This window comes from Vibrio taketomensis (assembly GCF_009938165.1).
GTDB lineage: Bacteria > Pseudomonadota > Gammaproteobacteria > Enterobacterales > Vibrionaceae > Vibrio > Vibrio taketomensis.
In genome coordinates this window covers 980,416-1,038,086 of the sequence record NZ_AP019650.1, presented here as the reverse complement: position 1 = coordinate 1,038,086, position 57,671 = coordinate 980,416, and the positions used below count along the sequence as shown (strand labels likewise).

55 protein-coding genes and 3 pseudogenes (1 of these 58 running past the window's edge) are annotated in these 57,671 nt (G+C 43.5%); 23 read left to right on the top strand and 35 right to left on the bottom strand.

Going from position 1 to position 57,671, the window contains the following annotated elements; all coding sequences use genetic code 11:
- The 7 genes from thrS to Vt282_RS18500 form a co-directional block, all read left to right on the top strand.
- On the top strand, positions 1–663 hold the 3' end of the coding sequence (gene thrS, locus Vt282_RS18530; protein ID WP_162064348.1) for a threonine--tRNA ligase. Its footprint begins 1,266 nt before the window's first position; only the last 663 of its 1,929 coding nucleotides appear in the window; the start codon falls outside the window, past its left edge; it ends in the stop codon at positions 661–663.
- A 3-nt stretch (positions 664–666) separates the two neighbouring features.
- Positions 667–1,218: a translation initiation factor IF-3 gene (gene infC / locus Vt282_RS18525; RefSeq protein ID WP_075713069.1), complete on the top strand. Its 552-nt coding sequence runs from the start codon at positions 667–669 to the stop codon at positions 1,216–1,218.
- A 118-nt stretch (positions 1,219–1,336) separates the two neighbouring features.
- Positions 1,337–1,531 (top strand): 50S ribosomal protein L35, encoded by a 195-nt coding sequence (gene rpmI, locus Vt282_RS18520; RefSeq protein ID WP_162048387.1) that lies wholly within the window; start codon positions 1,337–1,339, stop codon positions 1,529–1,531.
- 40 nt (positions 1,532–1,571) lie between these two features.
- A complete protein-coding gene (rplT, locus tag Vt282_RS18515; protein WP_004727974.1) occupies positions 1,572–1,925 on the top strand; it encodes a 50S ribosomal protein L20 in 354 nt (117 codons plus the stop codon).
- A 141-nt stretch (positions 1,926–2,066) separates the two neighbouring features.
- Positions 2,067–2,282, top strand: coding sequence for a VF530 family protein (locus Vt282_RS18510; RefSeq protein ID WP_162048386.1), 216 nt, complete (start codon positions 2,067–2,069; stop codon positions 2,280–2,282).
- Positions 2,283–2,411: 129 nt separating this feature from the next.
- The gene (locus tag Vt282_RS18505; protein ID WP_162064347.1) at positions 2,412–2,918 is read left to right on the top strand and encodes a GNAT family N-acetyltransferase; all 507 of its coding nucleotides are present in this window, start codon (positions 2,412–2,414) and stop codon (positions 2,916–2,918) included.
- Positions 2,919–3,016: 98 nt separating this feature from the next.
- Positions 3,017–3,769: a PhzF family phenazine biosynthesis protein gene (locus Vt282_RS18500; RefSeq protein WP_162064346.1), complete on the top strand. Its 753-nt coding sequence runs from the start codon at positions 3,017–3,019 to the stop codon at positions 3,767–3,769.
- Between the two features lie 9 nt (positions 3,770–3,778).
- Here Vt282_RS18500 and Vt282_RS18495 read toward each other — a convergent pair whose 3' ends face one another.
- Entirely contained in the window at positions 3,779–4,390 is a 612-nt protein-coding gene (locus Vt282_RS18495; protein ID WP_162064345.1) for a TetR/AcrR family transcriptional regulator, read from the bottom strand.
- A 110-nt stretch (positions 4,391–4,500) separates the two neighbouring features.
- Between Vt282_RS18495 and Vt282_RS18490 the strand changes: the two genes are divergently transcribed.
- The gene (locus Vt282_RS18490; protein WP_162064344.1) at positions 4,501–5,661 is read left to right on the top strand and encodes an MBL fold metallo-hydrolase; all 1,161 of its coding nucleotides are present in this window, start codon (positions 4,501–4,503) and stop codon (positions 5,659–5,661) included.
- A 41-nt stretch (positions 5,662–5,702) separates the two neighbouring features.
- Here Vt282_RS18490 and Vt282_RS18485 read toward each other — a convergent pair whose 3' ends face one another.
- The 3 genes from Vt282_RS18485 to Vt282_RS18475 all read right to left on the bottom strand — a co-directional run bounded on the left by Vt282_RS18485 (position 5,703) and on the right by Vt282_RS18475 (position 8,826).
- Positions 5,703–6,803 carry a mechanosensitive ion channel family protein gene (locus Vt282_RS18485; RefSeq protein ID WP_162064343.1) on the bottom strand — a complete coding sequence of 367 codons (1,101 nt, stop codon included), beginning with the start codon at positions 6,801–6,803 and terminating at the stop codon, positions 5,703–5,705.
- 103 nt (positions 6,804–6,906) lie between these two features.
- A complete protein-coding gene (locus Vt282_RS18480) occupies positions 6,907–7,509 on the bottom strand; it encodes a DUF2850 domain-containing protein (RefSeq protein ID WP_232055203.1) in 603 nt (200 codons plus the stop codon).
- A gap of 6 nt (positions 7,510–7,515) precedes the next feature.
- Positions 7,516–8,826: an ABC1 kinase family protein gene (locus tag Vt282_RS18475; protein ID WP_162064342.1), complete on the bottom strand. Its 1,311-nt coding sequence runs from the start codon at positions 8,824–8,826 to the stop codon at positions 7,516–7,518.
- A gap of 146 nt (positions 8,827–8,972) precedes the next feature.
- On the opposite strand from Vt282_RS18475, the pseudogene ppnP reads away from it, so the two are divergent.
- Positions 8,973–9,250 (top strand): annotated as a pseudogene (gene ppnP, locus Vt282_RS18470) (pyrimidine/purine nucleoside phosphorylase).
- A 311-nt stretch (positions 9,251–9,561) separates the two neighbouring features.
- Positions 9,562–9,855, top strand: a complete 294-nt coding sequence (locus Vt282_RS18465) for a hypothetical protein (RefSeq protein ID WP_162064341.1) — start codon at positions 9,562–9,564, stop codon at positions 9,853–9,855.
- Here Vt282_RS18465 and Vt282_RS21860 read toward each other — a convergent pair.
- From Vt282_RS21860 to Vt282_RS18450, 3 genes and pseudogenes are all read right to left on the bottom strand, one after another.
- Positions 9,787–10,994: pseudogene (locus tag Vt282_RS21860) on the bottom strand (GGDEF domain-containing protein). The gene Vt282_RS18465 and the pseudogene Vt282_RS21860 overlap by 69 nt on opposite strands.
- 305 nt (positions 10,995–11,299) lie before the next feature.
- Positions 11,300–12,367 (bottom strand): DUF3541 domain-containing protein, encoded by a 1,068-nt coding sequence (locus Vt282_RS18455; protein WP_162064340.1) that lies wholly within the window; start codon positions 12,365–12,367, stop codon positions 11,300–11,302.
- 106 nt (positions 12,368–12,473) lie between these two features.
- On the bottom strand, positions 12,474–13,052 hold the full coding sequence (locus Vt282_RS18450) for an alpha-ketoglutarate-dependent dioxygenase AlkB family protein (protein ID WP_162064339.1): 579 nt from the start codon (positions 13,050–13,052) through the stop codon (positions 12,474–12,476).
- Positions 13,053–13,450: 398 nt separating this feature from the next.
- On the opposite strand from Vt282_RS18450, the gene Vt282_RS18445 reads away from it, so the two are divergent.
- Entirely contained in the window at positions 13,451–14,815 is a 1,365-nt protein-coding gene (locus Vt282_RS18445) for a diguanylate cyclase (protein ID WP_162064338.1), read from the top strand.
- Positions 14,816–15,118: 303 nt separating this feature from the next.
- On the opposite strand, the gene Vt282_RS18440 is transcribed toward Vt282_RS18445, so the two are convergent.
- Positions 15,119–16,630 (bottom strand): DUF3612 domain-containing protein, encoded by a 1,512-nt coding sequence (locus Vt282_RS18440; RefSeq protein ID WP_162064337.1) that lies wholly within the window; start codon positions 16,628–16,630, stop codon positions 15,119–15,121.
- Positions 16,631–16,796: 166 nt separating this feature from the next.
- On the opposite strand from Vt282_RS18440, the gene Vt282_RS18435 reads away from it, so the two are divergent.
- Positions 16,797–17,357, top strand: a complete 561-nt coding sequence (locus Vt282_RS18435; protein ID WP_162064569.1) for an aldolase/citrate lyase/malate synthase family protein — start codon at positions 16,797–16,799, stop codon at positions 17,355–17,357.
- Positions 17,358–17,458: 101 nt separating this feature from the next.
- On the opposite strand, the gene Vt282_RS18430 is transcribed toward Vt282_RS18435, so the two are convergent.
- The 4 genes from Vt282_RS18430 to Vt282_RS18415 are packed head-to-tail and all read right to left on the bottom strand — an operon-like array spanning position 17,459 to position 19,277.
- Positions 17,459–17,707, bottom strand: a complete 249-nt coding sequence (locus Vt282_RS18430) for a Rho-binding antiterminator (protein ID WP_162064336.1) — start codon at positions 17,705–17,707, stop codon at positions 17,459–17,461.
- A complete protein-coding gene (locus Vt282_RS18425) occupies positions 17,704–18,126 on the bottom strand; it encodes a VOC family protein (RefSeq protein ID WP_162064335.1) in 423 nt (140 codons plus the stop codon). Before Vt282_RS18425 ends, Vt282_RS18430 begins: the two co-directional genes overlap by 4 nt.
- 21 nt (positions 18,127–18,147) lie before the next feature.
- Positions 18,148–18,741 (bottom strand): LysE/ArgO family amino acid transporter, encoded by a 594-nt coding sequence (locus Vt282_RS18420; RefSeq protein WP_162064334.1) that lies wholly within the window; start codon positions 18,739–18,741, stop codon positions 18,148–18,150.
- On the bottom strand, positions 18,741–19,277 hold the full coding sequence (locus Vt282_RS18415; RefSeq protein WP_162064568.1) for a DUF924 family protein: 537 nt from the start codon (positions 19,275–19,277) through the stop codon (positions 18,741–18,743). The genes Vt282_RS18420 and Vt282_RS18415 overlap by 1 nt, the downstream gene beginning before the upstream one ends.
- 146 nt (positions 19,278–19,423) lie before the next feature.
- On the opposite strand from Vt282_RS18415, the gene Vt282_RS18410 reads away from it, so the two are divergent.
- On the top strand, positions 19,424–19,717 hold the full coding sequence (locus tag Vt282_RS18410) for a hypothetical protein (RefSeq protein ID WP_162048370.1): 294 nt from the start codon (positions 19,424–19,426) through the stop codon (positions 19,715–19,717).
- 1 nt (position 19,718) lies between these two features.
- Here the strand turns inward: Vt282_RS18410 and Vt282_RS19935 are convergent, their stop codons facing one another.
- Positions 19,719–19,877 carry a hypothetical protein gene (locus Vt282_RS19935; RefSeq protein WP_167515615.1) on the bottom strand — a complete coding sequence of 53 codons (159 nt, stop codon included), beginning with the start codon at positions 19,875–19,877 and terminating at the stop codon, positions 19,719–19,721.
- A gap of 183 nt (positions 19,878–20,060) precedes the next feature.
- Here Vt282_RS19935 and Vt282_RS18405 point away from each other — a divergent pair, with 183 nt between their 5' ends.
- On the top strand, positions 20,061–20,795 hold the full coding sequence (locus Vt282_RS18405) for a MipA/OmpV family protein (protein WP_162064333.1): 735 nt from the start codon (positions 20,061–20,063) through the stop codon (positions 20,793–20,795).
- 689 nt (positions 20,796–21,484) lie between these two features.
- Here Vt282_RS18405 and aphA read toward each other — a convergent pair.
- The 10 genes and pseudogenes from aphA to gloA all read right to left on the bottom strand — a co-directional run bounded on the left by aphA (position 21,485) and on the right by gloA (position 30,958).
- Positions 21,485–22,192: an acid phosphatase AphA gene (gene aphA / locus Vt282_RS18400; protein ID WP_162064332.1), complete on the bottom strand. Its 708-nt coding sequence runs from the start codon at positions 22,190–22,192 to the stop codon at positions 21,485–21,487.
- A gap of 303 nt (positions 22,193–22,495) precedes the next feature.
- The gene (locus tag Vt282_RS18395; protein ID WP_162064567.1) at positions 22,496–22,960 is read right to left on the bottom strand and encodes a GNAT family N-acetyltransferase; all 465 of its coding nucleotides are present in this window, start codon (positions 22,958–22,960) and stop codon (positions 22,496–22,498) included.
- 275 nt (positions 22,961–23,235) lie between these two features.
- The gene (gene guaD / locus Vt282_RS18390; RefSeq protein WP_162064331.1) at positions 23,236–24,615 is read right to left on the bottom strand and encodes a guanine deaminase; all 1,380 of its coding nucleotides are present in this window, start codon (positions 24,613–24,615) and stop codon (positions 23,236–23,238) included.
- Between the two features lie 2 nt (positions 24,616–24,617).
- Entirely contained in the window at positions 24,618–25,949 is a 1,332-nt protein-coding gene (locus Vt282_RS18385; protein WP_162064330.1) for a uracil-xanthine permease family protein, read from the bottom strand.
- A 380-nt stretch (positions 25,950–26,329) separates the two neighbouring features.
- A complete protein-coding gene (locus tag Vt282_RS18380) occupies positions 26,330–26,746 on the bottom strand; it encodes a hypothetical protein (protein WP_162064329.1) in 417 nt (138 codons plus the stop codon).
- A gap of 89 nt (positions 26,747–26,835) precedes the next feature.
- Positions 26,836–27,786 (bottom strand): endonuclease/exonuclease/phosphatase family protein, encoded by a 951-nt coding sequence (locus Vt282_RS18375; protein ID WP_162064328.1) that lies wholly within the window; start codon positions 27,784–27,786, stop codon positions 26,836–26,838.
- A gap of 113 nt (positions 27,787–27,899) precedes the next feature.
- Positions 27,900–28,677 (bottom strand): annotated as a pseudogene (locus Vt282_RS18370) (helix-turn-helix transcriptional regulator).
- 27 nt (positions 28,678–28,704) lie between these two features.
- Complete coding sequence (locus Vt282_RS18365; protein ID WP_162048362.1) at positions 28,705–29,235, bottom strand: YbhB/YbcL family Raf kinase inhibitor-like protein; 531 nt, start codon at positions 29,233–29,235, stop codon at positions 28,705–28,707.
- 237 nt (positions 29,236–29,472) lie between these two features.
- The gene (locus tag Vt282_RS18360) at positions 29,473–30,558 is read right to left on the bottom strand and encodes an alkene reductase (RefSeq protein ID WP_162064327.1); all 1,086 of its coding nucleotides are present in this window, start codon (positions 30,556–30,558) and stop codon (positions 29,473–29,475) included.
- A gap of 13 nt (positions 30,559–30,571) precedes the next feature.
- Positions 30,572–30,958: a lactoylglutathione lyase gene (gene gloA, locus Vt282_RS18355; RefSeq protein ID WP_162048360.1), complete on the bottom strand. Its 387-nt coding sequence runs from the start codon at positions 30,956–30,958 to the stop codon at positions 30,572–30,574.
- A gap of 260 nt (positions 30,959–31,218) precedes the next feature.
- Here gloA and Vt282_RS18350 point away from each other — a divergent pair, with 260 nt between their 5' ends.
- Positions 31,219–31,758: a redoxin family protein gene (locus Vt282_RS18350; RefSeq protein ID WP_162064326.1), complete on the top strand. Its 540-nt coding sequence runs from the start codon at positions 31,219–31,221 to the stop codon at positions 31,756–31,758.
- Positions 31,759–31,823: 65 nt separating this feature from the next.
- On the opposite strand, the gene rodA is transcribed toward Vt282_RS18350, so the two are convergent.
- The 8 genes from rodA to Vt282_RS18310 all read right to left on the bottom strand — a co-directional run bounded on the left by rodA (position 31,824) and on the right by Vt282_RS18310 (position 43,023).
- Positions 31,824–32,933: a rod shape-determining protein RodA gene (gene rodA, locus Vt282_RS18345; RefSeq protein ID WP_162048664.1), complete on the bottom strand. Its 1,110-nt coding sequence runs from the start codon at positions 32,931–32,933 to the stop codon at positions 31,824–31,826.
- Between the two features lie 123 nt (positions 32,934–33,056).
- Positions 33,057–34,238, bottom strand: a complete 1,182-nt coding sequence (locus Vt282_RS18340; RefSeq protein WP_162064325.1) for an MFS transporter — start codon at positions 34,236–34,238, stop codon at positions 33,057–33,059.
- Positions 34,239–34,604: 366 nt separating this feature from the next.
- Complete coding sequence (locus tag Vt282_RS18335; RefSeq protein WP_162064324.1) at positions 34,605–35,132, bottom strand: RNA methyltransferase; 528 nt, start codon at positions 35,130–35,132, stop codon at positions 34,605–34,607.
- Positions 35,133–35,254: 122 nt separating this feature from the next.
- Positions 35,255–35,626, bottom strand: coding sequence for a DUF2750 domain-containing protein (locus Vt282_RS18330; protein WP_162048356.1), 372 nt, complete (start codon positions 35,624–35,626; stop codon positions 35,255–35,257).
- A gap of 784 nt (positions 35,627–36,410) precedes the next feature.
- On the bottom strand, positions 36,411–39,482 hold the full coding sequence (locus Vt282_RS18325) for a DUF748 domain-containing protein (protein ID WP_162064323.1): 3,072 nt from the start codon (positions 39,480–39,482) through the stop codon (positions 36,411–36,413).
- 369 nt (positions 39,483–39,851) lie between these two features.
- On the bottom strand, positions 39,852–40,883 hold the full coding sequence (locus Vt282_RS18320) for a metal-dependent hydrolase (RefSeq protein WP_162064322.1): 1,032 nt from the start codon (positions 40,881–40,883) through the stop codon (positions 39,852–39,854).
- Positions 40,884–41,025: 142 nt separating this feature from the next.
- Entirely contained in the window at positions 41,026–41,565 is a 540-nt protein-coding gene (locus Vt282_RS18315) for an NUDIX domain-containing protein (RefSeq protein ID WP_162064321.1), read from the bottom strand.
- A gap of 78 nt (positions 41,566–41,643) precedes the next feature.
- Positions 41,644–43,023 carry a sensor domain-containing diguanylate cyclase gene (locus Vt282_RS18310; protein ID WP_162048352.1) on the bottom strand — a complete coding sequence of 460 codons (1,380 nt, stop codon included), beginning with the start codon at positions 43,021–43,023 and terminating at the stop codon, positions 41,644–41,646.
- Between the two features lie 480 nt (positions 43,024–43,503).
- Between Vt282_RS18310 and Vt282_RS18305 the strand changes: the two genes are divergently transcribed.
- Complete coding sequence (locus Vt282_RS18305; protein ID WP_162064320.1) at positions 43,504–43,881, top strand: hypothetical protein; 378 nt, start codon at positions 43,504–43,506, stop codon at positions 43,879–43,881.
- 67 nt (positions 43,882–43,948) lie between these two features.
- Here the strand turns inward: Vt282_RS18305 and brnQ are convergent, their stop codons facing one another.
- On the bottom strand, positions 43,949–45,253 hold the full coding sequence (gene brnQ, locus Vt282_RS18300; protein ID WP_162064319.1) for a branched-chain amino acid transport system II carrier protein: 1,305 nt from the start codon (positions 45,251–45,253) through the stop codon (positions 43,949–43,951).
- 555 nt (positions 45,254–45,808) lie between these two features.
- Here brnQ and Vt282_RS18295 point away from each other — a divergent pair.
- The 4 genes from Vt282_RS18295 to Vt282_RS18280 all read left to right on the top strand — a co-directional run bounded on the left by Vt282_RS18295 (position 45,809) and on the right by Vt282_RS18280 (position 49,444).
- Positions 45,809–46,069: a DUF5062 family protein gene (locus Vt282_RS18295; RefSeq protein ID WP_162064318.1), complete on the top strand. Its 261-nt coding sequence runs from the start codon at positions 45,809–45,811 to the stop codon at positions 46,067–46,069.
- Between the two features lie 279 nt (positions 46,070–46,348).
- Complete coding sequence (locus Vt282_RS18290; protein ID WP_162064317.1) at positions 46,349–46,843, top strand: YcxB family protein; 495 nt, start codon at positions 46,349–46,351, stop codon at positions 46,841–46,843.
- Between the two features lie 52 nt (positions 46,844–46,895).
- The gene (locus Vt282_RS18285) at positions 46,896–47,153 is read left to right on the top strand and encodes a hypothetical protein (RefSeq protein WP_162064316.1); all 258 of its coding nucleotides are present in this window, start codon (positions 46,896–46,898) and stop codon (positions 47,151–47,153) included.
- Positions 47,154–48,688: 1,535 nt separating this feature from the next.
- A complete protein-coding gene (locus Vt282_RS18280; protein ID WP_162064315.1) occupies positions 48,689–49,444 on the top strand; it encodes a phosphatase PAP2 family protein in 756 nt (251 codons plus the stop codon).
- Positions 49,445–49,530: 86 nt separating this feature from the next.
- On the opposite strand, the gene gcvP is transcribed toward Vt282_RS18280, so the two are convergent.
- On the bottom strand, positions 49,531–52,401 hold the full coding sequence (gene gcvP, locus Vt282_RS18275; protein ID WP_162064314.1) for an aminomethyl-transferring glycine dehydrogenase: 2,871 nt from the start codon (positions 52,399–52,401) through the stop codon (positions 49,531–49,533).
- 119 nt (positions 52,402–52,520) lie between these two features.
- Entirely contained in the window at positions 52,521–52,904 is a 384-nt protein-coding gene (gene gcvH / locus Vt282_RS18270) for a glycine cleavage system protein GcvH (RefSeq protein WP_162048345.1), read from the bottom strand.
- Positions 52,905–53,409: 505 nt separating this feature from the next.
- Here gcvH and Vt282_RS18265 point away from each other — a divergent pair.
- The 3 genes from Vt282_RS18265 (at position 53,410) to Vt282_RS18255 (ending at position 56,586) form a co-directional block, all read left to right on the top strand.
- The gene (locus tag Vt282_RS18265) at positions 53,410–54,033 is read left to right on the top strand and encodes a helix-turn-helix domain-containing protein (RefSeq protein ID WP_162064313.1); all 624 of its coding nucleotides are present in this window, start codon (positions 53,410–53,412) and stop codon (positions 54,031–54,033) included.
- A gap of 145 nt (positions 54,034–54,178) precedes the next feature.
- On the top strand, positions 54,179–55,297 hold the full coding sequence (gene gcvT, locus Vt282_RS18260) for a glycine cleavage system aminomethyltransferase GcvT (RefSeq protein ID WP_162064312.1): 1,119 nt from the start codon (positions 54,179–54,181) through the stop codon (positions 55,295–55,297).
- 617 nt (positions 55,298–55,914) lie between these two features.
- A complete protein-coding gene (locus Vt282_RS18255) occupies positions 55,915–56,586 on the top strand; it encodes a LuxR C-terminal-related transcriptional regulator (protein ID WP_162064311.1) in 672 nt (223 codons plus the stop codon).
- Between the two features lie 119 nt (positions 56,587–56,705).
- On the opposite strand, the gene nadE is transcribed toward Vt282_RS18255, so the two are convergent.
- Positions 56,706–57,533, bottom strand: a complete 828-nt coding sequence (gene nadE / locus Vt282_RS18250) for an ammonia-dependent NAD(+) synthetase (RefSeq protein ID WP_162064310.1) — start codon at positions 57,531–57,533, stop codon at positions 56,706–56,708.
- Positions 57,534–57,671: the final 138 nt, after the last annotated feature.

The window sequence follows — 57,671 nt, the reverse complement described above, 5'->3', positions numbered from 1 at the left end:
ACTCGCCCTGAAAAGCGTGTAGGTTCAGATGAAATCTGGGATCAATCTGAAGAAGCATTGAAACAGTCTCTAGAATCAATGGAAATTCCATACGAGATTCAAGAAGGCGAGGGTGCATTCTACGGTCCTAAGATCGAATTCACGCTATACGACTGTCTAGACCGTGCATGGCAATGTGGTACCGTTCAGCTAGACTTCAACCTACCAGGTCGCCTAGGCGCAACTTACGTAGGTGAAAATAACGAGCGTCTAGTACCGGTGATGATTCACCGTGCTATCCTAGGCTCTCTAGAGCGTTTCATCGGTATTCTTATCGAAGATTACGCAGGTTTCTTCCCAACATGGTTGGCGCCAGAACAAGCAGTAGTGATGAACATTACTGACAAACAGGCTGACTATGCTCAAGAAGTAGCCCAAAAATTACAAAAATGTGGAATTAGAGCTAAAGCGGACTTGAGAAATGAGAAGATTGGCTTTAAAATCCGCGAACACACATTAAAGCGCGTACCGTATATGCTAGTTTGTGGCGACCAAGAGATGGAAGCAGGCGAAATCGCAGTACGTACACGTAAAGGTAAGGATCTCGGTAAGTTTAAAGTGGATGACTTTGTAGCATACATCCAAGACGAGATCGCGAGCCGTAAGCTCAATCTGGAGGAATAAGCTATTAAAGGCGGAAGACGCGGCCAACAGCCGGTAAAAACAAACCCGCACCGTTTGAACGGTGAAATTCGTGGCGTTCGTGAAGTTCGTTTAACTGGCGCTGACGGTGAATCAGTTGGTGTTGTATCGATTCAAGAAGCGATCGCAGCTGCTGAAGAAGCAGGCATGGATCTGGTTGAGATCAGTCCTAACGCTGAGCCACCTGTCTGTCGAGTGATGGACTACGGCAAATTCCTCTTTGAAAAGAGCAAGTCTGCTAAAGAGCAGAAGAAAAAGCAAAAGCAGGTTCAGATTAAGGAAGTTAAATTCCGTCCTGGAACTGATATTGGAGACTATCAGGTAAAACTACGCAACCTGACTGGTTTCCTAGAAGACGGCAACAAAGTGAAAGTAACTATTCGCTTCCGTGGCCGTGAGATGGCTCACCAAGAAATCGGTGTTGACGTTCTTAATCGTCTGAAAGCCGACACAGAAGAATTTGCTGTTGTCGAGTCTTTCCCTAAGAAGATTGAAGGTCGCCAGATGATCATGGTGCTAGCCCCTAAGAAGAAGTAATTAACGGCTTTTACAAGTAAGAAAACCCAGCCGTTGTCCTGAAAAGGTCTGGCGGTTGGGTTTTGTTCGCCCTAATTACTATTGTTATAAACAACTCAACAATGCGGAGTTATTCATCATGCCTAAGATGAAAACCAACAAAGGTGCTGCTAAGCGTTTCAAGAAAACTGCTGGTGGTATTAAGTACAAGCACGCTACAAAACGTCACATCCTGACTAAGCGTACTACTAAGAACAAGCGTCAACTACGTCCAAATGCAATCCTTCCACGTTGTGAGTTGGCTGCAGTTGCTCGTATGATGCCATACGCTTAATTCTTTTTAGTTATCAATCGTTTAGTTTAGGAGAAGCATAATGCCTCGCGTAAAACGTGGTGTACAAGCTCGTGCACGTCATAAGAAAGTTCTAAAACAAGCTAAAGGTTACTACGGTGCACGTTCACGTGTTTACCGCGTAGCTTTCCAAGCAGTTACTAAAGCTGGTCAATACGCTTACCGTGACCGTCGCGCTAAGAAACGTCAATTCCGTCAACTATGGATTGCACGTATCAACGCAGCATCTCGTCAAAATGGTCTATCTTACAGCCGTTTCATCAACGGTCTTAAGAAAGCATCTATCGAGATCGACCGTAAGATCCTAGCGGACATCGCAGTATTCGACAAAGCAGCATTTGCTGTACTAGTTGAAAAAGCGAAAGCTGCTCTTTAATTAGCAGTTTAGGTTTAAGGAAAGGAGAGCTTCGGCTCTCCTTTTTTCTTGCCTGTTATACTCAAATATCTTGTATTCCGCGTGTATAGGGTATTTAGGTATAATCTAGGTCATATCAATTAATGTAAGGAAGCTGAGTCAATGGACCATCAGCCAAACAACCCACTGCATGGGTTATCGTTAGAGAAGATTTTAACTCGCTTAGTTGAACACTACGGCTGGGCAGAGTTACATGATGAAATTCGAGTAAACTGCTTTCAAAAAGACCCTTCAATCAAGTCTTCACTTAAGTTCTTACGCAAAACCCAATGGGCACGTGACAAAGTAGAAGCGCTTTACATCCAAACATTTTGCTAATCAGTCACGCCTCTCATATTCCCTTGGGGTCAATATTTGTTCGATTTGATCCCAATCCGCTAAAATCCTACTTGATCCTCAGATACGATCTCCTTGAGTATAAATTCTGTATGACACCAAGGAATTTATATGCAGATCGAAACCGATAGACTCAGATTAGTCGCAATTTCAGAGCACGATTGGCCACTGTTTTATCAGATTCATACAGACCCTGAAGTGATTGAATTCTGTTTTGATGCGCCAACACTCAGTGAAATTCAGCAAAAGTTTCAGGCTCGATTAACACCGTGGCAGCCAAACTCAACGCATTGGCTATGTTTAGTCGTATTGAATAAACAGAATGATGAGCCTTTAGGTATTACGGGTTTTCGGATGGTTAATGGTGTGGCTGAGGTCGGCTATTTATTTCTAGCTCAGCATCATGGCAAGCAATATGCGACTGAATCATTGGCAGCGCTGTTACGGTGGGCAAGTGATAATACTAAAATTGTGCAGTTCAATGCGACGGTGACCGAAGGTAACATCGCTTCAGAACGTGTACTGGTAAAATGCGGCTTTAAGCTCATCAATATCATGCCACGAGCCCACAGCATTCAGGGTGAGTGGTATTCTGATCTGATTTATCAATTCCAGTAAATTCGTGGCTTATTAATCCTGATAATCGAAAAGATTTTCTTTCAAAAGACACTATTGATAGTTTAAATAACGGAAAGAATTACTTTTATCTTAGTCGTATGCTTCTATCCGATATCTATGATGTATTTACCAGCGATGGTGCTCAAGGCAACCCTTGCGGTGTGGTGTTTTTAGAATGTAACTTACCTGATTCTGAACTGCTCGAAATCACTCGAGCTATGAATCAGCCAGTAACGTCATTTTTGTTACCATCCGATAAAGGGTATCAATTACGTTGGTTTGCTTTAAGCGGTGAGATTAACTTGTGTGGCCACGGAAGTTTGGGGGCAGGGGCTGCTTTGCTTGCTGATACTCAAGACGAGGAAGTTCGCTTAACCACTCGTTATGGTGAAGTGACAGTGTGTAAACAAGATACTTACTATCAAATCTCTCTACCTACTTGGGAGACTCATACACCGGTTGATCTGGATAGTATTCAAGTGTTAGTTGCATCCGCCAAAGAGGTATTTTCTACCCGAGATTTAGTGGTTGTCATGCATAGCATCGAAGAGGTTGAAAGTTATCAGCCGAATTTTGAGCTAATTAAACAATTCGATAGCTACCATGCTCTGATCATCACTGCACAAAACGGTAATGATGGCTATGTGCTACGTTACTTTGCTCCAAGCATTGGCATTGATGAAGATATTGCAACAGGTTCCGCACAATGCTCCCTGACACCTTATTGGTTATCTAAGCTTGAGGCATCCCGTTTGAAGGTCAGTCAACTATCATCTGCCGGTGGCTATTTTGAAGTTGAGCAACCTTCTGCAGGCGTAGTAACAATTTCAGCCCAAGTCAAAAAGCGTTGATATGACGGATTAGCGGCTTACTTGATAAGTTGCAATAAAACCTTTTGCTGCTTGTGTGACTACTTTCGCGACGTCTTCGTTGGATGGCGGCGCTTGATGACCAAGTAATTGTGGCCAAAACACTAACGCTTTAATCCCACCGACATATTGGTTTACCGCCATAGTAATATCTTCTACGGCTAAACAATTAGCTTCAATGCCAGCCTGAACCCATTGATGTAGACCATAGCAATCTTCGATCCCATCGAATTTACTCATCAGTACGCTCGACGCTTTAGGGCAGCGAATACACTCGACCATTACCATTCGAGCTATCACTTGAAAGTCAGGGGAGTTTAGATAGCAAAGCTGTTTGAGTGTTAGCTCAGCGAGTTGTTGTTCGATGGCAACCGATGGTTCAAATTGACTGGCAGCATGATCATCGAAGCGGCAGATCAGTTTATCGACGATCACCTCAAACAGCGCGTCTTTATTTGGGTAGTACTTATATAAGGTACGTTTTGATACACCGGCTTGTTTTGAGATACCTTCCATACTTGCTTGCTCAAAGCCTTTTTGAGAAAAAACTTCAATCGCAGATTTGATGATATCTTCTTGTTTTATATCGCTTACTTTAGCCATAAGGTCACTTTGTAATGAAAAAAGGTAAACGGTTGTGTTTACTTTTAAATATTGAACACCTAAAGTATACACGATCGTTTACTTTTTGGGATAACCAATAGGTCAAAATTATGCGCAAGTTAAATCAATCGCTGCTTTCGTCACTTAGTGAAAAATTTATGGCTGGGCTAAAACAACGAAAACTGCGCAGGGAGGCTATTGTCGCGAGTGAACAGTTGCGTCAGCAACGGATAGAACACTCTCCTCAATTTGCGAATGGCAGAGTAATTAATCGTCTTCCTAAAGTGGCGAGTAATGAAAGCATGTCGCAAGTAATGAAAACGTTCTTTTTTAGGCGTTCGGCACTAAAACCGAGTCATGCTTTACCTTATCTGCCTATTGATGTGGCACGTTTTGAAGACTCAACAAACGCCCCTCGTGTCACTTGGCTTGGGCATTCAAGTTTATTCATTGAGTTAGACCAAACTAAAATCTTACTGGATCCAGTGTTTGACTATGCCTCGCCATGGTTTGCTAAGCGTTTATTTTCTCGTAACGTGTCCGCCCCAATTGCACGCAAAGCGTTACCGAAGCCGGATGTTATCGTTATTTCTCATGATCATTATGACCACCTCGAACAGGCAACTGTAGAGTTCTATGCGCAGCAAGAGGTCACATTTGTTGTGCCATTAGCTGTTGGCCGTCATTTAGAAAAGTGGGGTGTGAAGCCGAACAACATCATTGAGCTTGACTGGTGGCAATCAACAACTATCAACACGGTCGAATTAACGGCAGCGCCAGCGAATCACAATTCAGGTCGCACTGGGTTCGATAGTAATTCAACTCTTTGGGCATCATGGGCGATCAAAGGGGTCACAGGTTCACTTTTTTATAGTGGTGACACAGCTTACGATGCTCATTTTAAACAGATCGGTGAGCAATTAGGGCCGTTTGATTTAGCTTTTATTGAAGTGGCCGCAAATGTCAAACAAGGCAAGGGTTATCCGGTTGAAAATTGGGGCCATATGCAAGCTAGACATACTGCACAAGCTTTTCTCGATCTAAATGCCAAACGCTTGATGCCGGTACATTGGTCTACATATGAATTGTTCGCCCATCGTTGGGATGAGCCAATGCAGGACTTGTTGGCAGAAGCTGCCCAATTCAATATTGCGTTGGTGACACCAATGGTTGGGGAAAGCATTGAGCTAAACGACAGTATTGATACAAAATATTGGTGGCTAAAGAGACCAGAAATGGCGGGCAGTCGTTTAGATTATCAAATGAACTAAACAAAGGCCTTCGAATACGAAGGCCTTTGTTTATCAGTAAATTATGGCTGAACAGGAATTGGTGCTAACTCTCCAGCATGAATTGGATCGATTTTTAGCGTTTGGGTTGGGAAGGCGATATCTGCGCCATTTGCGGCCACGATGTCCATAATCTTTAGCAGAACATCCTGCTTCACTTCTTGATAGCGAATCCAGTTAATGGTTTTGGTAAAGGTATACACCATAATATTGAGTGAGGATGCGCCAAAGCCATTAAGATTTACAATTAAGGTTTGATTGGCGTCGATGTCTGGGTGGTGCTCCAACATCTGTTTAATCTGTGCAGTGATCGTTTCAACTTTGCTGCCATCATCATATCGAAGTCCGACAGTTTCGTAGATACGGCGATTAAGCATACGAGAAGGGTTTTCGACCACAATACTACTGAATACGGAATTTGGCACATATAGAGGGCGTTTATCGAACGTACGAATAATCGTCATACGCCAGCCAATTCGTTCGACAGTGCCCTCAATTTGACGATCTGGAGAACGGACCCAATCTCCAACTTTAAATGGGCGGTCGAAATAGATCATCATGCCACCGAAAAAGTTTGATAGCAGGTCTTTTGCGGCTAAACCGACAATCAAGCCACCGACACCACCAAAAGTTAGCAGACCTGATAAGCTAAGCCCTAGGGTTTGCATGACCGTCAAAGCACCGATAGTTAAGAAGAATAATCTGGCGACTTTGGCAACGGCTTGAACCGTGGTTTCATCTCGCTTTTTCTGAGCAAGAACGTATTCTTCGACTTTATTGACCAAACGCATCAAGAACCAAATGAAAATGACGATTACCAAAATTAGCTTTACGGTACTCAACCAATCTAGCTGAATAAAGTTTTGCTTTTGCAACACTAATCCCAGAGAAATCGTCGCAGGCCAACACCAAATCAAAGTACTAATTGGCGTTTTTAGAGCTTGTAAGGTGAGGTCATCCCAATGAATGCTCGTGCGTTGTACTAACACTTCTAAACGGCTGTATATCAGACGCCAAGTTAACCAGGAAATTAAACTGATTGCGGTCAGCAGTACAATATTCGTGTCGAGTTGTTGAGACAAAGACTCCCAAGAAGTTGGAAGTAATGACTTAAATTCATTCATTGTTAGAGTTCTAATAGTTTATCTTGGGGGGAGATAGTGCATTGAAATCACTGAGATGTGAAGAATCAGTTTGAAAACATGGGTTATTTTGCAAGAAATGTGTCTATTCTTCGGTGAAATGTTCAGCTAACGCAGCACGTCTGCGTTTTGCTATGCCGCCATCTTCTTTATCGATAAGATGCTCGTAACCTTTTTTCACAAAGCGCTGAGTCGGGCTATTGGGTTGAATACGCCGTAGTTGTGGTATTTTATTCGACTGGGAGAGTTGATAGATATAAACCCCTGAACCGGTAGTGACATGAATTTTCTTGCCATCAAAGTCAAATTGCGTCGAGATCATTCGTTGATTTCGATAAACACCATGCTCGGTGAATTTAATGGACGCACTATTGTAGGAGGGGGTACCTGTCTCAAGCCATGTGCCATAAACATGCTTGGGGTTGACAGAGTCTTGGTAGTTTAGATGAGCGATAACACTGATTGCTCCGATACATAAGCACAAGACAATAAGCATCGCGCCTTTAGTCATTAAAGGCATCAACGCAGAAATGTTCCCTGCCTTTTGCTTGGAGTAGTACCACGACATTGCTATCCGCCCTGCTATTGATGCAACAGTGTGAAATTTTATCTCACGTGTAACAGATTGTAGAACATTGTGTAGTAACGCAATATCTATGTTTGAAACTTTGATGTTCAGCTCAAACATCTAACATCAGTACAGATGTTTGATCACCAAACTGTGAATATTGATCTTAGCTTTTACTCTCGCAGCGAGAAGATATAACCCAGCAATTTTGCGATGAAGGAAAATGGCATCGATGGGCGGTGTATGCCAGTAGTTTTCTTGGAAGCTCAAAGCACTACCGCGCTGACGAATTTTGTTCGCTAGGTCTGACACGCCAAAATCGTAAGTTTGGTCAATGCCCATGGGCTCGCACGCTAGTGTGACTAAATCAATAATGGCGAGCTTTTGTTTCTCCACAATTGTTTGACTGAAAAACCCAATCTGGCGCAGAGCTTGCTCAATACCTTGTGTATCGTTTTCAATGGCAGCGCGAAATGCTAAGCGGTAACCCTCACTAATGGTATCGCTATACACGCGAGTTGCACCAAAATCGAGTAGAACGATTTTCTCTTGCTGGTGGTTATAGAGGTAATTAGCAAAGTTTGGGTCTGTTTGTACCAGTTTAAACTCAAATAACTCAGCGAAAAACAGCTCGAACAGTCGATGCATCACGTTATCGCGCAGGTGTTGGGGGGCATTAGCTAGTGACTCAATCTTGTCTCCTTCGACAAAATCCATAGTAAGCACCGTTTCACTCGTCATCGCCGGAAATACCCTTGGTACGATAAAGTGTGAGTTAGTGGCTAAATACTGTTTATATTGGTTGAGATACTGGCTTTCGAGTTGGTAGTTGGCTTCTGCGTGTAACTGCAACTTAGCTTGTTCAAGAAGTGCAGTAAAGTCGATGTCTTTTGGAATAACACCGACTAAGTTAAGCAGCGTAGCGACATTATCAATATCGCTATCAATGCTGTTGCGAATACCAGGGTACTGCACTTTAACTGCAACTTGGTCGCCATCGTCAGTATAGGCTTTATGCACTTGGCCTATGGAAGCGCTCGCAACTGGCTTGAAGTTAAACGACAGAAAGTGACGTTTCCAGTCAGTTCCTAATCCTTCTACTAGCGATTTATCAAGCTGCTTTGCCAGCATAGGGTTGGCATCGGAACGTAAGCGCGCCAGTACCTCTGCTAATTCAGGTGAGAGGAGATCACCACTGTCCATGGATAGCATCTGACCGACTTTCATTGCCGCGCCTCGCAAATGTGCGAGTTGATCAGCAACTCTGGATAGATTTGCGGGTGTGAGAAGCAGGTCTTTTGCGTGTGGACGATTCCCCGCTAACCATTGTTTTGTTCCCTCTGCGACTACGTTTCCACCGATGCGAGTGGCAAGTGAGGCAAACTGGCCGATTCTGGCTAGGCGATGTGAGGGAATTTTTGATTCTTTGTCTACCATCAGTTTTCACTCATATTTAGCATATTGGTTGCAATACCCTAAGTTAATACTTGTTGCTGCACTACTTTTGATATAAAATGCCTTGCTCGTTTCATACGTGAAGCGGATAATAATTGTTCAAAAATGTTTATTAAACAAGGAATAAAATGAAACACAATGTCTACTTTGAGGAAGTGTCCAATCATTAGCGTTTACTCAACTAAGCGATGAATCAAGCGTTGGTGTTATGTCACCAGGTGAATACACTTTCGGTACCGCAGCTCCAGAAAAAATGACAGTAGTAAAAGGTGCTCTAACGATCAAACGCGAAGGCGAACTGGATTGGAGCACTTACCGTGACGGTGAATCATTTAACGTTGCTGGCGACTCATCATTTGAGTTAAAGGTAGAAATCGCAACGGCTTATTTGTGCGAGTACCTGTAAAAAAAGAGCCGCGCTTCAATGCGCGGCAATAACCAAATGTCGTTATCACAAATTAACCGCAGTTATGACAATGCAGGATGGCAGTGGATTCATCCCCTTGTGGTTAAAAACTCAGTTCAATAACCGTTATCACTTCAAAATCACCATGGGTCGGTCAAATGGTTAGCCAGTCACTAATCTGTTTAGTTTTTCTTTTCTTTATTAACTGCTGCATTTCGTTAAAAGCGAATCGTTCTTTCGAAATATCCTCCTAAATGCGTCAAATCCTGACTATACTTATATTATTAGTAACATAGAGCAAGGGAGGGGATATGGCTGTAGGCCCAAGACCAACAGACACTTCAAATCGCTATGACCCAAGCCAAGATTTTACCCAAGATCAGCTTCATCGATTTGGTAATGTTGCTAACCGTGCACACAAGCAACGTGAGCAGAAAGCGCTGGAACGGCGATATGCGCCACTGTTTCTTGAGAGTGCGAGACAAAAAGCAATGAAGCCGGTCATTGATAGTAAAACTAAAACTTCTACTCCGACCTTACGTTATGCGGTTTGGCTCTCTGTTGTGCTCATCTTTTTGTTGTGGTTGATGTACATGAGCGCCTGATGCGAGCTTAATGTTATGCACATTATGCTCTTGGGGTAACTCCTTTATTTGGCACAATAAATCCTCACGATAGTATTTAAACTGATTTTTTCCTGAATGCTTGGCCGCGTACATCGCTTTGTCGGCACAACGCGTCAGCTCATGAAGATTATCTGCATCTTGCGGATAAAGCGCTACACCAACACTAACGGTTAAACTGCTAATTCGATTATTTCCCGCATAACTATCATGGAATAAATTGCTTATTCTTTTTACGATATTATCGACATCCTTTTTGAGCGAACATCGTAAAGAAGAATTACGAATTCATCACCAGCAAATCGAGCAATTGAATAATCGTGATGGTTATTTTTCTATCGCGAGTGCGAATATTGTTTTCAGTCTCCGTGAAAATTTTGCAATACTCGGTCACCGACCTCATGACCATAGTTGTCGTTAATATCTTTAAAATCATCGATATCTAAGAAAACCAAGGCTGTCGTCGTGGAAAGGTTACTGACTTCAGCCAATTTTTTTCTTGCCCAGCTTTCAAAACTCCAGCGATTGGCGAGCCCTGTTAATTGGTCTAAGTAGGCGAGGTCTTCGATGCCTTCTTTGTAAAGAGATTGAATATAGTTGAGCAGCCTATTGTAATAATAAGATGCTGTGTTGCAGATAATGCAACTCACGAGTAAACCAAATATAAAACTGCTTTGTATGCTGGTCGGGTTTGATACTGGATTAAACAGGTTGGAAGCCAAAGCCAGTAAGCAAAAAATGGCGCTGCAAATCAAACCAATCTTGAATTCATTAATGATGATTACTGAAACTAGAAGCGGAAACATCCAAATGAGTCTTTCTGGAAACTGAGCGCTGTATAGAAGTAAGATCGCACCCTGAAACATCAATACGCCCGTTAAAGCTAAATCCGTATAATGCAGGCCTTGCTCGCGTTTTAATTGCCACAGATTGAATGTAACGACCAATGCGCATATGAGGTTGATGATCGTAAAGGTGTACTCTTTATGAACAAAATGAGCGGCACCGTAAGTAATTAATGCAACCAAAGAGAGCATTGAGCACAAATAGACGAGCTTGCACTTACGTGTAGCGCGTATATCTGCCATTTCTTCCAGATGAGTTCCGACGAAATTGCTCATGCTTTAATGTGCCTTTATGTTCATATCGCAGCAATAAGTCTAGAAGAAGAATCCGAGCATGAAGATCAGAATTGGACTAAATAGTGTGACGAGTCTCTATTATATGCATGAACATTATAGTTAATACCCACAAATAAAGACCGAGAATTTCATTAAGATGTGGATAGCGCGTTACGAAAAATAGCGAAGTTTCAACGAGGAAAATAAGCATGCCCTAATAATATTGGGCATGCTTAGTATCGATAAAATGATATTGAAAATGTAGCCAGCGTTAAGCCTTAAGCGGTTAACTCAGTTCGCTGAGACTATTTTGCTTCCAATCCATAGGGGATTTGTTTAAAGATTTCAGGTTGGTTTTGATAATTAGGCGCAGGATTTACTTTCTGCCAGTCGAGCAACATGATGGCTAATACGTTACGATGCTCACCGCTTGAAAAGTCAAAATCCCCATCAACCGATGGAATCATGCCCTTATTTGGGTCTACAGCTTTATTGATTGCTTGACGTGTTTTTTCAACGACTGGATCATCGTCAAGGCCTGCAAGTAAAAAGCTGACTCCAACTTCAGCAATGACATCTTCTTTTGCTCGCACCAAAATAGTATCGATATTTTCTCTGAAGTAGTCATAGATCCACTGATGATCGGCTTCTTTCACACCTTTTTGATAGTAATGAGAGTCGGCTAGAATGATGTGCGTCATCCCATACAGCTTATTGCCATACTGTTGTGGCGACAGCTTTTTGTCATTTGAGTCCGGGTACACTTCTCTAAAGCTATCAGTAAATGCTTGAACGACATCCTGTTCACCGAGTTGTCGCAGCCAATAAACTTGGTTGGCTAATTGTGCTGACCAAGCTCGAATCATATCTGCATCGGTCGCGTAGCGAGAAAAATCATAGTGACGAAGCACTTTGCGTAGCTTCTCGTCTTGTTGATGTTTTAAGCCATACTCATTAGTGCGAGCCATCGAACCAAGCAAATCAACGCCTAAGTAAAGGTATTCTGGATTATATTTGGTTGCGCTAAAGCGTCGCACACTACGTTCATCTTCTTTGCCTAGATAGCCAGACAAGCGCTGTTCTGAGTACAAATAGATACTTTCAGGTGTATTTACTTCTGCGGCGAAATAGTTGAGTCGACTGGCCACTCGCGCCATATCACTCCAAATGGCAGCAGCGTATTTGTCATCTAAGGTTTGGCGGTACATTCTTAACCCGTAGTGGCCTTCTTTAAAAGCTGGCAACGTAAACAAACGTTGTTCATAGGTTTGCTTGATCATGTCAGCAGAGTTTTGGTATTGCTCAGGTGTGCCCGCAACGCAGAAGCCAGAGATAGACAATCCAATTAAAAGAGAGAGAAGTTGGCGTCGCATTGATGATTCCTAGATGAAGATATTTGAGAGTCGCACCTTACCAAATTTTTTGCATATAAATGTGAGCAATAGGTCATATTTAACACAACTAACAATATTGTTTTGATTATTTTATATGCCGGAAGGTCAGGTTAATTCGCGGGTGGTGGACCTTTCTACTTTTGGGTAAGGCATGTTTCCAGTAATGTTGCATATCACCGCCCATAATAAGTAGGCTGCCATGTTTAAGTTGGTAAGCGAGCTTGTCTTGTCCGTTATTGTGTTTAAGAGCGAACTTACGTTCGGCGCCCAAACTAATTGATGCGATAACGGGGGCGTCGCCTAACTCGGGTTCGTTATCTTGATGCCATCCCATAGAATCATATCCATCTCGGTACAGGTTTATCAAAACTGAGTTGAAAAGGTGTCCTGCGGTTCGGGAGCACTGTTCACAAAGCTTTTCGATAAGATCTGGCATTGGGTTAGCCTCAAGTTTTAAGCCGGAATATTGATACGCTTTATCGCCAAACCAGACTTGCAAGCGGGGTTGTGCAACTGTTTTTCCGAATAGTGTTATGGATTCTTGTCGCCAAGGCATGGTATCCATTAGTGTTTGGTACAGAATATCGGCTTCATCCGGAGTTAAGAATTCTTCAAGGTACATCAGTTGACCATTTTGAATGTTTTGCCATTGAGTATTCTGCATAGTGATACCTCTTTGTCCCTTATCCATTATTGTACGTCGATTCGTGTTTAGAGTTTTCTTTTGCCTATTATCTTTTGATACATTGGTAATTAACGTTAATCTAAACAGCGTGAACCAAATTCAATATAACACTGGTGGATTTAAATTAGTGGCAACTAAATATGAATTGTCACAGACTGATTGATTATATACCAACGGCCCTTTAGGTTACTTGGGTATAATTGGCTAAAAACAAAATAATCATAAAAAGCGATACTAAACTATGAGTAGGATAATTTAATGTATTACATCCTAATAGTTATATTAGGTGAGTTCATTGAGATACATCCATGGTACAGAGATGATGCTTTTAGAATTTGAAGTGAAGAGAATCGTGTTCACTCTAAATGGGAGAGGTTATGGAGCTAGGAAGAGGCTGGGATCGAACATTAGTTTTACTTTTTATCCCGTTTATTTTCCTAGCATTGGTGTGTATCGAATATACCCACCTGCTGCACCACCAATATGTTGCGCGCAATGACCAAGATAATGCAAGGGAAGAATTAGCGTTAATTCGTTCAAAAATTGAATCTTTGGTGATTTCAGATATCTCTTTAGCTAAAAGTATCCCAATGATTGTTGCCAGTAATCCTCAACTGTCTCAGTCACAATGGAAAGACGTTGCGAAGAGCATCTCCGAGCGAAGCAAACACATCAGCGCAATGCTGCTTGCACCAGATAATGTGATCAAATACGTCTATCCAGTAAAGCAATTCTCAGATCTTATTGGTGTCGATTATCAACAACACTCAGAGCATTGGCCTGTTGTTAAGCATGCGATGGCGACAAAAGACGTTGTCTTAGAAGATAGTATGCCACTTCAAAAGGGAGATCCTGGTATCGTGGCCCGAATCCCGATTTTCCTTGACCCTCCTTTCTATCAGCGCTATTGGGGAGTGGCTAGCGTGGTGATCAGTTTGCAAAACTTGCTTGCCGATGCTGGCGTATCGGAGTTTGAGGAGCATTACGATATTGCTATTGCTGTGATGGAAAACGAGGAGCAAGTTGGGAATTTACTGTACGGAGAACAGAACACACAGCAAAATGCCTTTACCAATGAGGTGATCTCATTCTCCCATGGTCAATGGTTGCTTTCAGCATCAACGGAAAATGGTTATGCCAGTGATGCAGATTGGTATCAGCGCAATAGTGTTCGATTGATAGGTTATAGCGCTTTGATTCTGGTGATTTTGGCATTCTTCGCTGTTTTTCGTCTTTACCGTACTGCGAACCAGTTGTCTTTACACGATGATCTTACTGGTCTACCTAATCGTCGCTACTTTATCTTTACGCTTCAAAGGCATTTAACTATCGCAAAAAACTCAAGTGGAAAAGAGTATTTTGCATTGGTCAATATTGATTTAGATAAGTTTAAGCAAATCAATGATAAATATGGTCATGATGCAGGCGATAGAGTACTGCGAGTCGTTGGCGAACGGATTCAAAATGCGCTCAGAGCATCCGATGTGGTTGCGCGTGTCGGTGGTGATGAGTTTCTTGTGTTAGTACCACGAATGAGAGAAGAGCAGCACATTCAATCAATAGTGCGCAATATTCGCTCTGCACTTATTGAACCTCCAATTGAGTACAACCAAGTACTCATTTCAATTCGCGCGAGTTTCGGTTATGCAATATACAGCCGAGAGATGTCCTCTGTTGAAGCGATCATGAAAGCAGCAGATAGCGCAATGTATAAACAGAAATTTAATGATCTTGAAAAGTGAGTAGTTGCAAATTGCAAATGCTATATGAAGCTGTCGCGAAATCTTTTGCAAATTGCAACGGCTTTATGCATTTAGTTTTGATGCAATAATGCACTTTATTTTAAATTGTTGATTTATAAAAGATAAAAAGTTGGCACACTAACTGCAATATATAAATTGACCCTTATTAAGCCGAGGGTCACCTAGCCAACTGACGTTGTTAGTGAACTTACAATTTGTTCACATTCATATATAGCCAATCATGTCTTTGTGATTGGCTTTTTTTCTATATACCCAAGCATCTTAAGGTTACTTAGGTAGACATTAGTCATTGTTATAGCAACTTGGCTGCCTTGGGCACACTGCACCTCGTGAACAAATTACACGCGCATCCGATTCTAGCCCTCGTTCAACCCAATTGATATTGAGTATTTTTGCAATAGTAGTGAACTCGCGTTTAATGTGACTAGGTATCGCTGCACTACCACCATTCGCCACACACAATGCCTTTAGCTCTTCAGCGATAGAGCGTGAATGTCCGCCTTGAGCATCAATCGCTGGATTCAAATCGATACCAGCACATAAAACACGATTGTTACCAGCAGGATCAGTCATATTCATCGACTCACAGCAGTAAATCCTTGGTTCATCACCCACATGGAGGATAGACAATTGCGCTGAACTACCAAGTTGAGGTTGTGACAAACGACGAAATACAGCCCAGTGCTGACATGGGTCGTTTACTTTGCGCATATTGCCCCAAGGTAGCGGAATACCATTACCTCGATACACCGCTTTCAGTTTATTTTGTCCGTAAGCATCAAAATAATGCCAATGTGGGTATGGTGAAACAACGGTCATGCGGCGCATGGCAACAGAAGGGGAGACTCCGGCTTTTTTGTGCACATCAATTTCATAACCATTACGATCCAACAGTTGACGAAAGGGTACTTTCGGGCAGAGTAAGGCCCCCGCAAAGAAGCTTGATTCGAAATCTCGCCATGCTTGCAAAATGTGTTGGGAATTTAGCTCTGAGTTGCTGTTGAGATCCTGATGTTCTTCCCAAGTATTGGCATGCCCAACCGACAAAACACTCTTAAGGCCTTCTTTGCTATGCAACACGCAGTGTCCAATATACACGGCTAAGTCATATTTCAGTCGAGTGGGGTAATCTTTGAGGACTTCATTGAGGTAGATACTGCCTGGTGGTTCAAAAAACGAAGTCACTACTTGCTTGGCACTCATGCCAAGTTCGTCAACGACATCTTGGGGTGCACGTGATACCCAGCGAATAGTGAGACCCATACTACGCGCGATATCCATTAAATCCTGCACCGAAAGATTCAATCTTTTAAGTCCGACCTCTTCGGCTGCTCTCTCAAGATCGGGAAAATGGTTTTGATGACTTTCTTGATGCGCTCGAATTAACAAATGTGCGAACTGCTTTCCCGTGATACCTGTTTGGGAAAGCATTTCAGGAATGGCGATTTGCAGAATCTCTTTCGAAAAGAGAAAACTAGGCTCTAATGCCATACCGTTGATGCCACCACGTTTACCTTTATCCGGCGTGATATCTTCGTTCGTAGGTTCGTCATCGAGAAACCAATTGGGGCTTTTTTGGAATACTTCAGCAATCACCTCAAGCATATCAATGCTGGGAACTCGCTTACCTCGCTCGATCATTGAGAGGTATGAGACTGAAGGTGCGTATTCGGGGTTGACGCGAATACAGCGCGCAGAGAGATCTTCCATGGTTAAATGGTTGCGCTTTCTTAGATTTCTGATCTTAGTGCCCAAAAAATGGGACTGACGGATTAAACTTTTTGACAGCTGCATTTTGTAAAATTCACATTGTAAAATTTTTGTTGTGAAATTGTAGTAAAAAATCCGCTAATCTTCCTAGTAAGCAAGTTCACAAATTTGTTAACAAAATGAAATGCAAATTACATGGACAGCTCAAGTTGAGGAATTTTGTGCGTTAGACGCGAGGGAAAGACTATGAATATGTAAACGTTCGAAAACAAAGACATCCAAAAATTCGACCTCTTTTATTGCAAGTGCAGTCTTTGCCGTGGAAGCAATTAAAGCAGATCAAGCGCAAGAAAAGCAGATGAAAGCGAAACAACTTCTTGACCGACTATTTCCATTAGAGTCAGGTTCACATAGCGATGTAACGGAGTATGTTATCGATCTTCGCCATGTAATGGCGTATTTCAAAGACGGTACACACAGTGGCTTAAAACATCCAAAACACTTTGTGGCCTTTACTGGTGATAGAGACCACCCACACTCAATTTTGTTCCGGGATGGTAGCGGCAGTCATATGGAAGTGACTTTTGGTTGTAACAAGGGCACGGGTTGTGTTGAGTTTGTTGAAATCAAAGATATCCAAATGGAAACGTGTACGACTTTTCCGCAAGCAGAGTGCAATTCAGCCATGCGCCATTGGATTAGCCTGATTAAAGGCGATATGAATGGTAAGCCGACGGCTTGTACGGAAGACAAAGAATATACGGCAAAAAATGGTGATGATTACCGCTTAGATTTCTGCTACGAAATCTAATGGGCATATCTACGTGCTAATGAGGTACGAGTTTAACGGTAATACCTAACTACCTTGGCGTTGTTAGTCAGTACAAGAGAATCCAGCCTAGGCTGGATTTTTTACTGTTTGAATTCAACAAACGTAAAGTGTGGGTTGTCAGTGATTACTTCAAGACTTTTTAGCACCTCAGTGGGGATTGCGTGTTTTCCATTGCTGGTGTTAATGATCAAACACTCTTGTTTCTGGTTGTTGTACCCAGTATCGGCGGCTTCGCCTTCTATCGTCTCTCCATTCAAAAGAGTGAGTCGAATCGAAAAGTGATACATACACGCAATTTCTAAGTAATCGTATTGGCTACAACTGATCATATTGCCCCTTTATTTGTGTCTATAAACGGTTTTAGTTCGACCACATTGCCTTCAGGGTCTTGCACATAAATTGATCGACCGAATCCTTGCGCACCATAACGCTCGGTAAACTCACCGTATGCAACGTTATAGCTGGCTAAATGCTGGTTGAGCTCCGTTTCTTCAATAGGTGCAATTTGCAAACAAAAGTGATCCATATTGCGGCCATTTTGCGTTGGCGCTTCGCCTCCCAGGCGGCCCAGTTCACTGTCAACCGTGACGATATCAATCAGCGCAGAACCCGCTCTGAGTTGTGTTAGCCCAAGTTCTTCCAAGCGACGCTCAATCGGACAGCCAAGGATGGTTTGATAAAAATGCAGCATTGCGTTTAAATCACGGGTGCGAAGCACAATGTGGTCAAGACCCTTTATCTCAATCATTCTTGTCCCTCCATAAGTGGTTTATAACAGTTTAACTGCCAATATCAGCATTATCGAACCGATCGCGACTTCAAGAATTTTCCATGCTCGAGGATGACGAAAGAAAGGCGCGAGCAAGCGAGCACCAAAACCGAGGCTAAAGAAAAACACCAGTGAGGCGCTCATAGCGCCTAAAGCAAACAAATGCTTGTATGGTTCATATTGTGTTGAGATCGAACCCAGCAATACCACTGTGTCGAGATAAACGTGCGGGTTCAACCAAGTGAACGCAAGACATAAGCTCATGGTTCGCCAAGGGGAGGATGGAACAACACCTTGAGGAGTGAGTGCATGATTTTCTCGCCAAGCAGAATAGAAGCTACGCAAGCCATAAAAGGTCAGAAATGCAGCTCCGGCATAGCGAGCGATTTGCTCTATGCTAGGAAACTGAGTCACTAAAATCCCAAAGCCCGCCACTCCAGCACCAATTAAGATCGCATCGGAGAGTGCGCAAATTGAGCAGACTAAAAGTACATGCTGTTTTTGTATTCCTTGTTTGAGTACAAAAGCATTTTGCGCACCGATCGCGACAATTAACGACAATCCCAGCAAAAAACCAGCAAAGAATACACTCATTAGAAACGTGATCCTGGTTGTGCGAGAAAGTCGATTTCTTCCTGCGTACTGGTTCGATTGAGGATGGCGTTGCGATGTGGATAGCGGCCAAATCGGTCGATAATCGCTTTGTGTTTCAGCTCAAAGTCATAGTTGTTTTCCAGCCCCGGTTGGTTAAATAGTACGACGGCTTGTTGATGGATGAGTTCAGACTCGCTATGCATGTAAGGCATATAAAGAAACGATCTTTCTACAATTGATAGCTGTTCATCGGCACCTATTCTTACTGCTTCTTGAGCTAATGCTAAAGCGAGCGCATCTTGGCTAAACGCTTGTGGTGTATTGCGATAGACATTACGCGAAAACTGGTCGAGCACGATGATTTCAGCAAGTCGTCCCTGTGCTGTGCTTCGCCAAGAGAATAGCTCTGCCTGCGCTGCGTGCTGCAATAATGCACCAAAACGCGTTTCAATTTGCTGATCAACTTTGGGGTTAGAGACAAACCAATCTTTGCTCTCGAGCTCTTTGAACCAAAAATCCAATACCTGTTGTTGCAATATCTGATGCTGCATCACTTTTTTCCTATTTAAATTCTGTCCCGTGAAAGCCCAATATAGCCGAAATGTAAGCTTGCTGTGAACAGAGGTTGAAATCTACGTGCTGCGATCTATAATCCGCGCCTTTCGAATCTCTGGCACGTCATATGAACACTCAAAAAAAACCAGACCGCATGACAGCAATGAACAACATCATTGAACAAGTTTTAGCTGAATTGCCTTTATATGAATCTGAAACATTTGTTTGTGGTGCAAAAGGAAGCTGTATTGGTTGCCCTAAAAAATTGTTAGAGATGGTGGATAGTGAATTAACCTATTGGCAAAGTGCGATGGCGCGCGGCGTGGTTCCGCAATTTGATGAAATTCGCCGCTTTGGAAAAATGTGCAGCAGCGTGCGCAAGGGTTTAGCTCGCAATAACTTGTTGCTCCAGCCAGCCTAAATTAAGCCCCTTTATTTGTTTCTTCATCTGCTTTGCACTTGTTGTTGAGCTTTACTGCTCCGCAACAACCACTTTTGATGGGTTTGCGCGACAGCATGACACCGAGTGCCAACATAGCAATTGCAACCAGAAAAATGATGATAGTCAGTACTAGCGTCATAACCTCTCTCCATTAGCCCTATTGATACAAGCTTTGACCATTTTCGTCTGTACGACAATGGTGATTTTGTAAGCAGCAATAACTTACATCGACTCATTGGCCGTGTGTGGATGGTCTAATTAAAAAGTTAGTAATAAAATGCTCTGTTACCCGTTCTTCTTTTTGAGTAAGAGGAGAAACGGCATGGACAAAAGACTTTCTTTAATCGCATTAACCATCGGTAGTGGAGCGTTGTTTTTCTCTATTGAGGCTTATTCACAAGATCAATTTGATGATTTCACCTTTGTCGGCGCGGGAGTGGCGACGGGTGAGTCGGTCTTTTCGAACCAAGGGAACAGAGTAGGAGCAGAGCTTTATCTGTTTCACAATAGCCAATATGGCTTTATTGATGGCAGTTTAGCAAACTATTCAATTCTGCCTTGGTTTGGGATCTCAGGTAATGTCCGTCTTGCTGAAGTATCGGATGATTTTGATGACATCCCTAATGGCATCAATAACCGAGACAGCAGCGGTGAGTTAGGCGTAACGTTAGGCACTCTAGGCGCGAGGCTGACCTATCTGCACGATGTGACGAACGTTCATGATGGTTACGAAATTCAGCTTCATCTTGGCCGAGCGTTTGATACACCGATCAATCAGTTGACGGTCTCTCCGTATGTGCAAATCAACTATCGTGATGACAATCTCTCCGCGCATCTCTACAGCATTTCCGCCGATGAATCGAGTGCTTCAGGGTTGGCCCGTTTTGATGCGGGAGATACCTGGGTTTATCAAGCTGGAGTGATTGGATTGTATGATGTTAGCGAACATTTCTTGGCAATATCAAAATTCGAGCTGGAACACCATGATAGCCGTAGTCCACTAGTGCAAAATGAGATTGGCTGGAAGTTTAGTATTGGTGCAGCCTACCGTTTCTGATTCTCGTTCAGCAGTTCAACCGTGCGTTACTCATAAGAGAAAATGCAGTAACGCACAGTTTTATTTTGCTAGGCGAGAAGAGAGTGCACAGCACCGGTCAATAACAGGCAAACTGTGCCTAATACGATCACCAATATTTGCTTGATCCTTTTTTTCTTTAAGCCGGTACTCGTTGTGCTCTCTCCGGAAATGTAGAAAATGATACACGCGATGACGATGGAAAAGAAAATCGCTTTGATTGTTGTATCACCCATGCTGTTGGGTACATTGATCACTAATAAAATATAGATAAACTTGAAGATACTCAGCGCAGAGAACCAAACCAGAACGGTGACAAGGAAATCTCTAGCAAGCTTGAAAAGAGTGCTCAAAAAGTGTGATTTTGGCTTTGAATCGTCGAGCATTTAATACCTCAAAACTGACGTCGAAACTGAATGTATGACTTGCGAGAGAAGTTTACTGTGATAAGCCTTTTCAAAGCTAACAAATTATTTTTGATGTGGTTAATAATCAGTGAGTTAGATTTGTTCGAGCGCGAATAAATATCTTTCGATGATTAGCTTTTAATATTGCGGGGCAGTTTTTGTCAGTAATGAAGAGCGATATTTGCGAATGGATTATCTGGAAAGGAAAAATAAAGCCCAATGGCAAGGATTGGGCTTTTAAAAAACAGGACTAGCGCTCAAGTATTAGTAGTTTGAATTGATCAATACTGGCTCGCCGTATTTACCTGCTTGTGGCATAGGCGTATAAGTTGACTGAGCGTTACGTAGGAAGCGAATACCTTTCGCACCAACATGTTGCGCACTGGTGATATCTGCATCTGAATCGCCATAGAATACAGTGATATCAGCGGCTTTGAGTTGTTTTTCTTTCTCTAAACCACCCGCAAATACAACTGGTTGAATCTGATCTCGATATTGTTCAGGGAATAGTTCACGGATTTCAGTGGTCAATGTTTCTTTACCTTCTGGCGCCCAACGGCCTGTGACAAAGTAAACAGTGTCGCCACGTTTAAGGTGCATGTTTACCACATCGAGTGCCGCTTGTTTTGGAATAGAGTATTGGTCTAAGCCGGTGCTTGCCTCATTCCAGAAATCTTGGTTTTTCAGGTAATCATAAGAATTTGGTGAGTATTTTTGTTTGCCGTAGTAGAACACTGGTGATGAAAATAGCATGGTATCATCAATGTCTAGACCAACATGAATCGGCTTAGCTGGCAGTTGTTTTGCGATATCTTGAACCGATATCCAATCAATTTGCTGATAGTCAGCATCAGTTGGAGACTGTGCGATGTATGTCTGCATATCGATGGTTTCGAGCGGCGCTGCAGAAACAAAAGATGAACCGAGGAGAAGAGCGCTGATAGCAAGCGTTAAAGGTTTGTTCAATCGCATTATAGTTCCTTTGAATAAGCTGTTATAAAAACGCCAACGTACGATGTTTGGCGCAGGGAAGCTTACTCCTGCGATTCAAGGCGTTTTCAAAGATAGATCACATAAATTCTGTAACAAATATTCAAAATAACATTTCATCTCAAAGTGCTTGTGTGAGCGGTTGTCACTCAAATGTGACTTTTTACTGATGGCATTTTTGCTGTCAACATTTGTGCAAAATGATATGGAATCGGTTAGAAAGTGCGGACTTGCGTAGGATGAGTTAAGAGCGCCAACAGTGTCCATTGGCGCAATTAGATTGAGTTAGAATCGGCTGCCGACGTTACGAGCGATCATGAGCACTTCGTCAGCGGAATAGAGGTTTGAAATAGTGGCTTCAATTTCTGCTCCCAATGCACTTTTGTATAGCTCTTGAGCATAGTTATCAGCACGAGTAGTCACTAACACATGCTTTAATACGGCCTCTTTTTCAGCCAGCAGTTGTTTTACTAATGGCAATGAATCGACAATCAGCTTTTTACCGACGCCTTTACCTTGGCTACTTGGTTTAACGGCTAACAATTCAAGCTCCAATACGACTTCACTACGAAATCCGCTTTTTTGCGTCCAGGTAATAAAACCAAGGATGTCATTGTCACACTCAGCGACAAACATCATATAACGAGGGAATGCATTGAAGTTGCATTGTAACCATTCACGAGAATGGCTTTGTCTGACAAACGTTGCCTGATAAATCTCAGTCGCAGCAGTTAAATCGCTTTGTTCCATTAAACGGATAATCAAGCTGTTCTCCCATTCTTACTGTTCTGTTTTGGGCATTGTAGGTGCGGTGGCTGACAATTACCTTGGTAGGGATCACTGTCTCAGAAGAGTGCGATGACCAATAGATGCGAGTGATGAAAATCTAGACAAATAGGACTTTGCATTGAGAGAGGGATGCAGATGATTGATATCGAGTGTTATCTGGCAATGACAAACCTCATCACACGGAAGAACCATGCTCAGAGGTTTTGGTCATTGATTTCTCAACACTAGGTTAACTGTTAAATAACGCGTTTACCTTGTACCCAAACTTGTTGGATATTTTCTTTTTGTGCTAAGCAGACGACTTTTTCTAAAATATCGCGCGGTGAGTCAAACTCTGGCCAGATGCGTAGGTTGCCAATCAATGGGCTCGCTTCAAGCACCAGAGCATCAAAGTGGTGCTTGGCGCTTAATACACCTGTTTTGGCATCAAGCACTTTCGCGCCACCTGCGGTTGCCATCCAAAACGCTTCAACAAAACTGATGCGTGCGTTAGCCGTACCACGCTCACCTGCCGCCAAATTGACATTAACACCTTCTTCACGCACGCGTGAATGAGCCACGGCGTCAAAGGCTGCACGGAAAATAGAAGGTGACGGCGCGCCTGCGATATCGCTTCCCAAACCAATTTGGACACCGCTATCGAGTAGCTCTCGAGTTTGCATTGCCGCATTGGCAAAGAACATGTTCGAGAGTGGACAGTGAGCAATACCTGCGTTGAACTGCTTAATCAACTCGACATCTTGCTCTGTCAAAAAGATTGAGTGTGCTAACACTGATTTGTTATTTAATAATCCCGCATCCGCGTAGATTTGAACATCACTCTTGCCGTAGTGTTGTAAGGCATAATCTCGTGCCCAATCACTTTCAGAGCAATGGGTTTGCATGTGCAGATCGTATTTTTGTACTAGATCTCCAAGCTTGTTGAGCATTTCAGGTGTGCAGCTTGGTACAAAACGCGGCGTAATCACCGGGCTGACCAAACCGCTATCGTTGCCTTGCAGGGTAAACACATTGCTAACAAACGCTTCGGTTTCAGCAAACGCTTGAGCAAGGTCATCCTCACGATAAAAATCTGGGCATTGCTCAACATTATCCATGTTGATTTTACCCACATAAGCGCGTTGGCCCAGATCCAAACAGGTTTGCGCTAATAGCTCGGTAGACTCACGATGAATCGACGCAAAATAAACTGCGCTGGTGGTGCCGTTCGCCAGTAGTGTTTTCGTTACGTCTTTGTAGATAGTTTGTGCAAACTCAACGTCTTGATAACGGTTTTCTAATGGGAATGTGTAGTTTTGCAACCAATCATAGAGCGGCAAATCTAACCCTTTACCTGCTTGCGGCCATTGTGGTGCATGACAATGCAGATCGATTAAACCCGGTATCAAATACTGGCCTTGGCGTAATGTTTGCAGCTTTCCTTGCTCAGCCAATGTGGTCAGTAATGCTTGATAGGAAGGGTGTTCTGGCGTGAAAGTGGCATCAATATCGCCATCCAGATTGACCAAAATGAGGTAATCTCGGATGAATTCAAACTCGCCTTTAATTGGTGTATGAAAGGTATCACCAACAATCGCAAATTGAATATGAGTCGTGTTATAGATTGGTGTGTTCATTATTATGCCTCACTCTCAACTGGTGTTTCATTTACTACGCGATCTTCAGGCAGCATAAAGTTAAGAATGACGGCGGCGAGTGCACCGATGGCGATACCCGAGTTAACTAGGTAGCCCACTAATTCGGGTAGGGCGTAAACCAATTCTCGTGGCATTAGAACAGCGCCAAGTGACAGCATAATTGGCAAACCCACTACCAGCATATTGCGCTCAGAGAGCTGAATATTTTGAATAACGCGGAAGCCGTTCATCGCAATCACCACACAGATTACTGAGAAGATGCCAGAGATTACCGCATGAGGAATCGAAGCAATTAAGCTGGTTAGCTTTGGCATTAAACCGAGCAACAACAAAATAAAGCCACCTGCAATAATCGCACGACGTGAAGCAACTCCCGTTACTGCAATAATGCCCGCATTGGTTGAGTAGCCAGTCACTGGGCTACCACCTAGTAGTGAGCAGAGGAAATGACCAGCAGCTTCACCCGTTGCACCACGGTTTAAGCGCTCGTCTTCAAGTTCTACGCCAGTAACCGCACTGACTGCACACCATGTGCCTGTGGTCTCAACCAGAACAATCATTGAGATAAATAGCATCGTCATGATAGCAATAGGGTCGAATGTCAATTCGCCAAATGGAAGCAAGCTTGGTAGTTGTACCCACGCCGCTTTAGTGACCGATGAAAAGTCACTCATGCCATAGAAGGTCGCAACAATCGTACCCAGTACGATAGCGCCCAATACTGAAGTTAGACGCAACCAATGCAAACGCTTATGCATACAACCAAGTAAAATAAAGCTACACAGAGAAACGATGCTCACTAAGGCAATAACGATGTTTTGGTTCGCTTGCTCACCACTATAAATCCCGTTAAAAGCAACAGGGAGTAGAGAAATACCCACCACGATAATCACCGTGCCACCTACAATAGGCGGAACAAACTTACGTACAATTTTACTAAATATATTGAGAGGCTTACCCAATAGAGCCACGAAAATAGCAACGGGAATTAACGCACCATATACGGCGCCCATTCCCAGAGCTTTACCAATCGCAGCAACCGCGCCAATAGGGATGTATGATGGCCCTTGCATCACAGGGAGTTTCAATAAGCAGCGAGATTGAATAATGGTCGCAAGGCCCGCCACGACAAACGTCATCTGAATCAAAGAGGATGTATCCGCTACGGTTAACGACAGCAAACTTGCGAGAATAATAGGAACAATATAGAGATCCATCGCCAAGACGTGCTGAGCACCCAAGGAAAGCGAACGCGGGATCGAGATTTTTTCGTCAATGTTAGTGGTTGAGTGATTAGCTTGGGTAGTATTCATAACAACTTGAGCACTTAGCGATTGGTTACTTCTCAGTTAACGAAGTTATCAATGGCAAATTTAGGTTGTACAAAGCCTGCATACGCTAATGAGCGACGCAAACCGTAAGTTCGTTTTTCTAATATTGATGTTTCAAAAATTTGAATCGGTAGGATGCGAATGAAGACAAAAGTGTTACCCGCATCACCATTTTTGATGTGCGGCTGATTCTAACGTAATATTCGTGTCACGCAAACGTTTGCTCAATTGAATATTTTTATCGTTACGAACATGATGTAAGTTTAAGTCTGTCGCTAATGGGTAAAATGTAAGGTTTATATGACGTGAAGTAGCTTCGATTAAGGTCAGTGTTTAAACGACAAACCTGAGCTCAAATGGCGCTAGTTAATTAACCTTAAATCACAATTAATTGAGTATGATGTGGTCTGCCTTGAATGATTCCCTGCCTCGTCAGATTTCATCAGGCGAATGCTGTATGCTTCGTTGCCATAGACACTGAGGTAAATTTTGTAATCGCCGCTGTTGATCCTGAGTAACCCTTGTACTCCTTTATCAGAGTCGGGTACTTGGCGAGCCATTTTGGACTTTACTTGATTCATGCATGCCGACATATCACCCAATTTGCCTTGTTCGGCAATATTGAATCTTTGCGCATCAAGTGGGGTAACCGTGTAAGGTGTTTGGGCATGAAAGTTTCGCAAAGATTTGATGTGATCTTCAGAGCCGTTTAAGCCGATAAGTGCTTGTACAATCATAAAAACGACCACAGCTACGAATAAAATCTTTCTAAAATTCATATTGGCTTCTTGTTGCAGTTGTACAAGGAAACGAAGGGTAAGATTCCAATATATGGGTTTTCTTTACAGACCACAAAAGCTATTTACGTTTAAAGCACCAACCTTGCTGTGACAGCCACAAACGCATGGTCACTGGCTTGTTTGTCTTGGCTGTAAATTGGATTGATTAAGTGTTGATCAAGCACGGTGTAGTTAATGACGTCAGCCAGTGAGTAGGGCGATTCTGCTTGGAATTCTTGTGAGAGCAAAATGTAATCCAGCACATTGCCTTTGGCAAAATGGTAATGAGTAGGTTGACGAACTAAATCTGGTTTCGCTTTGCTATAGATATTCCAACTGTCTTGTAATTTAAGCTGGTTACTTTCTGCTTCTACAGACTGGGTTAATAAACCGGTAATAGCGAAATCTAAGCTCTGGTTCATGTCTCCCATTAGTACGGTTGGCATTGGCGCTTGCAGATATTGCTGCTCCATAAACAGGCGTAACATCAAAGCTTCCCATCCTCTTTGCTGGCTTGAAAGCCAACTGCCGATCAATCTATGGCTTTGGTTTTCATCTTTGCTCTCCGTTGGGCGCTGTGATTTTAAGTGACAGACATAAACAGCAATATCGCCCAGCATAGGGACGGACAGCGTGGCAAAAATCGGTTGGCGGCTAAAGGCGGGAGGCTGAACTCCATAGGTCTGTTCAATCGTTTCGCATGGAGTGACGAGTTGCGCCTGTTTAATTGGGTATCTTGAGGCTATCGCGACAACGGGCTTTGAATATATATAGTCCGACTCGATATGTGGAGTGTCGAGCGCGACGAAATAGGGGTAGCCAAGTTCAGTAAATAGCCGTTTTGTGGCACCAATGCTGAACACCTCTTGCATACCAATTACATCGGGATTTAATTGGCGTACTTTATCTTTAGTCCAATCACACTTTTCTTGCCATGATTGCTGATCATAAATGTTTTCAAAATCATAGTATGCGCTGGGTGGCTCTATAAAGTTGAATAGGTTTAGTGTTGCAAAGGTGAGCGTTTTATTATGACTCAAGCGTCATACCTCGATTTGACGTAGCTACTGTCGCTCAGTCTAAACGAACCTTAAGTAACATGCTCGTCAATTCAGTAAGCGATATCGTTCTGTGTTTAAAAACAGCGAGTGTGCTACAAGGTCAGTTGATATTGATGCGGTGTTAGCCCAAATTGCTGTTTAAAGCGCTGATTAAAACGGGTTTGTGATTGATAACCGCAGGCTAACGCGGTGTCTAACTGCGTAAAGTTGCGCTGTAGTAGATTGATTGCATGATTCATACGTATTTCTGCTAACACTTCACGGAAGCTGCTTCCCTCCGCATTCAGTTTGCGAGTGAGTGTCGCTCGACTCATCGCAAGATGGCTAGCGGCGGCTTCTATTGAATGATCATCTCCTGGCGCAGAACTCAGATAGTTCGCCAATTTATCTCGTACCATTTTCTGATCGTTAGGAAACAGTAAATCAAGTGCTCCCACCTCTCGAAGTTCAGCGTACAAACCTAGAATTAGTTGTTTTGCGCTTGAAGCGACAGACCTTATCGAGCATGTCACTCACGAGGTTAAAACAGTACTCGAGTTGTGGCGTGGTGGCGATTTGTGGAAAGGCGTGACTTGTCTTCTCATTATCGCTTAAGGATTGCTGCAACCATTCTGCTGGTGGCTGTAGATTGAATGCCATGGCACGTGAATGAAATTGTTTTTGCTCAGGCGTATTGACGAAAGTGAGGTATTGCCCAGCAGGCACGACAATCCAATTGGATCGACCAAGCTGTATGCTTTGCTCATGCCACCAAAGCTGCTTGTAACCTTGATCGACCCAAATAATAGTTGGAGCATGAATAAACACATTGCTTAGTGGCTGTGCACGCTTGCCGCGATAGTGAACAGTTTGTACCAATGGTTTATTCATGACTTAATGCCTTTTTATTTTCTTCACTTACTCGTTAACGTAAGTGGCAGTCAGGGTTGCTTTATCTAGTGCATTGGCTCTTAACATAAAGCCAATCAATGCGTTAGAAGCGCCTTGTGGAATGTCTAATTTTTCACTTGGCATAGCCCAAACAGTAAATTGATAACGGTGCATACCGTCGCCTTTAGGTGGACAAACGCCGCCAAAGCCAACGCTTCCGTAATCATTATGTTGTTGTTTACCCGTAAAATCATGGCCAGATGCGCCTTGTTTCAACGAGTTTACTGATGCGGGAATATCGGTTGCCACCCAGTGCCACCAGCCGCTGCCTGTTGGTGCATCAGGATCATAAGCTGTGATAGCAAAGCTTTTTGTGCCCTCTGGCGCATCTTGCCAACTCAGCTGCGGTGATACGTTATCTCCGCTGCAACCGAATCCGTTAAATGCATAGGTGTCCGCCATGCGAGAACCTTCTTGAATATCGGTGCTGGTAAGCGTCATTGCTGAGCTTGCAAAAGCAGTAAGTAGTAGGGTAGTGGCAATCAGTGTGCGTTTCATGTTCGTCTCCTTAGGTTGGCGTCTAGGAGTAATAATAGAAACGATCTGAATAAATGTATCACAAAAACTCAATTTGAACCAAATTCTATCTTTGATGAGCTTTTGTGTTTATTTTGTGGGGTTCGATGCAAAAAAGGCTAACACTGGGGGAAGTGTTAGCCTCTTACTATTGAATCGTCGCCGCTTAGTTTCGTTTAGCAACGATGATCAATTCAGTTTGAAATCGCTGTCTTGTAACTACGCTTGATATTCTGGGTAATCAATTAGGCCTTTTTCATTACCGCCAAACAACGTTGCAGGGTCATGTGCAGCCAGTGGGTAGCCATGCTGAATACGACTTGGCAAGTCTGGGTTAGCGATAAATGGACGACCAAAACCAATCATATCAGCGAGGTCATCTTCCAAAGCTTTTGCCGCTTTTTCAGTGTTGTAGCGGCCTGCGTAGATGATGACACCTTGGTAGGCGTCACGCACTGCACGCTTAAATTCCGCTGGCGTATCAGGCGCATCGTCCCAGTCCACTTCAGCAATGTGCATATACACAACGTTTAGTCTGTTTAGTAGCGCTGCAGCTGTGGTGTAAGTCTCTACTGGTGTTTTGTCGACAGTGCCGTTTAGTGACGTAAATGGCGCCAGACGCACACCTACGCGATCAGCGCCGATAGCATCAGTCATCGCCTCAACTACTTCACCAAGGAAACGTAGACGGTTTTCGATGCTGCCGCCGTATTCATCAGTACGATTGTTCGCTTCAGAGTCAATAAACTGATTAACTAGGTAACCGTTCGCTGCGTGCAGTTCAATGCCATCAAAGCCCGCTTCAATTGCATTGAGTGCAGCTTGGCGATATTCGGCCACAACCTGTTTGATGTCATCTTTGCTCATCTCACGCGGTTCAACCACGTCAACAAAGCCAGGTTCATCGCTGCCGTTGTCGATAAATACTTTTACATTCTCAGCTTTTAACGCAGAAGATGAGATAGGTTGATTGCCACCAATATTGTCTGGATGAGTTACACGGCCAACGTGCCAAAGCTGCGCAAAGATCGCGCCGCCTTTTGCGTGGACTGCGTCGGTTACGAGTTTCCAACCTGCAATTTGTTCTTGGCTGTAAATGCCTGGTGTCCAAGCATAACCTTGACCCATAGGAGAGATTTGTGTGCCTTCGGCCACAATCAAACCAGCGCTTGCACGTTGAGCGTAGTATTCTGCCATCATAGCGTTTGCAACGTTGCCAGGTTGGCTTGCACGTGAGCGAGTCATTGGTGGCATTACGATACGATTTGCAAGGGTGAGTTTACCCAGTTGAATGGTATTAAACATATTACAACACCTCTTATTTGCTGGTTTGGATCAATTCAATTTGGTAGCCATCAGGGTCTTTAACGAATGCAATGTGCGTATCGCCACCTAGCATTGGACCTGGCTCGCGAGTGACGTTGCCACCTGCTGCTTTAATTTGTTCGCACGCAGCGTAGATATCTTCGCTGCCTAATGCGAGGTGACCGAATGCATTACCTATGTCGTAGCTATTCGTGTCCCAGTTGTGCGTTAATTCGATGGTAGAGCTTTCTGGGTGCTCAGGGTTACCTACGAATACCAATGTGTAACGGTACTCTGGATTTTCAAAGCGGCTGAGTACACTCATTCCCAAAACGTTGGTGTAAAACTCAATCGATTTGTCTAGATCAGCCACGCGGATCATCGTGTGAAGAAGTTTCATGGTTCACCCTTTTTCTAATCTAATCATTTGCTCGTCGCGCTTTATATTCAACGAGTCTTCATAAGTTGAGTACACATAAATAAATTCAATGAAAGATAAAAATTATCAATAATTATTATTTAATAATTTTTGTTATTGATTGGTGGTTTATGTTTTTAGTTCAAAGGTTTAGGTTACCTAATGGTGACTGCTTGTTTTCGCGGGAGGATGTGCTTAACTAGATCGAGCGAGTGTTATGTTGACCGATTAGGAGAGGGATAATGGCACATTCAGTAAAGCTTAAAGCAGGCGATGCATTTCCTAATATAAGTGCGACTTTGCCGAATGATAATACTGTGTTGTTGAGTCAACCGCAGGAAGGAATGACATGGCAAGCGATCTTCGTTTATCGAGGTAAACATTGCCCGTTGTGTACCAAATACCTCAATGAGTTAGAGACTTATAAGCAAGCATTCAGTGATGCAGGGGTTGGCATTATTGCAGTCAGCGCCGATTCAAAAGCTCAGCTTCAAGAACATATGGAAAAGTTGGATATTAGCTTTCCTATCGCTTATGGGTTGACTCAAGCGCAAATGCAGCTTCTGGGAGTTTACATCTCTGTACCGCGATCAGAGCAAGAGACAGACCATAACTTCGCAGAACCGGGTCTGTTTATCGTTAATGAACATGGTGATTTGCACGTGGTGGATATTTCAAACAATCCATTTGTTCGTCCAGAACTCGGTGCATTAACTCGCGGTTTAGCGTGGATTCGCGACCCTGACAATCACTATCCGATCCGCGGTACGTTAAACTATTAAATAGGCAGCCAAACCGAACAAAAAAGACCAGCAATTTGCTGGTCTTTTTCTTTGATAGAACTTGCTTAATGGGCGTGACCCATGGCTGAGAACGGCGTACCTGCTTTGCGCCGTCTTGGTGCGAGTGCCATGATAATGCCAAAGCATGCGCCTTGCGTGATCATCGCCGTACCACCATAGCTGATAAACGGCAACGGGCTACCCATTACAGGCAATAGTCCGCTTACCATACCCATATTGATAAAGGCGTAAAGCATGAAACTCAGCGATAGTGCGCCAATCACTAAACGTCCGTATGCCGAGTCACTTTGGCTTGCAAGCCAGAGTGTGCGACCCGCAATAAATAAGTAGGTCGCGATTAATAATACGCTACCAAAATAGCCCCATTCTTCAGCGAACGTCGAGAAGATGAAGTCAGTATGACTTTCAGGAATAAAGCCAAGTTGACCTTGGGTTGCGTTGGTAAAGCCTTTACCACGAATACCACCCGAGCCGATGGCGACCAAAGATTGAATGATCTGATAGCCTGCACCAAGCGGATCAGACTCAGGGTTTAAAAACTGAGTCACACGCTTCTTCTGATATTCTTCCATAAAGAACATCCAAAGGATCGGTACTGCTGTGGCGACGATGCCCACGACCGATGCGATGATCTTCCAGCTCATACCGCCTAAAAACAGCACAAACAACGAGTAGATGACCGTAAAGATTGCGCCATCTAGATCGGGCTGAATCACGATAAGACCTGCTGGGATCGCAGTTAATGCGAGGCAGAGTAGGATCTTGCCAAAAGACGGTACTCCCGGGTCTTTAGCGATCATCCAAGCCGTCATCATTGGTACGGCAACTTTTACTAACTCAGAAGGCTGAAAGCGAATCGGGCCAAGCGCTAACCAACGTTTTGAACCGTTAGTCGCATCACCTGCAATCACAACCGCAAGTAGCAAGGTGACCGCCAAAACAAAGAGTGGCGGAGCTATATCACACAGTTTTTTTGCTGGTACTGCGGAGAGGACAATCAATGCACAGATAGCAATGAATGCACGAGCAAGGTGGCGTTCCAAAATTGGCTCACTAAAGCCACTTGCGCTCCACACGCTAATAGTGCCCGCCATGATCAAAAAACAGATCGCAGCGAGCAGCGGGTAATCAATATGAGGACGAAAACGTAACACTGCAGGTATGTTCAAAATGGTAAGTGAACCGAAATTTAATCCTGATCGGTTTGAAACACAACCTTCTATTACTTTTATTGGCAACAGATTGACAAAAATAAGAGCAATGCCCTGTTAGCAACACTATAGCTGCTCAGGCTCTGGGCTATTAAAGCCACGCAAAATATTAGTCAGCGTTATCGCTGTGAAAACTAAGATTACCAGAGACAAATGCCAAGCTTGGCTGAGCCCTAATTGCATCAGTAGCATACTGACGAGCGATGAGACCACCATTTGTCCACCGCCAGACATGGCAGCGGCATGGCACATACGCAGGCGGTGCATCCATCGACTTGCGCTTGCGGTGGGCAGAGCAATGCCATTACCTAAAATCATGAATAACTGGCCGATCATTAGGAAAATAGGTTCAACAGGACAAAAGAATAACCAAACAGCAGCGGTTAGATGCAAGGCAGGTGTCCAGAGTAACATCTTTTTACTGCCAATAATTGGGCGTACCCGGTTGCAAATACTGGTGCCAGCCAACATGCCTAAGGCAGGAATTAACGCCCACATTGCATATTCATCAGAGGTCATGCCAATTTGGTTTTGCATAATAAAGGGCATCACCGAGACCGTCGTGATCATCAAGCTAAAATTGAGCCACCCAATACTAGCAAAACTCATAAAGTAGCGAGAAGTGAGTAGATTGCGGTATTGAAGCAGCATGGCTTTGGCTGACGGTATTTCTGAACGCTGGGCAAGCGTTTCTTTAAATCGTACTGCGATAATGCACCAAGCGATAAAGACGTAGCCGAGCAATGAGATAAATACCATGCTCCAGCCGAAATGAAAGTTGATGAATCCGCCAATAACGGGTGCAAATAGTGGTGTGATTGAGGCGGCCATGGCGATATAAGCCATCGCAATCGGTAAGTCAGGGCCGTTAAAGCGGTCACGAGTGGACGCTCGAGCTAATACGGCGCAGCAACCCGTGCCGATACCTTGTAAAAATCGCCCCATTACCATGCCGGTAAAGGTGTCACTGAAGACGATAATCGTCAGCAGCCCAAGCATAGCGATGAGTAAACCACTTAGTAGCACTACTTTACGTCCAAGCGCATCAGAAATGGGGCCATAAAGAAACTGCGAAGGGCCGAAACCAAGCAAATATATACTGACAAGCAGTTGGGCTTGGTCGAGGGAAATGGTGAAATCTTTGGCAATCCAAGGCAACGATGGGAACACCAAGCCCATACTCAGTTGTCCGATGCTAATGATCAGACACGCCAGAAGAATGGTTTTAAATTGAAATTGGCTCTTCACTCGAATCGTGCCTCGATAGTTTGATTGGCTTCATTGGGTAATCCTATTTCTATCGTCAAATGCATGAAGCAAGGGTGTAGCCAATCTATTGAATAATACAGTGGCGTCGCATAGTGAGCTGACTAAGTGTTAGGAGATAATCGGAGTGCTAGCTTGGGAAATGAATGTACTTAGCGCTTCCGCAGCGTTAGTAAACTATTATTGGTAGCAAATTGAAAGGTTAATCCGAGTAAAGTTTGATTGAAAATTTTAATCTTGAGCACAATGTAATCACTGGCTTTTCATACCCAAGTAACCGAACGCTACCTCGTTCTGATTACGTGGGTATAACCAATGATTGCTTGAGGCATAGTAGCCTAAGCGCCGTTAAGCGGCTTGTTCGTTGTCTTGCTTAACTCGCAATTTATTACGATTGTCGCGGCTGCTGCGAATTAACTCATCGCCGACGACCATGCTTTCTGATTTGGCTAAACGATCATAGAGTAAAACGTTTACAGACGCAGCTAAGTTCATACAACCGATAGTGGGTACATAAACCACATGGTGTGCTCTATCTGCAACTTCTTGAGGGATGGAGCCATCTTCTGGGCCAAAGATATAAATCGCCTTTTGGGGATGCTCAAAGTGCGGTAGTGGTGTTGCGCCAAGAGCCAGTTCGACACAGACAATCTGTGTGTCATCGGCGAGGCCATCAAGTATGGACTCAACTTTGGTCAATGGAACGGTATCACTAACACTTTTGGTATCTGTACTGAATTTTGCAGCGCGATCGTAGCGAGTTCCAGTGTAGACAACGCTATCGGCTTGGTAACAACCCACCGCTCGCATTACCGCGCCAACATTTTCTGGGCTTTTAGGATTGATTAAGCCGATGATGGTTTGAGGCTGGGTCATAACGGTGCTCTCTGTTACAAAAAATTGGGAGTATCTGAAGGGACGCGATTCTATCAGAGCTGGTGGCGATACAAAAGAATAAGGCAGCGTAGGTGCTGCCTTAGGGTTACTTGAGTATGTTATTAGCGTTTTTCACGCTTAACGATTTCAAATTCAAATTCGTCAGGGTAAAGCACGACACCTTCACCTTGTTCATCTGGGAAAACAACGATCGAAAGATCATCTTGTTCTAGGCCCATAGTCCAGCGACTTTTCCATTTCGCAATAGAGATTGGCTCAGCAGTAAATCCTTCCCATTCTTCCGTTGCCCATTGCAGGGCATGAGCTTCAGATGGCCAAACAGGAACACATTCTTCGTCATCAGTGTTAAGCAATACGCTGCCATGCTCATCAATCAGCAACCAGATCTTTTTGCTTTCAGAGGCTGCTTTAAAAAATAGGTTAAAACGCTCCATTGGGTCGCGTGGAACCGTTACCGGATTAGTATCACTCATAGTTAGCCTTTTAGTACACGTTACCTTTGGAGTATATCGTGCTTTTAGTTAAAGGGGCAGTCTCTATTGCTATGTCGAATGTGGATAACAATAACGGTTAATCGTGACGATTTAATTTCGCGTATGAACCGCGCTAAGAGTTCGCTAAGGTGAAGGCTCTTCATGATAAAAAACACTCAGATCTTGGGAAAATCAGTAGTTTTGAGAGAAAAAGACACGGAAATACCGGTTTAAATTAAAATCATTGTGAAGTAGTCAATTTTATATGTTTGAACTGCATTTTAACGCCATGTTTTTCGTCGATATGGTTGTGCGATTTTTCTGACAAACCACAGGAAAATGGTGAATTGGTGTGGTTGTTTTTTGTTCGCTTGTTTGGCTTGTAGCTGAAGGAATTCCATTGAAAAACTGTTATGTCTATGCTTGTTATCGCCAGCTACGTGGGCGAGTGCGACGTGTGAAGATTTTACCCAATTATTTGAGCAGCGTGATTTCCCAAGAATTGAAAGTATGTTTAAGCGTGCTGTCCAAGAGCTAGGCTATCCAGACTCTTCCGTATTTCTAAACCAGTACTATGCTAAATCCAGCCGAGATCAGGTTTTGGAGCTGCGGCGCGTGTATCGTGGTTGTTATTCACTGCGAAAGAAAGATGAGCGTTTAGTCAATTTGTTGCGTTAACCTGTTGTGCTTGCAGGCTGTGACTCGGACTGGCGAGATAGAAAAAAGGCGTATCTGAAAAGATACGCCTAAATTTTATCGCAAGGTTATCAGCGTCAAATAATGCCTATTTTGCTTTTAGTGAAAGTACCGCACCGCTGCTGTCTTGTTCAATGTCAAAACGACTATCCAGCAAGAACACTTGTGCAGCGTCTACTTTAACGACATCAACGAGGTACGCTTTGACAGCTTGAGCGCGCGCTTGAGCTAATTTACCTAGCTCTGCTTGGCTAATCTGCTGTTTGTTCAGTTCCAAGTTGTAAAGAGCGATGTGCCAACGACGGTCGATCTCTTCATCACTTAAATCACTGTCTTTTGCTGATAGTTCATCTTCAATTTTGTCACGTACTACATCAGCATCCTCACCAAACTCATGTTTGTAAAGCGCTTGCAGAGAATCAGAAAGCGGACCTGAGGTTGGGAAATTACTCGCGGTTAGGTTATCAGGCAGTTGATCTGGCTCGATTTGGGCTTGTTGAGCAAGCTTCTGCGAGAACTTTGTTAAAGCGAGTGCTTTGCTATCTTCTACCGCATCGATAGATCCGTCCACAGAAAGAGCAAGATTTGGACGAGCATTCAGACCTTCACCTAAAGATGTCAGCTTCTCATCAGCATCGCTGCTAAGGCTGCTTGAGCCAAACGCGAATGCGATATGATTAAGCTCCTCATCAGAGTCGGCTAACCCAGCAATAAAGTTAAATGGTGCGCTGACGGCTTTGGTGATAATGTTACTCACCGTTTGCCAAATCACTGAACCAAGGTTGAAGCTTGGATCGTTTACATCGCCTGAAACTTCAACACCCATATCGATAACGCCGTCATTGTCTTGAAGTAGGGCAATGGCAAGTTTGACTGGAAGTTGTGTCGCCGTGTCACTGTCACTGGCTTCACCCAGTTGCAACTGATCTATCACAACGTGATTGGAGCCTTTTAGCTGGTTCTTATCTAACTTGTAGTTTAGATCAAGCGTGAGCTGACCTTTATCAATGAAATAACCCGCATAGGTACCCGAGTACGGGTTTACCGTAGTTAGTTCAACGCTCTTAAATAACACGTCAAGGTCTAGGTAAGGCTGCGCAATAAGTGGGTTAATTTCACCTTTGATCTTTACTGGTGCATAGCGGTCGATATTACCACTAATATCCACAGATGCTTTGGTCCCTGGCACACTTGAAACTTGGCTAATTTGGCCTTTCAATTGCTCAATACCAGAAGAGAACCCAGGTTTTAGCGAGTTATCTGCAAAGAATGCCGAGCCATCGTTAAAAGCGATCTTCTTCACGCTAAGCGCAAATGGCTTATCTTTGGACGCAGTGGTCGCTTTTGTTTTGCTTGGTGATTTTTTCGGTTGTTCAACCACAAGATCACCAATGTTGGTCGAGCGATCTTCATTGATTACCACACGTGCGTATGGTTGACTGAGGCTTAGCGTATCAATGTCTAGTTTTGATTTCGCTAGGTCAAAATTAAACTTGTTGACCGCCAGAGAGCGCCATTTAACAAACGGCTTCTTCAACTTGTTGTCACGAATAGCCAGATGGTTTACTTGAATACCGCCATTGACGGTCACATCACCGTTTGCATTGGCTTTAATCGTCGCTTGTGTATTTAACTCACCATTCGTTAATGTTGCTTTAACTGCCGTCGCCAAATATGGCTGGAATTGCGCAAGCTTGAGTGATTTCACATCAACGTCTGCGGTCACGGCTTGTTTTAGCGCGTCAGCTTGACCTTTTACTTTAATATCGCCTTTACCGTTGATCGCGGCAAAATCAAAATCAATGGGCTTAGATAAATCACTCACGATTTTGCTGGTAGTGAGATTAATTGGCGCAATAGTCCAAGTATTGGCTTTTGGCGTGAGAATATTTTCAGCCACCGTTACTTGATAATCTTTGATTTCAACGCCGTCTAACGTGACCAACCAAGGTTGGCTTGCTTCATTGTCTAATGACTCAGCGTGGCTAACTTCTTCAGCTTGGCTTTCTTTCACTGGCGCGCTTTTTGACGCTGAAGTTTGAGCAAGCGACTTTGGTGTAAACAAAGATACGAGATCAGCACCTTGCTGGTTTACTTGGGCCGCGAGTTTTAGACCATGAGATTGGATAGACTCAATCGCGACGGTTTGTTGATCAACATCAGTCGCGATATTGTTGACCGTCAATGAGGGTAGGCTAACAATCGATTTTTTATTCGCTTGGATATCGAGATTATCTAAAGCGAATTGACCGTGATTGGTTGAAATACTTAGCTTGTCATTGTCTGGTGTGTCTGCAATCGTTTGTGCTAATCGGTAATGAGAGGCTAAGCTCACCGTGCCGGATGCGAGCTGTACTTGCATATCGTCAGCAATAAAGCCCCACAAGCGCGGCAACTGGATATTCTCAACGTTGATATCGCCAACCACTTGCAGCGGTTTCAATTGAACCTGACCTTTTAGCGCAATTTTGGCTGTATCGGCATCGTTAATTTGTAGTGTATAGCGGTTGGTATTGTCAGCCAAAACACTTTGAGTTGCGAATTCACCTAACGATAGGTTGATATCAGGGTAGTGAAGCTCTGCGCCGGTAATGTTGTCTTTAAAGCGGACATCGCCGTGGTTCAGCGCGGTTTGTTTGATTTGTACTGGGAATAGCGGCGCGTGTCGATCTACGACGTCTTCTACTTCAGGCGCTACGTCTTCAGTCGGGGCGCTGTTACGTTCAACCGCAGAAAGAATATCGCTGAAGTTAAACGCGATTTCGGTTGAATCGGGGTTGTTCACACGTTCAATATTTACGTATGGCTTATCGAGTGTGATGTATTCAACGCTAAGGGCACCATCGAAAATGGATTGCCAAAAGTTCAGTTGTAAGCTGGCTTTATCAAAGCTGACAAAAGGCTGCTCGCCCTCAAGAATGGCAAACTTGTCGATATCAAATTGCAGCGTGAAAGGATTGATTGTTACGTCACCCAGTAACACTGGACGTTCAATCAATTTTGATAACTGCTCTGGCGCTTGTTGCTCTGCGACATATGGAACAAGCAGTCCCAGTAGCATCGCATAACTGAGGTATCCACCAGTGGCATAGGTACCCCAACGGATCGCACGTGGCAAAGTGTTGAACTTTGCTTTTGCGTTTTTTAGTTTGTTTGACATGACGACTTCCAACTTCAAGTGTTCAATCGATGATGGCGTGCTCAAGACAAAACGGTTTTATCTTTGATGCGAGGCGATCATCAATAGATTGCGCTCTTTATAAGGCAATCTTTTAGTATTTTTATGCTCTGATTATTTCAGAAAAGTGCTGCTTTCCAAGATGGTAAATAGCAAAAAGCAGCGCATCATATATGCTCTGTCGTGTTTTGCAAGACAACAGATGCTCAGTCTATACCGTCTTGGGTACTGCTTTGTTAGGAGATTTTGAAGTTCATCAATTTTGTCGTCAATATTATCGTCAACAAATCAGAGACATTCGACAAATTGAATGACTCTATGAGTACAGAATCATCCAGTTTATGAGAGGTTTTAATTGGTCGCACTGAGATCGAGACGCTGCAGATTCGCATCAATGCTCTGGTCGCCTTTCAATCGTTCCCATAATACGTTTAATTTATCCAAGCCTCGTTCACCGGAAGGGTGACGAGTCGGCTTATCCACGAGTTGCCATGAGCCTTGTTTGTCTCTTTGGGCGAGCACAAATTGAAAAGAGAGATGATTCGCGAGACCCAATCGCAAATCAGTCACAATCAGCGCGCCGTTCTCTTCATGGTAATTAAGAAAGTCGTGAGAGAATGCTTTCAATCCAAGCAGAGTGGATGGCTTTTCTTGCATAGGCCAGTCACCAAGTGGGCGTGAAACAAAATTAATGCTCTCATCATCGTCAAGTAGGGAGGCTAACCCTTCCCAGTAGTTGTTCTTATTACGCACGACAACACGCCAAAGCACAGTGTTGAATGGCGTTGGCGTGACTAATACATTTTGAGTCGGTAAGTTTTGTGCCTGTAAGTTATGTTCGACGCGATCGATAATGTGTTGCTGGGCTGCGTAACCCCATATCGAATATAACGAAGAGAGAATGACCATCGCTTGGCACCAGCGTCCACCTCTCGACTTGGAAAACAGGGCAACAATAATCGCAATCAACAGGGGCACGGTGTAAATGGGGTCAATAATGAAGATGTTGCTGACTTCAAAATACCCATGTATCGGCCATAACAGTTGTGTGCCGTAGGTCGTCATCGCATCGAGTAGTGTATGTGTGACAAGAACACTGACAGTCAGTACTGAAACGCGAGTGAAGCTCCAAAAACTATCGGGACGTAGACGGGTATAAAGCCATGACAACAGTAGGGCGAACGGCGGAAGAAGGAATAGCGAATGACTAAACCCACGGTGTTTGATGGTATTACTGATTGCATCACCATAATCAAGCATGACATCGAGGTCGGGCAGTGTGCCCAGGGCTGCACCAGCTAAAAGTACTTTTGCATTGCATCGTTTACCTGCGATAGCGCCAGCTACCGTTGCTCCTAAAGCCGCTTGGGTGATCGAATCCATTTGTGGGTGTCTCGTATTTCTTTTCTCTGACTTATAAGGTCATCGGTAAGGTTCGTCAATGTCGTTAGCGCTGCTTGCACCTATCTTTACTTGATTTTACGTTTGACCCACGAATGTGCATCAATACCGCTTGAGATTATATCTAAACCAAGCCTTTTAATTTCGCTAAACCGTAGGCCGCAGTCGTGACACAATCCTTAATGTCACCATTAATCAGCATTTGTTCGAAGTCTGTGAGGGTAAAGGCTTGGCTAATGAGATCTTCTTCTTCCAGATCGGGTTGAGTTGCAGACTTGGTCAGATCACTTGCCAAGTAAATGTGGCAGGTTTGATTAAGAAAACCATAGGCAATAAATTGTGCGCCAATGTAAGTCATGGAATGCGCGATAAGCCCGGTTTCTTCTTTGAGTTCTCCTTTCGCTAGCTCAAGATGATTCGCGGTTGGGTTCGATTCCCAAGCTCCTTGTGGCAGTTCCCAGTAGTTATCTTGCACGGTATAGCGGTATTGATTCACGAGATGAATCATTCCCTTATCAATCGCAATAATCGCGGCACAATCGGGTTTATCTACCACGCCATAAATACCTTGCTGACCGCTTGCGCGTTCAATTTTATCTTCTCGAACAGACATCCAATTATTCTGGTAAACGATTGTCGATGAAAGCTGTTTGATTGGCGGCATGGGTTATCCTATCTCTGGTGAAGTGAATCAGTAGCGATGTGAGCTTATGTGGAGCGTATGGTTTCGTTGTGCCGTACTTTACCTTATCTGTATTTGGTTTCGTCCATTGCCCTTTGCTACATACAGAGCAGAATCCGCGCGTTCGAGCGCTGAGTCAAAACTGTCATGCTCTAAGATATCGGTAATCCCTATTGATAATGACACCATGGTATGTTGGCTGACATTCTGGTTAATACGCTTCGCGATGTCAGTGGCACTTTGTGCATCCATATTTAACAGAATAAGGAATTCATCCCCTCCTAAGCGAATGAACTCATCGTTATCACGCAGACAGTGTTTAGCAATGTTGGCGACTTGCTTTAATACTTCATCTCCCTTCGCATGACCGTAGTTATCGTTGATGCATTTAAAGTGGTCAATATCAAACGTAATTAGTGAATAACCTGATTGGGCGATGCAGTGCCAATTGCTGGCTTTTTTGATTTGACTCTCGATATAGTTGCGATTGCGGCACTGAGTAAGGGAATCAAAGAATGCTGAATGGGTTAATTTGTTGCTTTGATAGACGCTGATCAGCAAGTTGATGATCACTGCGATTATGGTCAAGCCCAATCCGAGTAAAAATGAATAAAAGTGCTGAATTTTGGATTGTTCGTAATAGTCGGTGACATCCATCTCAAGCAGAAGTACCCGATTAATGTCGTTTAGGTAATGGAAATAGAGTAGGAATGTGTTGCCGTCTTCATGCCGCCAAACAATTCGGCTTTCATCTTTAGTTAATTGCACTTGGTCTTGAGTAATATTTGGATAGAGTGTGAAAATGGATTTCCCTTTTAATGTTTTTGGCAGCCTAACTTCGCCTTGTTGAGTCAAAAAGGAAACATTGACGTCATCATCCAAGCCCTGAATTTTGTGGTAGAAAGTTTCGTAATCTAGGCCAATACCCAAAATCCCGATTACGTGATCATTTTCGTCTCTGATCTTGTGATCGTGATAAAACGAGTAGAGTGTGTCGTATTCAATAATGTCGGGATCGTAAAAGTTGTAGCGGTAATCTTGCGGTAAATCGACGAACTCTTGTACCCACTTGTCTCTCTCTGTCGTGACGTTGATGCGCAGATTGCGTCCAAAATTATCTAAATAGAGATTATTTTCTATATCGACTAATCCAACGGTTTTGACGAACAATTCCCTTTGCGTCTCTTGCAGTTCCGCTAACATCTCCTCGATGCTGTATTGACGTTGAATTTTATAAGCGTACACGTCAGCCACCAAACGACTCGCTTGTGCATAGGTGCGGTTGAGATCTTGTAAGGAATTATTGATGTATTGTGTCGAACGAAGGAGTGTGGATTCCGTTATGTTCTTTTGAAACTCTTTAAGGTTCATATAGTAATGAGCGAGATTAAGAAGCGAAAAAACACTAATGATCAGTACAGCGATTCGTACCGAGCTCATCACGTGCCCTCGTAAAAAAGTGTGCTTCAATCTCATTTTATTCTCATCAATAAGTCTGACGGTGTTTGCTCGATGAGAACTGAACTCTTGTATCTGTATTTCGATTGTTTTTCTACGTTAATTCAATACGATATTAGAGTTTGAATTTGTTCTCATCCGTTTTATTCAGTATACATTTTTACCGTGAGCCAGTTAGTGATGGGTACTTGATTTCCATTTAAATGCAACGAGGTTAGTATTTCAGGATAAATATATTGGCGTGTAGAAATGAGCATCCTGTGGCAATGTGTTGGGTTAGGAGCCATTAAAGGTGAAAATTTGAATTTATTATCAATTAGTTAATAGCCAATTTAGATTCCGTGATGTCATCATTTATTTAAAAGTAGGCTCAAGTGGTTTCAAGTTGAAGGATTTCGCTCTGTTTCGCTAAACACGGCGCCTTGAAATTGTTTGAGTATAAAACCAAAGGATTGGTCGAACATGTTCATGCGTATTTTTAGTAGTCTGATTTTATTGCTTATTTCCTCCTCAACGTTGGCAGCTTCTCACTATGGCTATTACTCGAATGTAGATAAGGTAGAGGGGGAGTTATCTGGTATTGAAATACTCCTGCTTAACGATGGGCGGGGTGGCCAGTGTGACCAATCGATTCTATTGCAGCGCTTTGAAGGCTGGCCTCAATATCCTGAGCTTATCGACTGCTGCCAATGTAGCGCGAGCGAGATTCAATTTACTTCACCGACACTAGGCCGCTTTGTGGGCAAGATTGAAAATAACTCCCTTCAAGGTGAGTTTGTTCCTTCGCGTTATGAGGTCAAATTGCCAAAAGGGCAAAGCATTTGGCAATCTGATCGTTAACGTTAGTGAGAATGTGGAGCAGCGTTCTATAGTGCCGCAGAACGCCTAATCAATAGAATGCTAACAATTAGTTAGTGCTCACTGCGGTGCGAATGCAAGCCCGCGGCTTCGCAACAACACCCATGATAACCATCGTGATAGTCGGCACGATCCAGCTCGCGAAGTAACGATACAGGGGCATATTACGGTTTAACCATTGGTCTGTCGCTTCGGGCATGTAGCCCAAGACATGAAGTGCATCGATGCATCCAAAAGCGAGCGCAGTGAACACAGTGGTCACCACCATGGTTCGCGCCATCTTGTTGCGCACTGGTGCGATGATCATCAATGCTATCGCAACTGGGTGAAGTGCAACGACAGCTGGTAATGTGATGGTAAGCAGTTGTTCCAGCCCAACGTTGGCAATTAAACCCGCCAAAACCATGGTGGTAATGACACAGCCTTTATAATTCACTTTACTGAACGTGTTGTCGTAGAACTCACTACCAGCAGTTGTCACGCCGATGGCAGTCGTCAAACATGCTAAAACCATCACCGCACCTAGTAAAAGTGAACCAAACGCTCCGAAGTGGTTGAAGGTAAACGCGGTTAGGATTTCACCGCCGTTAGTGAATCCAGAACCTAAGTATGAGCTGGTTGAGCCGATGTAGGCTAATGAGATGTAGACGAACGCCATCGCAACCGCGTACATCAAAGCGGCAATCAGCGTGTATTTAGCCGTCGCTTTAGGGCAATCTACACCCATACTGCGAATTGCGCGGAAAATTATCCAGCCAAAACCGATAGAACCTAGCGCGTCCATGGTCATATAGCCTTGTGTTAAACCTTCAGCAAATGCACCGGATACGTATGCACCGGTAGCCGCAGTCAATTCACCACTTGGCGACATCAACGCCGTAACAGACATGATCAACAAGATTGCCATTAATGCTGGTGTTAGGATTTTTCCTAGGTTGTCTATCAGCTTACCCGGATAAAGCGCAAATAGAATGGTGGCAATACAAAATACAATCGTGAAAGGTATTAACGCCGTATCGCCAAACATGGGCGCAAAACTAAATTGATAGGCAACGGTAATCGCTCGTGGGATCACGAACGCAGGACCTATCACGATAAAAACCATCACCCAAAAACTGGTAGCCAAAGGCTTTGGTAGGGCTGCGGTTAACTTATCTGACCCGTTTACCAGCGCGACCATAACCAGAGCCATCGCAGGTAAACCGACACCCGTTAAGAGGAAGCCTGACATTCCACTCAGAAAATTTTCGCCTGCTTGGTAACCCAAAAATGGTGGAAAGATCAGGTTACCAGCGCCTAAATACATGGCGAAAGTCATGAAGCCTAAAGCGGCGATATTACGTGCGCTTAACATTGTTATTCCTCTTGTGTTTCGCTTGGAAAAAACTGAAAGGAATAGGGAAGTGTAGAGTGATCCCGTCAGCTTCTTCTCAAGCTGACAGAAAATTTAGATATGGCCTGTCAGCTCTGAATCAGTTTCAGAGAGAGCAGGAGGATCGCAGCAGCAACGCTTGATGAGCGTTTGAAAGCGAATGGTGATTGCGCAGTTGCTGACATGAATGATCCTTAACGAAAAAAAGACCAAGGAATACGTTTGCCTTGGTGTTCCCTAACCCTAACCAACATCAGGATGAAGGCACAACCCCAAAGTGGAAAATAAGTTGATCTGCATAATGCTTGTTTTCTATATAGTGAATTGAACTGCTTTCATTGCTGGAAATTGAAATAAATGACTTTTCATTTTGTTAACAATGCCTCTTTGAACGGTGTTTACTTTTAAACACAAAATGCAGCACATATCTTAAAGTCACGTTGTTAACCGTGTTGGCTTATCAATATGAGAACTTTCTAACACGCGGTTTGTGGCAGTTAATGTATTCTGGTTGCAGCGAACAAGAGGATTCTATCTATGTCAAAAAGTTCCAAGCTTCATAATGAAGATAAACTGGTTAAAAAGGCGCTTGAGATCGGCGGAAAGATGGCAAAGATGCAAGGCTTTGAACTACCTCAGTCACCTCAACCTCTTAGAGTAAAAGCGATTTATCTATTCTTAGTTGATGCTAAGCAAATTACGCCATTACCGGATGATAAGCTCGACGGTGCGAACATCAAGCATAGATTGGCGCTTTGGATTCACAGCGCATTACCAGACAACGACCCTCTAAAATAAACCCTAAATCAATCACAAGGCGAATGGGGTTATTCGCCTTTTTTTGATCATGGTTTTGCACTCTCTTTAGACGACGCAGACTTTAAGATAAAAAATACAGCGCTGAAGAATGTTCATCATGTTTGGTATGGGGATTTTGAGGCGGTTAGTACATCGGCATTAACAATTTACAAAACAGAGCCAAAATAGTTAATGATATGCCGAGAGAAGCGATACAATGCTCGCGTTGCCAGCAAGCAACATGGAATACTCATTTACAGAACCTTAAAGTACCCACACATGTCTAAAGAATTTGATTTCACAACAGAATACACGCTCGATAAGGCTTTTTTCGCCGAGTGTTATGATCAAACTAGCCAGCCAGTTAAGTTTCCAAAATCTTATTGGAAAGCGATACTCTTTCTGATTTTTGGTGTGGTTTTAGTAGAGTTTGAACTGTTGCCTAACAGCTATGTTGGCTGGTTCTTTATCGTATTGAGCGTTATTGAAACATTCAGTGTTTATTTCAAGAGAACTTGGTGGCTATGGCGACAAACCATCAGTTCGAGCTGTGGTAGTAAAGTGGCGTTTCAAGTTAACGCTAGTGGTGTGAGTTACAAAAGCGGCAAAATTAATCGTAGTATCGCATGGAATGAAATCGACCAACTTGAACAAACCGATTTGGGATTCATTCTGCATATCGGTAAACAGCGCCAATATGTGAGTAAATCTTGCTTAAATGCAGAAGTGATCGCGTTTATGGTTGAGCAGCATGCGGTTGTGAAACCTAATTAACGTGATTAGATAGTGCTCGCAAGTGAGTTGAAGTAATCGAAAGGCGAATCGAATGATTCGCTTTTTGTGGTTGTCGATGTCGTTTTTGCGTGTCCCGCTTAATATTCATGTGTGCCCATTAAGCAAAGCGCTAGCGATAAATACTCTTGCCTTGCCAAAGAGTATTCAGAAACGTTTGGTTTCTTTGTCACTGACCGGTACGGTTTTAGGTGTTCCCGACACCGAAACCCTAAAAATTCGTCCTGAATTTTACCTAGAACTGGATAAATGTAATGTTGTTGCTGACTCGTTTTGCCCCAAAACCATTTAGATTAAATACTCTACATAATTCAGAGGGCGTGCGTTTACCCTACTAAAAATTATTCGATTGCGTTGATAACTCATCACTCCCGTCATTAGGTTACATCTTGCAGTCTAATTTCCCTTCATGTGTCATAAGTTATTGATTATCAGTTGAGTTAGTATGAAAATGATAGCATTGCCGAAAGATGAAAGACGACAATTTGTCATCTAATAAGCGTTATAACTACAAATAAGAGTATATGATAAAATTTACACTGATAGAAAATTCTTTAGATTCAATTGAACAAGGACTTGATTTTTGAATAAAGCCGAAGCTGAAAGTAACAATAGTGCTTATAAGCATGCACTACTATGTTTATTTCAAGGGGCTGAATTAGTTCTTAAAGAAATTTTAGTTTTAATTGATCCGATAACAATCTTTGATAAAATTCATTGTTCAAACATTGTAGCAGTCCATTGTTACCAACAATGGAAGAGCTATATAAATGTAAGTCGATTGATATTCGAGGGATAGGACAAGAACTGAAAAACATTATCCAGAGTCCTTTGCTAGATCTAATATTAAAGTATTAGATAAATTAGCAACAGAAAGAAATAAAATTCAACATTTTGCAATTGAAATATCGCCTGAAGAATTAACTAAAAATTTGATTGAGCTATATCTCAAAGTCATAAAACCTGCATTTAAAGTCATTCAAACGGGCAGTTATAGTGCCGAACAAAACGGTATTTCACTAGATTCAATTCAAGAGCGTATTGTGGCATTTGAAAGCTCATTCTTAAATGTAAAATAGGTAATGAGTTTCATATTGGAATGTGCCCTTCTTGCGAAGAACATAGTCACTTTATCGTGTATGAAGGTGAGTCATACCCAACTTATACGTACTGTATTTCGTGTGATTATAAATTAGATGATATTGGAATTTTATCTACGGAATATCATATTTGTCCTGAATGTGCAGCACCATCCTTAATTTACGACGAAGAACGTCAAGCTGGTGTCTGTTTATGGCGTAAATGTTACTACTGTAGAGAAGGTGGCTTTGTCGAAATGGAACCATGTGGTTCTTGCAATGGATTCGAGGTTGAAGGAATTGCGAAACATGCAATCCGAGGATGAGTAGTTATAACAAGCATTTAATTTAAGGCTTCAAGATACTTTTCTAATCCAATTTTGGCACGTTAGAATTCATACTCTAACGTGCTTTTGTCCAGAGGCGTGTCGCACGCGAGATCAAGACTATGTCCTTTTATGGGTCCCACCTCGAAGTACGAATTCATATAATCAGTAATTTTAGACATACCAAAAGTAATGTGAGGCAAAAAGAAAGAACTGACCCCATTTGTTCTGGGAATCTTCGCCAAATTGACAGCAATTTGATAATTTTTCCACATGGCTTCAGCTAGTATATTGGCAACGCTGACAAAGAGAGGCTCCCTCTCTTTGCCGATTTTTCCCATATCCTAGCCAGTAGAAACGAGAGTCTGAGCTAATGTTTATGTTCTCGTGAGTGGTTGCTGGCAATCGTTGAGCAGAATTTTATGAAAGAGTATCTTCATGCCAAGCGCTATGGCCTTGCCATATTGGCAGTATTCCTTTTACTGATAGCGCTGATGGCTCTATTCGTCAGCCACATTGAGTTATTAGATTCAGTGAGTGACAGTGAGGGGCTGTTTTACAGTGTGCTGACCAATTCTGCTGGTAGCAAAGGTTTCTTAATGACTCTTGCTGTACTGCTGCTCTGTAGTTTGACGCTTACTTTGACACCGAAACAACGTTGGGAAAAGTTATTACAACTCGGCATCATTCTGGTGATTGGCTTTGCTGCCAAAACGGGCCTTAAACATTTTACGGAAAGCCCACGACCTTATACTGAAGTTCTCACCCATCAACAGCTGATCCCGAAACCGTCGTACTTCTACCAATTGACGGCTAGTAAACAAGACCAACTGATCGAGCAGGTTTCAACTCAAGTTAGCCCTTGGCGAACTCAACATTGGCTGGGTGAAACCGATTATTCCTTTCCATCAGGCCACACAATATTTGTCTCGATTTGTTTAGTTTGTTTCGGTGGATTGTTTGTGGAACACAAGCGCTATGGTTTGGCGAGTATTCTGTTGGTGTGGGGCGTATGCGTAGCTTATAGTCGTTTGTGGCTTGGCATGCATAGACCCATCGATTTAGTGGGCTCGGTGCTGTTTATTGCTTTGGTATACGCTGCCATGCCAAATATATCGCTTTGGTCTGGAAAGTTATTTGATTGGCTAAAGCTGCACATGCGATTGTCGCCGCTGTAATTGTATCCTCGAACAAAAAGCGAACCTAAGGTTCGCTTTTTAACTATACTAAAATATAACTAACACTATGAATTATAGATTAAAAGTTACTCTTCATAGTTATCAATGCTTGGGCATGAACACACGAGGTTTCTGTCCCCAAACACGTTATCTACGCGGTTAACCGTTGGCCAATACTTCCATTGTTTGGTTGCTGGCGATGGGAAACACGCAACTTCACGCGAATATGGGCGGTCCCACTCAGTGGCAGAAAGGTCTACTTGAGTGTGTGGCGCTTTGACTAATGGGTTGTTATCTAGCGGCCATTCCCCGTTTTTCACCTTATCCATCTCTTTTCGAATTGAGATCATCGCATCACAGAAGCGGTTTAGCTCTTCTAGATCTTCAGACTCGGTTGGTTCAATCATGAGCGTTCCTGCCACTGGGAATGACATGGTTGGCGCGTGGAAACCGTAATCCATTAATCGCTTAGCGATGTCTTCTTCGCTAATGCCGATCTCTTCTTTGAGTGGGCGAATATCAATAATACATTCGTGCGCAATACGGCCATTGGTGCCACGGTAGAGCACAGGGTAGTGAGGACGTAGACGCGCCATTACGTAGTTCGCATTCAGAATCGCGACTTTCGTCGCTTCGGTTAGACCCACTTCTCCCATCATCGCAATGTAGGCCCATGAGATTGGTAGGATAGAGGCGCTACCTAAATCTGCAGCTGACACTGCAAAATCTTCGCCTTCTATGCCATTTTCGATGTGGCCTGGTAAGAATGGTGCTAAGTGTGATTTAACACCAATAGGTCCCATGCCCGGGCCGCCACCGCCGTGGGGGATACAGAAGGTTTTATGTAAGTTGAGGTGAGAAACGTCTGAGCCAATAAAGCCCGGAGTTGTCAAACCTACTTGTGCGTTCATATTTGCGCCATCGAGATAAACTTGGCCGCCTGCTTCGTGTACCATTTCACACACTTGCTTCACTTGCTCTTCGTACACGCCGTGTGTCGAAGGGTAGGTAATCATGATGCTAGATAGGTTGTCACGATGCAGAGCAATCTTGTCAGCAAGATCAACCAAATCAATGTTCCCTTCGTTATCGCATTTTACAACCACTACTTTCATTGACAGCATTGAAGCGGTCGCAGGGTTTGTTCCGTGCGCAGAGCTTGGAATGAGGCACACATTGCGATGCGTGTCGCCACGACTTTCATGGTAGCGTTGAATCGCAATTAGACCGGCGTACTCTCCTGATGCGCCCGAGTTAGGTTGCAGTGAAAAATCATCATAGCCGGTGATCTCACATAGCTTTTCTTTAAGATCTTTGGCGAGAGCGCTGTAACCTGCAGCTTGCTCGAGCGGTGCAAACGGGTGGATGGCACCAAATTCTGGCCATGTTACAGGGATCATCTCTGCTGCTGCGTTGAGCTTCATGGTGCAACTGCCGAGAGGGATCATGCCGTGAGTCAGCGAGAAGTCTTTGTTCTCTAACTGCTTAAGGTAACGCATCATCTGCGTTTCGCTGTGGTGAGTGTTAAACACCGGATGAGTAAGATATTGCGTGCTGCGACGACATGATTCTGGAATTGCGGCAAATTCATTTTTTTCGATTTCGCTCGCCAATTCGGTTACGTTTTCAGTCACATCAAAGATGGCAAATAGTGCGGCGATATCACTGATCGTCGTTGTTTCATCAAAACTGACACCAAGCTGTTGCTTACCTTTAAATTGACGAAGGTTAATACCCGCACTTTGCGCTTTTTGGTACAGCGCTTCGGTATTGGTTTCAGTGTTGATTGTGATGGTGTCGAAGAAGCTGTTGTGAGCTAATTCAAAGCCAGCTTTGGTTAACCCAGCCGCGAGGATTGCGGTCATATGATGAGTTCGACGCGCGATGGTGCGCAGCCCTTTCGCACCATGATACACGGCATAAAATGCCGCCATGTTTGCCAGCAGTGCTTGCGCGGTGCAGATATTCGACGTCGCTTTTTCACGGCGAATATGTTGTTCACGGGTTTGCATTGCCATACGTAGCGCTTGATTACCATGGCTATCAATGGAAACACCAATCACACGGCCTGGCATTGTTCGCTTATGTTTGTCTTTCGTTGCCATAAAGGCTGCGTGTGGACCGCCGTAGCCCATTGGCACGCCAAAACGTTGCGCGGAGCCGATGACCACATCAGCACCCATTTCACCTGCGGGTTTAATCAGTGCGCTAGCCAGTAAGTCCGTTGCTACGGTAACCAGCGTTTTGTTGGCTTGTGCTTTGGCAATTAATTCGCTGATGTCTCTGACTTCACCTGTCGTCGAAGGGTATTGAACTAACGCACCAAAGACATCGTGATTAGGCAGTGTGTCTAACTCATCCACAAACACGTCAAAGCCAATAAATTTAGCGCGCGTTTTGACGACCTCAATGGTTTGTGGGTGGACGTCAGAGGCGACGAAGAAGGTGTTGCTCTTACTTTTTCCTGCGCGTTTACAGAGCGTCATGGCTTCTGCTGCAGCGGTTGCTTCATCCAACAATGAGGCATTAGCGATTTCCATGCCGGTGAGATCCATCACGACTTGTTGGAAGTTTAGTAACGCTTCAAGACGACCCTGAGAAATCTCTGGCTGATAGGGGGTGTATGCCGTGTACCAACCTGGGTTTTCCATCACGTTACGTAGAATCACGTTTGGCGTGAAGGTGTTGTAATAACCTTGGCCGATGAAGGTGCGCTTAACCTGATTTTGCTGAGCAAATTGCTTCATCGAGGTCAGCATATCCGCTTCACTTTGGGCTTCGGCAAGGGTGAGTGGCTGCTCTAAGCGAATTTGAGCCGGAACGGTTTGTTCAATCAACTGTTCCAAACTGGAGACATTGAGCGTTTCCAGCATCTTTTGTTGGTCATTGTGATTTGGTCCGTTGTGGCGAGCAACGAATTCATGTTGAGTGCTGAGGCTTTGTAGTAGTGTGGTCATGTCCTTTACCTTCTTGAAAGGCTGATATACGGCAGTAACAATAAAAACAAGCGCTTGTTACTAATACGAACCTTCAAAAAAAGCCGCCCATTTCGAGGGCAGCTTTTCCGTTTATTTTATTAATCTTCGTCTTCGATTGAGCTTAAGTACTCTTCGGCATCTTTGAGATCCTCGAGCTCTGAAGGGTCGGCAAGTTTGACTCGAGCAATCCAGCCACCATCGTATGGTTCTTCATTGATAAGCTCTGGGCTGTCTTCAAGATCTTCGTTTACTTCAACAATCTCACCAGTGACTGGAGCGTAAATGTCAGAAGCGGCTTTAACCGATTCAACCAATGAAAAACTGTCGCCGGCATCGATACTGTCTTCTACTTCTGGCAGGTCGACGAATACCACATCGCCAAGCATCTCTTGTGCATGTTCAGAAATACCGATAGTGACGGTGCCATCTCCGTTATCACGAACCCATTCGTGGCTATCAGTAAATTTGAGGCTTTTATCCATTGCTAAATCTCCAAATTTTAATTGATTGGTGATTTTGTTGGTTAATCAAAACCACCGAGTCGTTTTAAATATGTCTACGCCAAAGCCGCGTTTACTCACTGTTTGACCGTTAGTTCGACTTCATTCTAGCTAACATGGTGGTCACAGTGACATTTTCGCTTTTGCGAGTGTGCATTACTTCGTTTTGAAGTTTTGCGTCGCCGATCACCGAATCAGTGTTCGCTTAAAATTCGAGTTAAAAATGATACCTACGTAAGTGTTTAAATCACTTCATACAAAAGAATGAGTAAACCAATTTTTACGTAAAGCACATAATTCATCATTCATAACAACTCGATAACATAGCGATTAAGAGATAAACAATCAACTATAAATTTCCTATAGGAAACATAGTTTCTAAAACTGTTAACGGCGACACCTATTGGCTAAGTTTTAGTCTTTTTTATTCGTGTGGCTTGATGCAGAATCAACTAGCAAGGAAGAATATGAGACGCATGAGGAACCTATGTCAGAAGAGATTTATGATGAATACCCATCACTGACGCTGGCGAAAGAGAACCAAGAACAGTCGATTGCGCCATTGAAACTCGGCGAGCGACTGAAAGAGATACGCAGCCGATTAGGGTTAACATTGGAAGAGGCTAGCCAGCGAACTGGGCTTGCACGCTCTACGTTAAGTAAGATAGAAAACGAGCAAATATCGCCTACCTTTCAGGCAATGCAAAAGCTGGCGAATGGCTTGAAAATCGATATGCCGCAGTTGTTTGAGCCGCCGAAACAAAAGGTGGCGACAGGTCGACGTGACATGACGCGTAATGGAGAGGGTAAACCTCATCCAACGCAAACCTATGAGCACGAACTACTGGCAACGCAGATGTTGAACAAGAAAATGATGCCATTTAAAAGCCGCGTCAGGGCGCGCAGTTTTGATGAATATAGCGATTGGGTTCGCCATGACGGGGAAGAGTTTCTGCTGATCCTTGAAGGTGCGGTACGTTTTTATTCTGAGTTCTATGAGCCGGTAGAAATGCAAGAAGGTGATAGTGTTTATTACGATGCCAACATGGGCCACATGCTTGTCTCTTGCAGTGACGAAGACGCATTGATCTTGTGGGTGACTGCGAAATAAGCATTGTGCAAAAATTGTTAACCAAAGCACTTTTGTTTAACAATGCGGTGTTGTTAGATCGGGTTTTGCGTTATCGTGTTTATTATAGGAAACACATTCTCTCGTTCTTAGTTATCGAACGCAAACGGACATTTTGGAGATCAGAATGAATCAAGCTCTACTTACCACTCCTCTACATGCATTACATGTTGATGCTGGCGCGAAAATGGTGCCATTTGCAGGCTATGATATGCCCGTTCAATACAAACTGGGTGTAAAGAAAGAGCACTTGCATACACGAGAGTTAGCGGGTCTGTTTGATGTTTCTCATATGGGACAATTGCGTTTGAAAGGTGAGGGGGCCGCTCAGTTTCTTGAGTCTTTGGTACCAGTTGATATTGTGGATCTGCCAGTTGGCAATCAACGTTATGCTTTTTTTACTAATGAGCAAGGCGGGATCATGGACGATTTGATGGTTGCTAATTTGGGTGACCATCTGTTTATCGTGGTGAATGCAGCATGTAAAACGCAAGATATCGCCCATATTAAACAACACTTACCCGCACAGTTAGAGTTGGAAGTTGTGCAAGATAGAGCGTTGTTAGCTATTCAAGGCCCGCACGCTGCCAATGTATTGAGCCGGCTTAATTCAGCCGTTAGCGATATGGTCTTTATGGATGTGGCGCGTATCGAGTTACTCGGCGCTGAGTGTATTGTTTCTCGTAGCGGGTATACCGGAGAAGATGGCTTTGAGATTTCAGTGCCAAGTGATAAAGCAGAAGAACTGGCTCAACAGTTACTGGCGCAAGCAGAAGTAGAATGGATTGGCCTTGGCGCACGCGATTCATTGCGTTTGGAGTGCGGCTTGTGTCTATATGGTCATGATCTTGACCCAACGACTACGCCAGTAGAGGCAAGCTTACTGTGGGGAATCCAAAAGGTTCGTCGTGTTGGTGGTGAGCGTGCAGGCAGTTTTCCTGGTGCTGATATTATTCTTAGTCAAATTGAGACTAAAAACGTCGGTCGTAAGCGCGTTGGGCTGGTGGGTGAAACTAAAGCGCCGGTACGCGAAGGTACAGAATTATTCAATGCAGACGGGCAAAAAATAGGTGTGGTAACGAGTGGAACTGCTGGGCCAACAGCCGGTGTGCCAGTCTCGATGGCTTACCTTTCAGTAGAGTATGCAGAGCTTGGCACCTCAGTGTTGGCAGAAGTGCGCGGCAAGATGCTTGCGATGACAGTGGCTAAAATGCCGTTTGTGCCACAAAGATATTACCGTGGATAACGATGCCATACTCAAGTGACTTCAAGATGCAGGATTCAGAGCATTGTTACTGCTTTGAGTTCAAGGAAAACGACGAAGCGAAATAGCCATCTATTTTCGAGTGGTTTGACGCAAAAAGCGAGGCAGTAACTTGCTCCCCAATGGCGATTTGACTTGTCTCGCATACGTCGTTAACGATTTTTGATTTAGAACCACTAGATCTTCAAATCATTGCCTTGTCTGCAATCCAAGTCATTCTCGCTGAACCACGTATCTTGAGGTTACTTGAGTATAAGACCCTTTTTGCTTCACCAAATAGTGAAAAGGGCTTTCGTTATCTACTGCTTATGACACCTCAACAAATAGGATGAAGAGATCCTCTTTTCTCATACTATTCCTTATCCTCAAAAGTAAGACTTTTGTTGATATTTCTATTTTTAGATGCGATCTAAACCAGTCTGAAAGCTGCGATAGAAATTAATCCACGCTCGTCTCATAATTGAGACTCTTACCCTACAGTACTGATATATATACATTTAACCTGTAATTAACAAAAGTGTGATCTGGGTAAATATTGACTATTTAAAACTAAACGATAGTTTTAAGTCATACCCCAATAAAAGTTGGAGAAAGGGAACATGAAATCTGACCATAATTATAAGATCACCTTGCTTTCGGATGTCAGTATGCAATCGAAGCTGTTTAAAGATTCACTAGAGCGAGGGATAGAGTTAGACGTTCAACTGGCGTCTTTAGATGATCTAGAAAGTTTGGTTGCAGAAGATTCTTCCTTCTTAGGGGATTATGTTTTAATCGATTACAACTACTTTGATGACTCTGGTATCGAGCAGTACAACCTCATTCGCCAAGGTACGAATCTTTCTACTAAAGAGATCGTCATTAACTGTCCAAAAGATGTCGCGTCATCACAGCTGTTTAAATGGCGTAATCTGGTGGGTGTTTTTTATGTTGATGATGAGATTGGGTTGCTACTGAAAGGTATGTCTAAAATCATGCAGGACGAAATGTGGTTATCTCGTAAGGTTGCGCAAGATTACATCGAACATTTCCGAAGCACGAATTCTGTAACCACATCGCAAACCTACGCCAACTTGACCAAGCGAGAAAAAGAGATCATGCGTCTTTTGGGCCACGGAGCATCGAATCTACAAATCGCGGATGAGTTGTTTGTGAGTGAAAATACGGTAAAAACGCATTTGCATAACATCTTTAAGAAGATTAACGCCAAAAACCGTTTACAGGCGCTGTTGTGGGCCAATAACAACATTGGTTTAGAGGAACGAGCCTAGTACTAATCTGCATAACGAAATACAAATAACAAGGGAGCGATTACGCTCCCTTGTTATTTGTGCAGACTCATGACTAAGGTTGTTACCCAAGCAGATTACTATGGCTTGGGAATAGTCAATTAGTCGTAAATGGTTGGGATTGGTTGACGCTTATGTTGCGTTATTTTGTAAATACGCACTAAACGTTCAGTGACTTCAGGCGCGACTTCTTTACCTTCTAAGAAATCATCGATTTGTTCATAAGTTAGGTTTAGCGCATCTTCATCTGCTTTTTGTGGTGCCAGTTCTTCAAGATCCGCGGTTGGGACTTTTTTGACTAACTGCTCTGGTGCGCCAAGCGTTGCTGCGACTTCACGTACTTGTCGTTTGTTGAGACCAAATAGGGGAGCGAGATCGCACGCGCCATCACCAAACTTGGTGTAGAAACCCGTGATGTTTTCTGCTGAGTGATCAGTTCCTAATACCAAACCACCGACATAGCCAGCAATTTCGTATTGAGCCACCATACGTGCACGAGCTTTTACGTTACCTTTGATGAAGTCTACTTTCGCTTGGTCTTGAGGGATCAAATCCGTTCCCTCTAATGCGATATGTGACGCTGCATGCAAACCATCGACACCTGCTTTGATATTGACAGAAACAGAATGAGTGGGCTGGATAAATTGCAATGCAAGCTGTGCTTCATCTTCGTCTTGTTGCTCGCCGTAGGGTAGGCGAACCGCAATAAATTGGTAACCAGAGCCATGCTCTTGGTTTAATTGATCGACTGCAATTTGAGCCAAACGACCACATGTAGTTGAGTCAACGCCCCCGCTAATGCCGAGAACGAGTGCTTTGCACCCTGACTCAGTAAGTTTGCGTTTAATAAAATCAACACGGCGAGTGATTTCAAATTGAGGGTCAATCGATGGTAATACGCGCATTTCTTCGCGAATCAACTGTTCCATTAGTCTCTTCCTGCAGCTTTGTAGTGTAAAACATAGTGGTAAGTAATCTCGATTGTTGAGCTTACTCGGGAATAACTAGTATCATACCGAAAACCACTAAATAGAAAACCGAGATCGCTGATTTCGTTGTATACAAGG

What these genes read in the sequence shown, in the direction of transcription:
- rpmI (WP_162048387.1), top strand. Translation starts at nt 1,337, where the DNA reads ATGCCTAAGATGAAAACCAACAAAGGTGCTGCTAAGCGTTTCAAGAAA.
- rplT (WP_004727974.1), top strand. Translation starts at nt 1,572, where the DNA reads ATGCCTCGCGTAAAACGTGGTGTACAAGCTCGTGCACGTCATAAGAAA.
- Vt282_RS18510 (WP_162048386.1), top strand. Translation starts at nt 2,067, where the DNA reads ATGGACCATCAGCCAAACAACCCACTGCATGGGTTATCGTTAGAGAAG.
- Vt282_RS18505 (WP_162064347.1), top strand. Translation starts at nt 2,412, where the DNA reads ATGCAGATCGAAACCGATAGACTCAGATTAGTCGCAATTTCAGAGCAC.
- Vt282_RS18500 (WP_162064346.1), top strand. Translation starts at nt 3,017, where the DNA reads ATGCTTCTATCCGATATCTATGATGTATTTACCAGCGATGGTGCTCAA.
- Vt282_RS18495 (WP_162064345.1), bottom strand. Translation starts at nt 4,390, where the DNA reads ATGGCTAAAGTAAGCGATATAAAACAAGAAGATATCATCAAATCTGCG.
- Vt282_RS18490 (WP_162064344.1), top strand. Translation starts at nt 4,501, where the DNA reads ATGCGCAAGTTAAATCAATCGCTGCTTTCGTCACTTAGTGAAAAATTT.
- Vt282_RS18485 (WP_162064343.1), bottom strand. Translation starts at nt 6,803, where the DNA reads ATGAATGAATTTAAGTCATTACTTCCAACTTCTTGGGAGTCTTTGTCT.
- Vt282_RS18480 (WP_232055203.1), bottom strand. Translation starts at nt 7,509, where the DNA reads ATGTTTGAGCTGAACATCAAAGTTTCAAACATAGATATTGCGTTACTA.
- Vt282_RS18475 (WP_162064342.1), bottom strand. Translation starts at nt 8,826, where the DNA reads ATGGTAGACAAAGAATCAAAAATTCCCTCACATCGCCTAGCCAGAATC.
- Vt282_RS18465 (WP_162064341.1), top strand. Translation starts at nt 9,562, where the DNA reads ATGGCTGTAGGCCCAAGACCAACAGACACTTCAAATCGCTATGACCCA.
- Vt282_RS18455 (WP_162064340.1), bottom strand. Translation starts at nt 12,367, where the DNA reads ATGCGACGCCAACTTCTCTCTCTTTTAATTGGATTGTCTATCTCTGGC.
- Vt282_RS18450 (WP_162064339.1), bottom strand. Translation starts at nt 13,052, where the DNA reads ATGCAGAATACTCAATGGCAAAACATTCAAAATGGTCAACTGATGTAC.
- Vt282_RS18445 (WP_162064338.1), top strand. Translation starts at nt 13,451, where the DNA reads ATGGAGCTAGGAAGAGGCTGGGATCGAACATTAGTTTTACTTTTTATC.
- Vt282_RS18440 (WP_162064337.1), bottom strand. Translation starts at nt 16,630, where the DNA reads ATGCAGCTGTCAAAAAGTTTAATCCGTCAGTCCCATTTTTTGGGCACT.
- Vt282_RS18430 (WP_162064336.1), bottom strand. Translation starts at nt 17,707, where the DNA reads ATGATCAGTTGTAGCCAATACGATTACTTAGAAATTGCGTGTATGTAT.
- Vt282_RS18425 (WP_162064335.1), bottom strand. Translation starts at nt 18,126, where the DNA reads ATGATTGAGATAAAGGGTCTTGACCACATTGTGCTTCGCACCCGTGAT.
- Vt282_RS18420 (WP_162064334.1), bottom strand. Translation starts at nt 18,741, where the DNA reads ATGAGTGTATTCTTTGCTGGTTTTTTGCTGGGATTGTCGTTAATTGTC.
- Vt282_RS18410 (WP_162048370.1), top strand. Translation starts at nt 19,424, where the DNA reads ATGAACACTCAAAAAAAACCAGACCGCATGACAGCAATGAACAACATC.
- Vt282_RS19935 (WP_167515615.1), bottom strand. Translation starts at nt 19,877, where the DNA reads ATGACGCTAGTACTGACTATCATCATTTTTCTGGTTGCAATTGCTATG.
- Vt282_RS18405 (WP_162064333.1), top strand. Translation starts at nt 20,061, where the DNA reads ATGGACAAAAGACTTTCTTTAATCGCATTAACCATCGGTAGTGGAGCG.
- aphA (WP_162064332.1), bottom strand. Translation starts at nt 22,192, where the DNA reads ATGCGATTGAACAAACCTTTAACGCTTGCTATCAGCGCTCTTCTCCTC.
- Vt282_RS18395 (WP_162064567.1), bottom strand. Translation starts at nt 22,960, where the DNA reads ATGGAACAAAGCGATTTAACTGCTGCGACTGAGATTTATCAGGCAACG.
- guaD (WP_162064331.1), bottom strand. Translation starts at nt 24,615, where the DNA reads ATGAACACACCAATCTATAACACGACTCATATTCAATTTGCGATTGTT.
- Vt282_RS18385 (WP_162064330.1), bottom strand. Translation starts at nt 25,949, where the DNA reads ATGAATACTACCCAAGCTAATCACTCAACCACTAACATTGACGAAAAA.
- Vt282_RS18380 (WP_162064329.1), bottom strand. Translation starts at nt 26,746, where the DNA reads ATGAATTTTAGAAAGATTTTATTCGTAGCTGTGGTCGTTTTTATGATT.
- Vt282_RS18365 (WP_162048362.1), bottom strand. Translation starts at nt 29,235, where the DNA reads ATGAAACGCACACTGATTGCCACTACCCTACTACTTACTGCTTTTGCA.
- Vt282_RS18360 (WP_162064327.1), bottom strand. Translation starts at nt 30,558, where the DNA reads ATGTTTAATACCATTCAACTGGGTAAACTCACCCTTGCAAATCGTATC.
- gloA (WP_162048360.1), bottom strand. Translation starts at nt 30,958, where the DNA reads ATGAAACTTCTTCACACGATGATCCGCGTGGCTGATCTAGACAAATCG.
- Vt282_RS18350 (WP_162064326.1), top strand. Translation starts at nt 31,219, where the DNA reads ATGGCACATTCAGTAAAGCTTAAAGCAGGCGATGCATTTCCTAATATA.
- Vt282_RS18335 (WP_162064324.1), bottom strand. Translation starts at nt 35,132, where the DNA reads ATGACCCAGCCTCAAACCATCATCGGCTTAATCAATCCTAAAAGCCCA.
- Vt282_RS18330 (WP_162048356.1), bottom strand. Translation starts at nt 35,626, where the DNA reads ATGAGTGATACTAATCCGGTAACGGTTCCACGCGACCCAATGGAGCGT.
- Vt282_RS18325 (WP_162064323.1), bottom strand. Translation starts at nt 39,482, where the DNA reads ATGTCAAACAAACTAAAAAACGCAAAAGCAAAGTTCAACACTTTGCCA.
- Vt282_RS18320 (WP_162064322.1), bottom strand. Translation starts at nt 40,883, where the DNA reads ATGGATTCGATCACCCAAGCGGCTTTAGGAGCAACGGTAGCTGGCGCT.
- Vt282_RS18315 (WP_162064321.1), bottom strand. Translation starts at nt 41,565, where the DNA reads ATGCCGCCAATCAAACAGCTTTCATCGACAATCGTTTACCAGAATAAT.
- Vt282_RS18310 (WP_162048352.1), bottom strand. Translation starts at nt 43,023, where the DNA reads ATGAGCTCGGTACGAATCGCTGTACTGATCATTAGTGTTTTTTCGCTT.
- Vt282_RS18305 (WP_162064320.1), top strand. Translation starts at nt 43,504, where the DNA reads ATGTTCATGCGTATTTTTAGTAGTCTGATTTTATTGCTTATTTCCTCC.
- brnQ (WP_162064319.1), bottom strand. Translation starts at nt 45,253, where the DNA reads ATGTTAAGCGCACGTAATATCGCCGCTTTAGGCTTCATGACTTTCGCC.
- Vt282_RS18295 (WP_162064318.1), top strand. Translation starts at nt 45,809, where the DNA reads ATGTCAAAAAGTTCCAAGCTTCATAATGAAGATAAACTGGTTAAAAAG.
- Vt282_RS18290 (WP_162064317.1), top strand. Translation starts at nt 46,349, where the DNA reads ATGTCTAAAGAATTTGATTTCACAACAGAATACACGCTCGATAAGGCT.
- Vt282_RS18285 (WP_162064316.1), top strand. Translation starts at nt 46,896, where the DNA reads ATGATTCGCTTTTTGTGGTTGTCGATGTCGTTTTTGCGTGTCCCGCTT.
- Vt282_RS18280 (WP_162064315.1), top strand. Translation starts at nt 48,689, where the DNA reads ATGAAAGAGTATCTTCATGCCAAGCGCTATGGCCTTGCCATATTGGCA.
- gcvP (WP_162064314.1), bottom strand. Translation starts at nt 52,401, where the DNA reads ATGACCACACTACTACAAAGCCTCAGCACTCAACATGAATTCGTTGCT.
- gcvH (WP_162048345.1), bottom strand. Translation starts at nt 52,904, where the DNA reads ATGGATAAAAGCCTCAAATTTACTGATAGCCACGAATGGGTTCGTGAT.
- Vt282_RS18265 (WP_162064313.1), top strand. Translation starts at nt 53,410, where the DNA reads ATGTCAGAAGAGATTTATGATGAATACCCATCACTGACGCTGGCGAAA.
- gcvT (WP_162064312.1), top strand. Translation starts at nt 54,179, where the DNA reads ATGAATCAAGCTCTACTTACCACTCCTCTACATGCATTACATGTTGAT.
- Vt282_RS18255 (WP_162064311.1), top strand. Translation starts at nt 55,915, where the DNA reads ATGAAATCTGACCATAATTATAAGATCACCTTGCTTTCGGATGTCAGT.
- nadE (WP_162064310.1), bottom strand. Translation starts at nt 57,533, where the DNA reads ATGGAACAGTTGATTCGCGAAGAAATGCGCGTATTACCATCGATTGAC.